Genomic DNA, 55,680 nt, shown 5'->3' with positions numbered 1-55,680 from the left:
GGGGCCACGGCCACCGCCGAGGCGACGGCGTGCCCGAGTCCTCCTGGTCGTCGGCCCCGGCGGCCGGTAGGCGAAGGCGGCGGCCAGGACGGCGCTGAAAGCGGCGGCAGCTGCGGTGGCGGCAGTGGCGCGTCTGCGCATGGTGTGGTTTCCCCACGCTCGATGAGCGGTGGTCACTTCACCCGCGTCACACAAGGGGGTATCCGGGGGGCTGCCGGCCAACCTTCCTGTAGGCGGGCTGAATTCGAGTCTTCTGCGGCTGCCCGTTCGCGTTGCCCTCGAGGAGTTCTCGCTCCTCCGGGCAGTCCATCCGATTGCGGGTCCGACGGCACGCGCTTAGCTTCAGGGAGTCGGATTTTTCCGATAAGGCCGATTGGTCATACTGTCGGCTTCCCCTCCCATTCGTGACAGCGAGAGGACCCTTCATGTCGTTGATGGCTGGCACTACTCAACCCCTCCAGCAGCAGTACGGCACGCAGTTCGGCGCTCAGCAGCCGGGCGGCCCGCAGCAGATCGCCCAGACGGTCCAGCAGACCATCCAGCAGGCGTGTCAGCAGACGGCCCAGCAGGTCGCGCAGCAGGTGCAGCAGACGTTCCAGCAGATCCAGCAGATCCAGCAGCAACTGCAGCAGCGGCCGGACCTCGCCCAGCAGGCCCACCCGTACCTGGCGCTCACGCTGCATCGCTCGCTGGCCGGGGCCGTGCGCCACGCCGTGGAGCAGTCCGTGCAGCAGGCGCTGCCGAACGCGATCGTGTCGCTGCTCCAGCAGAGCCAGCAGGGCATGCAGAGCCAGCAGGGCATGCCCGGCCAGCAGCAGTGGGGCGGCGGGTTCGGTCAGCCGTACTCGCAGCAGTACCAGCAGCCCGGCTTCGGCTTCGGCCAGATGGGTCAGCCGTTCGCTATGGGCTGACGCCTGGGCAGCGTGCGCGGTGCGCCCGGAGAGTCTCCGGGCGCACCGCGTCACCGTGGAAGCGATCAGGAGCACGAGTTACGACGGTTTACGACGTGGTGAAGGTGGACGTGATGGCAAAGGAAAGGCCCGGAAACAGCCGTGCGAACGGGTCCGGGGGCGGTGCGGGGGCCGGCGGAACGGGCCCGGAGGGCAAGGAGACGGAACCGGGTGGAAAGGCCGCACGGTCGCCGCTCCCGGTGCGACCGCGCCGGGAGCGGTACATGGTGACACCGCTGCCGGGGCAGCTGCTCCCGCCAGGAGTGCCCGAACTCGGCATCGACTCGGTGTGTGACCAACTGGAGCGGATGCCCGAGGTCAAGGTGGTCCGCAGGCTCCGGCCGTCGGAGAGGCTGCAATCGACCGGACTGCCCCCCTCCTGCCCGGAGATCGCGGTCGTCGAGGCACCCGAGTCCCAACTGCCCGCGATGCGTTCGCTGCACGTACACATCGAGCCGGATCTGCCGCTGTCCGCGGCAGGACCCGCCGGCGCGCCGACCGCGGGAATCCCGTTGCGCGATCCGGGACTGGTCACCTCACTGGAGCAACCGCTGGAGATCTCGCTGCGCGTCGGCGGCCCCGGGGGAGAGCCGCTGGCCGGCGCGGGCGTGTTCCTGATCGGCTCGTCATGGCCCGGCCAGGGCGTCACCGCGGCCGACGGTACGGTCACCGTCGCGCTGCCCACGGAGACCACGGAGACCATTCAGTCCCTGTACGTCAGGCCCGCGGGCGGTTACACCGATCTCTGGATCAACCGTCCGGACCTGTCGGCGACCGAGGAGAACCTGGTCACCCTCACGCCGCTGGCCAAGGTGTACCCGGGGCTGGAGGAGAGGCAGGCATACGGCTGGGGCCAGCAGGCCATGCGACTGGACCGGCTGCCTCCCACGTTCCGTGCCTTCGGGGTCAAGGTGGGGGTCATCGGCTCCGGTGTCGCCACCGAGCATCCCGATCTGAAGCAGCGGGTCAACTCCGGGATCGACCTCGTCCGCGGCACGGAGGAAGGCTGGGCCTACGACCCGGTGGGCACCGGCACCCACGCGGCGGGCGTCATCGCCGGCGCGGACACCGGCAAGGGGGTCATCGGCACCGCGGTCGACGCCGAGATCGAGGTCTGCCAGGTGCTGCCGGGCGGCTGCTTCAGCGACCTGATCGCCGCCCTGGACCACTGCATCGAGCACGAGGTCGACATCGCCCACATCGCTGTGGCGACGCCGTACCCGTCGGCGCTGGTCTCCCGCAAGCTGGCCGATGCGGGCGCGGCGGGGATCGCCTGCGTGGCCCCGGCGGGCGACTCGGGCGGACCGGTCTGCTTCCCCGGGTCGCTGCCCACCGTGTTCACCGTGGGTGCGCTCGGCGTCTTCGGGTCCTTCCCGCCGGACACCTCCCAGGCCACCCATGTGGGCCCCCAGCTCACGCCGGAAGGTCTGTTCGCGGCGCCGTTCAGCTGCTACGGCCCCGGAGTCGACGCGGCAGCCCCGGGGGTGGCCGTGCTGTCGTGCTCCGCGCAGGGCGGATATACAGCCCTCGACGGCACCGGCACGGCCTCGGCCCACGTCGTCGGTCTCGCCGCCCTCGTGCTCGCCCACCACGAGGACTTCCACGGCCAACTGCTGCCGCGCGGGCCCGGCCGGGTGCGGCACCTGTTCGAGATCATCGCCGCGAGCTGCCGTCCGCTGGCCGCCCCGGGCACCCTGGAGGCGGCCCGCGTCGGACGCGGCCTGCCCGACGCCCTCACCGCCCTCGGCCTGGCCCCCGGAGTGCAGCTCGCGCCGGCCCTGTCCCCCTACGTCCCGACCATGTCCGGGTGATGCGACACGCCGGCCTCGCGTACGGGGCTCCGTCCTCGGGTACCCGGAGCATCCGAAGCCCAGCGCGTCCCACGTTGGGAGGAAGCGGATGATTTCCGACTTGGTGTTGGTGCCCGCGAGTGGAGCCCCACTCGCCGGCGATCTGGTCGTTCCCGGCCCGGTGCGGTCGGTGGTGGTCATCGCCGAGGGCGGCAGCAGCGCCCGGGGCAGCTCACGCGACCGTGTGCTCGCCGACGCGTTCCACCGGGCGGGGATGGGCACGCTCCTCCTTGATCTCCTCACGGAGCTGGAGAAGCGCGCGGACGCCCGCTCGGCGCGGCACCGCTTCGACGTCCCCCTGCTGGCCCGGCGGCTGGTGGATGCCATCGACTGGCTGGAGGAGCAGGCGGAGACCGCCGGCGTCCCGGTGTGTCTGTTCGGTGCCGAAACCGCCGCGGCGGCGTCCCTGCTGGCCGCTGCCGAGCGGCCGCTGCGCGTGTCGGCCGTGGTCACCCGGGGCGGGCGTCCGGACCTGGCGTACGACGAACTGCAGCGCGTTCATGCCCCCGTGCTGTTCCTCGTGGGCGGCGAGGACGAGACGGATCTGGGGCTCAACCAGGAAACGGCCGGCAAGCTCGGCGGGCCGAGCGAGGTCCTCGCCGTGCGCGGCGCAACGCATCTGTTCCATGAGCCGGGGAGCCTTGAGGAGGTTGTCACCGCGGCCCGGGACTGGTTCGTCTCCCATCCGGGGAGCGGACGTCATTCAGCCTGACCCGGACAAGCCTGATCCGGACAAGAGGGCGGCACCTCCGCACAAGGTGCCGCCCTCCTTCGTGATCCGGAGCCGCCGCCCATCGGTCTTGAGGGTCGGGGACGGGCGGCGGCTCCGGGGTCTTCGTGGCCGTACGGCCTAGCGGTGGTCGCTGCCCTCCGACTGGGTCGCGGCCCGGCCGGCCTCAAGTCGCGCCACCGGGATCCGGAACGGCGAGCAGGAGACGTAGTCGAGGCCGACCTCGTGGAAGAAGTGCACCGACTCGGGGTCACCGCCGTGCTCGCCGCAGACGCCGAGCTTCAGGTCGGGGCGGGTCTCCCGGCCCGCCTTGGCCGCCGCCGCGACCAGGGAGCCGACGCCGTCCTTGTCGATCGTCTCGAAGGGCGACACTCCGAAGATGCCCTTCTCCAGGTACGCCGTGAAGAACGAAGCCTCCACGTCGTCCCGGCTGAAGCCCCACACCGTCTGAGTCAAATCATTGGTGCCGAAGGAGAAGAACTCCGCCGCCTCGGCGATCTGACCGGCGGTCAGCGCGGCGCGCGGCAGTTCGATCATCGTGCCGATCGACAGTTTCAGCTTCGCGCCGGTCCGCGCCTCGACCTCCGCGATGACCTGGTCGGCCTCCTCGCGGACGATCTCCAGCTCCTGGACCGTGCCGACGAGCGGGATCATGATCTCGGCGCGCGGGTCGCCCTTGGCGTTCTTGCGCTCGGCGGCCGCTTCCGCGATCGCGCGGACCTGCATCGTGAACAGACCCGGGATGACCAGGCCCAACCGCACACCCCTGAGCCCCAGCATCGGGTTCTGCTCGTGCAGGCGGTGTACCGCCTGGAGCAGGCGCAGTTCGTTCTCGTGCGGCTCCTGGCGGGACTCCGCCAGCGCCACGCGGACCGACAGCTCGGTGATGTCGGGCAGGAACTCGTGCAGCGGCGGGTCGAGGAGGCGGATCGTCACCGGCAGGCCGTCCATCGCCGAGAACAGCTCCACGAAGTCCTTCTTCTGGAGCGGCAGCAGCTCCGAGAGCGCGGCCTCGCGCTCGTCCTCGGTGTCGGCGAGGATCAGCTTCTCGACCATCTCGCGCCGCTCACCGAGGAACATGTGCTCGGTACGGCACAGGCCGATGCCCTGCGCGCCGAAGCGACGGGCGCGCAGCGCGTCCTCGGCGTTGTCCGCGTTGGCGCGGACGCGCAGCCGGCGCTTGCGGTCGGCGAAGGCCATGATGCGGTGGACCGCCTCGACCAGTTCGTCGGCGTCCTGCGCACCCGCGTGCATCCGGCCCTCGAAGTACTCCACGACGGGGGACGGGACCACCGGGACCTCGCCCAGGTAGACCTTGCCGGACGAACCGTCGATGGAGATGACGTCGCCTTCCTCGACCACGTGTCCGCCGGGGACGGTCATACGGCGGCGCTTGGTGTCGACCTCCAGCTCCTCCGCGCCGCACACACAGGTCTTGCCCATGCCGCGCGCGACCACGGCCGCGTGGGACGTCTTGCCGCCGCGGGAGGTGAGGATGCCCTCCGCCGCGATCATGCCGTCCAGGTCGTCGGGGTTCGTCTCGCGGCGGACCAGGATGACCTTCTCGCCCGAGCGCGACCACTTCACGGCGGTGTACGAGTCGAAGACCGCCTTGCCGACCGCCGCGCCCGGCGACGCCGCGATGCCCCGGCCGACCTGCTCGACCTTCGCCTCGTCGTCGAACTTCGGGAACATGAGCTGCGCGAGCTGGGCGCCGTTGACGCGCTGCAGCGCCTCCGCCTCGTCGATCAGGCCCTGGTCGACGAGCTGCGTGGCGATCCGGAAGGCCGCGCCCGCCGTGCGCTTGCCGACCCGGGTCTGGAGCATCCACAACTGACCGCGCTCGATGGTGAACTCGATGTCGCAGAGGTCCTTGTAGTGGTTCTCCAGGGTCTCCATGATCTGCATGAGCTGGTCGTACGACTTCTTGTCGATCGACTCCAGCTCCGCGAGCGGCACGGTGTTGCGGATGCCGGCGACCACGTCCTCGCCCTGGGCGTTCTGGAGGTAGTCGCCGTAGACGCCCTGGTGGCCCGAGGCCGGGTCACGGGTGAACGCCACACCGGTTCCCGAGTCCGGGCCCAGGTTGCCGAAGACCATCGAGCAGACGTTGACGGCCGTGCCGAGGTCGTGCGGGATGCGCTCCTGGCGGCGGTAGAGCTTGGCCCGGTCGCCGTTCCAGGAGTCGAAGACCGCCTTGATGGCGAGGTCCATCTGCTCGCGCGGGTCCTGCGGGAAGTCCCGGCCGGCCTCCTTCTTGACGATCTTCTTGAAGGCGGTGACCAGTTTCTTCAGGTCGGCGGCCTCCAGGTCGGTGTCGACCGTGACCTTCTTGGCCTCCTTGGCCTTGTCGAGGGCCTCCTCGAAGAGGTCGCCGTCGACGCCGAGGACGGTCTTGCCGAACATCTGGATGAGGCGGCGGTAGGAGTCCCAGGCGAACCGCTCGTCGCCGGCCTGGTCGGCGAGGCCCTTCACGGACTTGTCGGAGAGTCCGATGTTGAGGACCGTGTCCATCATGCCGGGCATGGAGAACTTGGCGCCGGAGCGGACCGAGACCAGGAGGGGGTTGTCGGGCTGGCCGAGCTTCTTGCCCATGCGGGACTCGAGGGCGTCGAGGTGCGCACTCACCTCGTCACGCAGTGCCGCGGGCTCCTCGCCGCTGTCGAGGTAGACCTTGCAGGCTTCCGTCGTGATCGTGAATCCCGGGGGAACAGGGAGCCCCAGGTTGGTCATCTCGGCGAGGTTGGCGCCCTTGCCACCCAGGAGGTCCTTGAGGTCCTTGTTTCCCTCGGTGAAGTCGTAAACGAACTTCGCTACATGGGGTTCTTTGTTTTCCGACACGGTCTCGACTCCCTCGAGGACGTGGTGGCTGCCCTGACGGCGAGGAACATACCCAGATCGAAGGCGCCTGGGTACGTCTACTCACGCGTCATGCGCCTGTAACCACCCGTCCGCCAGTGGATCGAAAGTCAAAGCTTGGCAAGCCGTGACGGACGGATGTTTTCACTTCTTGAACGCAAGCGCGCCCACAGGTGCGGATTTTCGCTCAGATGAGCAGCCATATCGCACGTCTGATTTCGATCGATGAACGATCAAGGGGTGGCACCCAGTGCCACCCCTTGGAGAAGTGCAGTCGCTCAAGATCCGCTCATCTGAGCGCAACCCTTATCAAGGGTGGCGAGAATCACGCTTCCACAGCCGCCCGGATTTCACCATGCGGACCGGCGAACCGACCCGCGACCTGACCGAAACACCCTGCTTACACGCCCAGCCCGAGCAGCCGCTCCTCCACCCGTTCGGGCGCGTAGAGATGCTCCACGACCAGCGCCCCGGCCCCGATCAGCCCGGCCCGCTCGCCCAGCCTCGAGGTCACCACGTCCAGATGAGCGGTGGAGCGCGGCAGCGCCCGCTGGTACAGCAGCTCCCGTACGCCGGTCAGGAACGGCGTCCCGGCCAGATCCCCGGCGATCATCAGCACCCCGGGGTTGAGCAGCGTCACCACGGTCGCCAGCACGTCCCCGACCTGCCGCCCGGCCTCGCGCGCCAGCGCGGCCGCCCCCGGATGCCCCGACGCCAGCAGGTCCCGCACATCCGATCCGGAGGCCGCCGGCACCCCCGCCTCGGCCAGCCGCCGGGCCACGGCACCGCCACTGGCGACGGCCGCCAGACAGCCGTACGAACCGCACCGGCACTGCGCGTCGGCGCCCACCCGGATGTGCCCGATGTCGCCCGCGCCGCCGTCGATCCCCCGGTACACCGAGCCGTCCACCACGACCCCGGCCCCGATCCCGGTCGACACCTTGACCAGTACGAAGGCCGAGCACCGCGGATATCCCGTGCGCTGTTCGCCGTACGCCATGAGGTTGGCGTCGTTGTCGACGAGGACCGGCACCGGCCCGGCCCCCGTCTGCTCGCCGAAGGTCCTGGCCAGCCGCCCTCTTATGTCGTAGCCGTCCCAGCCCGGCATGATCGGCGGCTGGACGACCCGGCCGGTCTCGCGGTCCACCGGCCCCGGCACCGCGAGCCCGATGCCGCACACCTCTCCGGCGGGCCGCCCGGCCTTCTCCAGCAGCTCGGCGAACCAGCGCGCCAGTTCGCCCAGCACGACCTCCGGCCCGTCCTCGACGACGAGCGTGCCGCTGTGCTCGGCGAGGATCTCGCCGGTCAGCGACAGTACGGCGGCACGTGCGTGCCGGGTCTCCAGGTCGGCGGCGAGGACGACGGCGTGGGTGTCGTCGAACTCCAGGGTGATGGCGGGGCGCCCGCCCAGCGGGGAGCCCACGGGTCCGCCGGCCCCCTCGCGCAGCCAGCCGGCGCGGAAGAGCCGGTCCAGGCGCTGGCCGACGGTGGCACGGGACAGCCCGGTCGCCTGCTGAAGTGCTCCGCGTGTGACGGCCCGTCCGCTCCGCACCAGTTCGAGGAGTTCCCCGGCGCTCGCCTGACCCCGTGCGCTCATGCACACCCCCTTGTGCTTCTCAAGCTTGCATTACATATTGGGTTTTGCGTGTTAACTAGACGTAACTCTATGGTGGCGCTGACCGAACCGGTCAGCCGGACGTCTTTCGGGGAGCCCCGAGTGGATCGCACTGCCCAACTCACCGCCCGACCCACGGACCGTGACATTGCATACGATCCACCCCCCACGGCGGACTCTCCGCACGTCAGAGCCGCCAAGGTGCTGGAGGCCAACTGGACCGGAGCGTCGACGGTCCCCTCCCGCGGCCTGTACCCGCACCAGTGGTCCTGGGACTCGGCGTTCATCGCGATCGGACTGCGGCACCTCTCGCCGTTACGGGCGCAGACCGAACTGGAGACGCTGCTGGACGCCCAGTGGGGTGACGGGCGGATCCCGCACATCGTCTTCAACCCCTCCGTGCCGCTCGACGCCTACTTCCCGAGCCCCGACTTCTGGCGCTCCTCGACCGCCGGGCGCGCCACCGGCGCCCCGCGCACCGTACAGACCTCCGGCATCGTGCAGCCACCGGTGCACGCGCTGGCCGCCTGGCTGGTGCACCGCGCCGACCCGGGCCTGTCCCGGGCGCGCGGCTTCCTCACCCGGATGTATCCCCGCCTGGCCGCCTGGCACCGCTATCTGCTGCACCGCCGCGACCTCGGCGGCGCCGGCCTCGCGTCCGTGGTGCACCCCTGGGAACAGGGCATGGACAACAGCCCCTGCTGGGACGCGCCGCTGAGCCGGGTCACGCCCGCCCCGTCCCGCTCCTTCCGCCGCGCCGACCTCGCCCACGGCGCCCCCGAGGACCGGCCGACGGATCTGGACTACGGCCGGTATGTACGCCTCGCGACGGACTACCGGGACGGCGGATACGCCGATGGAGCAGGCCGCTTCGCGGTCGAGGACCCGGCGTTCAACGCCCTGCTGATCGCCTCCGAGCACGCGCTGGCCAGGATCGCGACGGAGCTGGGCGCGACGGGCACGGCCCGGCACGCGCGCGCCGAACGCCTGACGACGGCGCTGATCGACCGGATGTGGGACCCGGCGAGGGAGATGTTCCTCTGCCACGACGTGCGGTCGGGCGAACTCGTCCCCGAGCGCAGCGTCGCGGGCCTGATCCCCCTCCTCCTGCCCACCCTCCCGCGCGACATCGCCACCGCCCTGGTCCGCACGGCACACGGCCCGCACTTCGGCCTCGGCGCCACGACCCGCCTCGTCCCGTCGTACGACCTTCTGGGCGAGGCCTTCGACCCGCACCGCTACTGGCGGGGCCCGGCCTGGTTCAACACCAACTGGCTGCTGGAGCGCGGCCTGCGCACCCACGGCGAACGGGACCGGGCCGACGCCCTGCGCGCGGCGATGCTCGACCTCGCCGCCGCCTCCGACTTCGCCGAGTACGTCGATCCGTACACCGGCGAGGCCTGCGGGGCCACCGGCTTCGGCTGGACGGCCGCGCTCACGCTCAATCTGCTGCACGACTTCGAGGAACCCAAGTACACCAAGGACCCCAAGGACACCAGGGGAGGGAACCGGGGATGACGGACCGTCACCATCTACTCGTGTACGGAGGGACGTTCGCCGCCGTGGGCGACGGCGGGGACATCAGCGGGGTACGGGCCGCCGGCTCCCCGGAAGGGATGTTCGTACGGGACGCCCGGCACCTGAGCCGCTGGCAGCTCACCGTGGACGGGGCGGTGCCCGAGACGCTGTCCCCCGTGGCCGAGGGCGACACGGCGCGCTGTGTGCTGGTCCCGCGCGGCGGGCGCGACGAGCCGCCGGCGTACACGCTCTTCCGTGAACAGGCCGTGGGAGACGGCTCGTTCATCGAATCACTCCGGATCACCAGCAACCGCCCGGTGCCGACGACGATCCGGCTCGCGCTCACCGCGGACGCCGACTTCACCGACCAGTTCGAGCTGCGCTCCGATCACCGTACCTACGCCAAGACCGGCGCCACCCGCTCCCGCCAAGTGCTGGAGCACGGCGTGGAGTTCGCCTACCAGCGGGGCGAATGGCGCTCGGTGACGACCGTGACGGCCGACCCCGCCCCCGACGCCGTGGAGGAGACCGGCACCGGCGCCCGGCGTCTGGTCTGGGCCCTCGACCTCGAACCGCACAGTACGGCGGAGCTGACCCTGCGGGTGATGGCCCGCCCGCACGGCGACAAACGAGCCCTGCGCGTCCCGCGTTCCCCCGCCGCCCTGTCCGCCCAACTCCTCTCTCGGGAGGGCGAGTTCGTGGAGGGCGTCGCCTTCCCGACGGGCTGGCCCGAGCTGGCCGCCGCCTGTGCCCGCGGCCTGGCCGACCTGGCCACCCTCGAGGTCCCGGCGAAGGGCCCCGACGGCGAGGAGCTGCGCGTCCCCGCGGCGGGCGCCCCCTGGTTCCTGACCCTGCTGGGCCGCGACGCCCTGCTCACCTCGCTGTTCGCCCTCCCCTACCGCCCCCGCCCGGCCGCGGCCACCCTCGCGGCGCTGGCCGCGACACAGGCCACGCGGACCGGCGTCGACGCGGTCAGTCAGCCCGGCAAGATCGTGCACGAGGTGCGGCACGGCGAGCTGGCGCACTTCGGCCAGGTGCCGTACGGCCGCTACTACGGCTCGGTGGACGCGACGCCGCTGTTCCTGATCCTCCTGGGCTCGTACGTGGAGCAGACCTCCGACACCACACTCGCCCGCCGCCTGGAGCCCCACGCCCGCGCGGCGATCGGCTGGATGCTGGACCACGGCGGCCTCACCACCCGCGGCTATCTGGTCTACCGCGCCGACCAGGGCGGCCTGGCCAACCAGAACTGGAAGGACTCCCCCGGCGCCATCTGCTCCTCCGACGGCACCCGCCCCGCCAGCCCGGTCATGGCGGCGGGCGCCCAGGGCTACGCGTACGACGCCCTGCGCCGCACGGCGTGGCTGGCGCGTACGGTGTGGCAGGACGCGACGTACGCCGCGCTCCTGGAGCAGGCGGCCGGCGACCTGCGGGACCGCTTCCAGCGGGACTTCTGGATGGCGGAGCACTCGTTCCCGGCGCTGGCGCTGGACGGCGAGGGCGAGCAGGTGGACGCGCTGGCCTCGGACGCCGGGCACCTGCTCTGGTCCGGGCTGCTGGACAAGGAGTACGGCGAGCAGGTGGGCCGCCGGCTGCTGGAACCGGACTTCTTCTCGGGCTGGGGCGTGCGCACGCTGGCCTCCGGCCAACCGGCGTATCACCCTCTCTCGTATCACCGCGGCTCGGTCTGGCCGCACGACAACGCGCTGATCACGCTGGGCCTGGCTCGCTACGGTCTGCACGACGAGGCCCGTACGGTGGCTCATGCGCTGGTCGACGCGGCGACGGCGACCGGGCACCGGTTGCCGGAGGTCCTGGCGGGCTACGGCCGCGACACCCACGCGGAGCCGGTGCCGTACCCCCATGCCTGCGTCCGCGAATCCCGCTCGGCGGCGACGCCGTTGGCGCTGCTGACGGCGGTTGGCGGAGCGTAGCCCTCCGTCCTCGGCTTCGCCTTCGGCCGAGTCGTTCCCACCCGCACCACCCGTGCGACTTTCGTCGTCGGGTGCGGGTGGCGCCCGTGGGGCGGTCTCGCCGTCGGCGGCCGCGGGCTGCCAGACCGTGCGGCATTCGTCGTCCGGTGCGGGTAGCCCCGTGGGGGCAGTCTCACCATCGACGGCCGCGGGCTCGTCGGCGGCGGGCTGCCAGACCGTGCGGCATCCGTCGTCCAGTGCGGGTAGCCCCGTGGGGGCAGTCTCACCATCGACGGCCGCGGGCTCGTCGGCGGCGGGCTGCCAGGCCGTGCGGCTTTCGCCGTCCGGTACGGGTGGCCCCCGCAGGGCAGTCCCACCGTCGGCGGCCGGCCTTCGGGGCCCAGCTCCATGGCAGTCGGCTGCCGGAGCCCACCGCCCCCCTGCCTGCCTGTTGGCCTGGTGTTTGCCGAGGGTTTGCTGAGCGGTGGGGGGTTGGGGCTGAACATCGGTCGAGGTGGGGCCGTAGGAGGAAATGGCGGGCCCTCAGCCTCCCCTGCGTGGCCCGCCACACCACTCCAACAGGGGCCTCGCACGGAAGGACCTTCGGGTGCCTGTCTTCACGCGCCAACGCCAACTCCCCGGCCCGAACGACGAGCCGGCACCCGCCGACGGCGAGGACGCCCCACAGGGGCCACCCGCACCCGACGACGAAAGTGAAACGGGTGGTGCGGGTGGGAACGACTCGGCCGAAGGCGAAGCCGAGGACAAGGACCAGGACCAGGATCAGGACCAGGCCGACAAGCCCACGCACTCACCCCGCCGCCCTTACCTCCGCTGGGCCCTCACCCTCCTCGCCGCCATCCTCATCCACGTCTGCCTGCAGATGCCGAACACCCTCGGCAACCTCAGGCTCCGCGAGTTCGTACGCCTCCCCGCCGAGGCCATCATCGGCGCCGCCGTCCTCCTGAGCCTCCCCCGCCGCCCCCGCGTCATCGCCGCGGCGACCACCGGCGCGGCCCTGGGCGCCCTCACCGTCCTCAACGTCCTGGACATCGGGTTCAACGAATTCCTGGGCCGGCACTTCAACATCGTCCTGGACTGGGAACTCCTCGACGACGCCCACTCGTACATCAAGGACTCCCTCGGCGGCACGACCACCGTCCTGCTCACCATCGGCGTCATCCTCCTCGCCGTACTCCTGACGACCCTCGTCGCCCTGGCCACCGTCCGCGTCGCGAACGTCCTGGCCCGCCACAAGGCGGACGCCTCCAGGGGCACCCTGATCGCGGGCACCGTCTGGATCACGTGCACCGCGTTCGGACTGCAGATGGCCGGGGTGCCGATCGCCTCGGATCACACCGCCGGCGTGGTCAAGGTCCACGCGGCCCGGACGAAGGACACCCTGCGCGACGAGGCGCAGTTCGCGAAGGACGCGAAGGCCGACACCTTCGGCGGCACACCGCCCGCCGAGCTGGTCCCCGACCTGCGCGGCAAGGACGTCATCTTCACCTTCATCGAGAGCTACGGCCGCAGCGCGCTCGAGGACCCGGAGATCGCGCCCGGCGTCACCGGCACCCTCGACACGAGCAACGCGGCCCTCGCGAAGGCCGGTTACCACGCCAGGAGCGGCTGGCTGACGTCGGCGACCTTCGGCGGCAGCAGTTGGCTCGGCCACTCCACGACCTTCTCCGGTCTGTGGATAGACAACCAGCAGCGCTACCGCACCGTCATGGCCAGCGACCACCTGAGCCTCACCAAGGTCTTCAAGAAGACCGGCGACTGGGACACGGTCGGTGTGATGCCGGGCGTGCAGAAGAGCTGGCCGGAGCAGGAGTACTACGGCCTCGACAAGGTCTACAACGCCTTCCAACTGGGCTACGAGGGACCGAAGTTCAGTTGGTCGACGATGCCCGACCAGTACGCCCTGGAGGCCTTCCAGCGCCAGGTCCACGGCAAGAAGCGCGACAAGCCGCTGATGTCGGAGATCATCCTGACCTCCAGCCACCAGCCCTGGGCGCCGCTCCCGGAGATGGTCGACTGGGACGAGCTGGGCGACGGCTCGGTCTTCAAGGACATCCAGAAGTCCGGCACGAAACCGGCGGACATCATCTCCGACTCCACCCGCTCCAAGCAGGAGTACGGCAAGTCGATCTCGTACTCCGTCACCAGCCTCACGCAGTGGCTGGAGCGCTACGGCACGGACGACACCGTCCTCGTCTTCCTGGGCGACCACCAGCCGATGGCCCGGGTCAGCGGCACCAAGGCCAGCCGGGACGTGCCGATCTCGATCGTCGCCAAGGACCCGAAGGTGCTGGACAAGATCGCCGACTGGAACTGGACGGACGGCCTCCAGCCCGCCTCCGAGGCCCCCGTGTGGAAGATGAGCTCCTTCCGGGACCGCTTCCTGACGGCCTACGGCTCGACCCCGCACCCCTCGAAGGACTGATCAGCCCCCGGACGTGTCCAGCTCCGCGTCCTCGCTCACGCCCGCGCAGTCGTACGGGTCCTTCAGCCAGCCGTCCGGCAGCACCACCCGGTTGTTGCCGGACGTACGGCCGCGGGGGCCGTCGGCGCCGTCGGCGGGCCACGGCTGGTCCAGGTCCAACTCATCCAGTCCGGAGCGCAGTTCGGCCAGCGAGGAGGTGATGGCGAGCCGCTTGCGCATCTGTGAACCGACCGCGAAGCCCTTCAGGTACCACGCCACGTGCTTGCGGAAGTCGATGACGCCCCGCGCCTCGTCGCCGATCCACTCCCCTAGCAGGGTCGCGTGCCGCACCATGACGTCGGCGACCTCGCGCAGGGCAGGCCGCGCGATGTCCTGGTCCCGCCCCTCGAAGGCCCCGACCAGATCCGCGAACAGCCACGGCCGCCCCAGGCACCCCCGCCCGACGACGACCCCGTCGCACCCGGTCTCCCGCACCATCCGCACGGCGTCCTCGGCCGACCAGATGTCGCCGTTGCCGAGCACGGGGATCTCCGGCACATGCTCCTTCAGCCGGGCGATGGCGTCCCAGTCGGCCGTACCGCCGTAGTGCTGGGCGGCCGTACGACCGTGCAGCGCGATGGCCGTGACGCCCTCCTCTACGGCGATCCGCCCGGCGTCGAGGTAAGTGATGTGATCGTCGTCGATGCCCTTGCGCATCTTCATCGTGACCGGCAGATCGCCCGCCCCGCTCACGGCCTCCCGCAGGATCGCCCGCAGCAGATTCCGCTTGTACGGCAGCGCGGAGCCCCCGCCCTTGCGGGTCACCTTGGGCACCGGGCACCCGAAGTTCAGGTCGATGTGATCGGCCAGGCCCTCCTCCGCGATCATGCGGACGGCCTTGCCGACGGTGGCCGGGTCGACGCCGTAGAGCTGGATCGAGCGCGGCTTCTCGGTCGCGTCGAAGTGGATGAGCTGCATCGTCTTCTCGTTGCGCTCGACCAGCGCCCGGGTCGTGATCATCTCGCTGACGAACAGCCCCTTGCCGCCGCTGGCTCCATCCTTTGATTCGCCTCCGGCGAAGGACCTGCACAGGGTGCGGAAGGGCGCGTTGGTGATCCCGGCCATCGGGGCCAGGACGACGGGCGGCTGGACGGTGTGCGGGCCGATCCGCAGGGACTCTGCGACGGGCGGGACGGTCGTGGGCATTCCCCCATTCTCACGTACCGAACAGGGTGCGGCGAAATTCATTAGTTAGGCGTACTATTCAAGGATGCCGGAGCTCAGCCCACGTCGCCGAGTGCTGGTCCTCGCGATCTGCTGTATGAGCCTGCTGATCGTGAGCCTCGACACCACGGCCCTCAACGTCTCCCTGCCCGCCATGCAGCGCGACCTCGGCGCCAGCACCTCGGGCCTGCAGTGGACGATCGACGCGTACACCCTCGTCCTGGCCTCCCTGCTGATGCTGGCCGGCTCCACCGCGGACCGGATCGGCCGCAAACGCGTCTTCATGACCGGCCTGGTCCTGTTCACCATCGGCTCGGCCCTGTGCTCCGCCGCACCGAGCCTCGAATCGCTGATCGTCTTCCGGATGGTGCAGGCGGTGGGCGGCTCGATGCTGAACCCGGTCGCGATGTCGATCATCACCAACACCTTCACGGAGCCGCGCGAGCGGGCGCGGGCGATAGGCGTCTGGGGCGGGGTCGTCGGCATCTCGATGGCCGCGGGGCCGTTGGTCGGGGGTCTGCTCGTGGACTCGGTGGGCTGGCGCGCGATCTTCTGGGTCAATCTGCCGGTGGGCCTGGCCGCCCTCCTGCTCACCCTCCGCTTCGTCCCCGAGTCCCGCGCGCCCAGGGCCCGCCGCCTCGACCCGGTCGGACAGCTCCTGGTGATCTCGCTGTTCGGCGCACTGACGTACGCGATCATCGAGGCGCCGAACGCCGGGTTCGCCTCGGTGCTGCCGTTCGCGGCGCTCGCGGTGGCGGCCCTGCTGGGCCTGCTCTGGTACGAGCCGCGCCGCGCCGAGCCCCTGATCGACCTGCGGTTCTTCCGGTCGGCGCCGTTCAGCGGGGCGACGGTGATCGCGGTCGGGGCGTTCGCGGGGCTGGGCGGGTTCCTGTTCCTGTCGACGCTGTATCTGCAGAACGTGCGCGGGCTGGACGCGCTGCACGCGGGCCTGTGGATGCTGCCGATGGCGGCGCCGACCCTGTTGTGCGCGCCGTTGTCCGGTCGGCTGGTCGGCAGCCGGGGGCCGCGGCTGTCGTTGCTGGTCGCGGGCACCGCGATGACGGCGAGCGCGGCGCTGTTCGCGCTCTTCGACGCCGAGACGTCGGACGTCACGCTGATCATCGGGTACGCGCTGTTCGGCGTGGGGTTCGGGTTCGTCAACGCGCCGATCACGAATACGGCGGTGTCCGGGATGCCGCGTGCGCAGGCCGGCGTTGCGGCCGCCGTCGCCTCTACCAGCCGTCAGTTGGGGCAGACGCTGGGGGTTGCGGTGGTCGGGGCGGTGTTGGCTGCCGGGGTGGGCTATTGGATCATCACCGGGTGTGGGCTGTTGGTGCTTGTTGCGGGGTTGGTGACGAGTGGGGGTTGGGCGCGGGGGACTGCTGAACGGGCGGCTGAGAGGCTGGAGTCGGCGGAGGTTCGCGATGCGTCTCGGGTTGTTGCGTAGTTCGGCGGCTGCCGGCCGGTGGGGGTTGATCGCGCAGTTCCCCGCGCCCCTTAGGGGGTTGCCCTCGCCAGCGATATCTCGTGCAGCCTCTTGAGGCGCTCTCCCGACTCCCCGTCCGCCGGCACATACGTCACCATCCTCGGCCCCACCTCCGGACTCAGCCACAGGTCCGTGTGGTCGACCACCAGTCGTCCCACGTACTGGTTGATGAACTCCTTGCGCTTGCTGCGGTGGGCCACCACCTCATGGCGGTCCCATGCCTCGCGGAACTCGGCGGACTCCGTGCGCAGGCGCTTGAGGAGCATCTTCCAGGCGGGTTCGGCGAGGTGGCCGGCCATCGCGGCGCGGAAGCGGGCGGCCATGAGGCGCTGGGTCTCGCCGAGGTGCACGATCGAGGACTGCCAGTCCTGGTGCGTGTAGGAGAGGATCATGCAGTTGCGGTCCTCGGGCGGCACCGTCTCCAGGTCGCACAGGAGCAGGCCGTAGGTGCGGTTGTAGGCGAGGATGTCGTACCGGCTGTTCTGCAGGCAGGCGGGGTACGGCTCCAGTTGTTCCAGTACGGCCCGCAGCGCCGGGGTCACCGACGAGCAGGTCGTCGCCGGGGTCGGGTCCACCGCGCCGGCCAGCTGGAAGAGGTGGGAGCGCTCGCTGGGGTCGAGCATCAGGGTGCGGGCGAGGGCGTCGAGGACCTGGACGGAGACCTGGATGTCGCGGGCCTGCTCGAGCCAGGTGTACCAGGTGACGCCGACCGCCGAGAGCTGGGCGACCTCCTCGCGGCGCAGGCCGGGTGTGCGGCGTCGGCGGCCGCGGGGCAGGCCGACCTGCTCGGGGGTGAGGTGCTCGCGGCGGTGGCGCAGGAAGGCGGCGAGTTCGTGGCGGCGGATCGCCGAGGCCGACGTGGAGCGGGGGGCCTGTGCCGCCGTGTCCTGGGCCATGGTCGTCATGCCTCCAGCCTGCCGCCGTGCTGATCCTGTTTCCAGGTGGTTCCGCTACCAGGATAAGGAGACTCTGGTACCACCCTCAGCCGGCCCGCAGGCTCGTGACCGTGACCGAAACCATCACTGCGCACAAGGTCCAGAGCGCCGCGGCACCGCCCTCGCTGGGCGGCCTCGGGCTCTTCACGGTGCTGCTCGCGGCGGCACTTCCCCTCATCGACTTCTTCATCGTCAACGTGGCCCTGCCCACCATCGGCCACGACCTCGCGGCGAGCGAGTCCGTGCTCGAACTGGTCGTCGCGGGCTACGGGCTGGCGTATGCCGTGCTGCTCGTCCTCGGCGGGCGGCTCGGGGACCTGTTCGGCCGGCGGCGGCTGTTCCTGGGCGGCATGGCGGCGTTCGGGCTGACCTCGCTGGCGTGCGGGCTCGCCCCCAGCGCGTGGACGCTCGTCTCGGCGCGGGTCGCGCAGGGCGCGGCGTCGGCGGCGATGCTGCCGCAGGTACTCGCGACCATTCAGGCGGCCACGACCGGTCAGCGGCGGGCGAAGGCCATGGGGCTGTACGGCGCCACGGCCGGCCTGTCGATGGTGGCCGGGCAGATCCTCGGCGGCGTCCTGGTCGCGGCCGACATCTGGGGCACCGGCTGGCGCTCGGTGTTCCTGGTGAACGTGCCCGTCGTCCTCGTCGGCCTCTTCCTGGCCGTCCGCGCCGTCCCCGAGACCCGCTCCCAGCACCCGGAACCGGTCGACGGCCCCGGCACGGTCCTGCTCGCCGCGGCCCTTCTGACGCTGCTGGCCCCGCTCACCGAGGGCCGGGCGGCGGGGTGGCCGCTGTGGACGTGGCTGTCGCTGGCGGCGTTCCCGTTCGTGGCGGCGGCGTTCTACGCGGTGGAGCGCAGGGCGGACCGCGCGGGCCGTACGCCGCTGGTGCCGCCGAGCCTGTTCGAGCTGGTGTCGCTGCGGCGGGGTCTGGTGATGATCGTGCCGTTCTCGATCGGCTTCAGCGGTTTCATGTTCGTGATCGCGGTGGCGTTGCAGCAGGGGGCGGGGCTCGGTCCGGTCGGGGCGGGGCTGGCGCTGGTGCCGATGGCGGTGGCGTTCTTCTCCGTCTCGCTGGCCGGTCCGCGGCTGGTGACCCGCTACGGCACCCGTGTCGTGACCGCCGGTGCCGCGGTCCAGGCGGTGGGCGTGGGTCTGATCGCGGTGACCGCCTGGCGCTCCTGGCCGGATCTCGGCCTGCTCGAACTGCTCCCCGGCGCGGCGGTCGCCGGCGCGGGCCAGGCCCTGCAACTCCCCGTCGTCTTCCGCATCGTGCTGTCCGAGGTGCCGCCGGCGAGGGCCGGGGTGGGCAGCGGGGTGATGATCACGACCCAGCAGTCGGCGCTGGCGCTGGGTGTGGCAACCCTGGGCACGCTGTTCCTCTCCCTGGTCCCGGGGGTGGGTATGCGGGACGCCCTGGTCACCACGCTGCTGGTCCAGTTGGCCGGTGTGGCGCTGACGGGGCTGCTCAGCCTGCGGCTGCCGCGGACCGTCGGCTGAGCGACTTGTGAGGGTGTGGCCACAGGTTGGTCAACTCGCCGGGCCGCATCCCCTGTTGATGTTGGTCTTGCTGCACACTCCTTGCTGCGCAAACGGATTCGATGTCCTCGGACGCTGGAGGCGTCATGCTGGAGATCAACACGAGCAAGGTGAGCCGCTGGGACCAGCACGGCCGGGAGCATGTCGTGCGGGTGCTGCGCAAGGGCGCGCAGCGCACGGTCAGATGCGACACGTGCGGCTGGCGCAAGGGCGCGCAGTTCCTGCCGTGGCTGAAGGCGCAGGAGCACCTGGCGGAGGCGCATCAGGCGACGGTGGATCCGACGGAGGGGGCGGAGGCGGGCAATCCGTAGTCGGCACCCGGGCAGGGGAGCCGAGGGTGACTAGGGCGCCCGCAACCCCCGTACCAGCAACTCCACCACGGCCTCGAACTCCCCCTCCACCCCGGGCTGTTCCCACTCCCGGGCGTAGCCGGGGTCATGGAAGCGGCCCGTGGCCTGGAAGAGGGCGCGGGCGGTGGTCGCCGGGTCCTCGGCGCGGAAGGTGCCGGCGTCGACGCCGGCCTGGACGATCCGGGTGAGCTGGCCGGTCAGGTCGGCGATGTGCTCGCCGACCGCGGTGCCGTTCTCGCCGGTCAGCACCGTGTACGTGGCGAACAGCTCGGGGTCGTCGCCCGCCTTGTGCCGCTTGGCCTCGAACAGGGCCGTGAGCCAGGCGCGCAGCCGGTCCTGCGGATCGCGGTCCTCGGCGGCGGCGATCCCGGAGAGGGCCGCGGAGGTGCGGTCCAGCCACCTCTTCGTCACCGCCTCCCGCAGCGCCGCCTTCGTCCGGAAGTGCCGGTAGACGCTGCCATGGCTGACGCCGAGCGCGCGGGCCACGTCGACCACGGTGGCCTTGGCCGGTCCGTGCCGGCGCAGCACCTCCTCGGTGACTTCGAGGATGCGCTCGGCGGTCAGGGTCTCGGGGGTCGGTGCCATGGGTCAGACCGTACCCGGCGGCTCGGCCGCTACTTGCTGCCGAGGTGGGACATCTGTGCGGCCGGGTAGCGGTCGCCCGCCGCCGCGTCCGCCGGTACCGCCTCCTCGATCGCCGCGAGGTCGGCCGCGTCCAGCGTGACGTCGAGCGCGCCCAGCGACTCGGTGAGCCGCTCGCGGGTGCGGGCGCCGACGAGCGGCACGATGTCCTCGCCCCGGGAGAGCACCCAGGCGATGGCGATCTGGGCGACGGAGACGCCCTTCTGCTCGGCGATCTTCCGCAGCGCCTCGACGAGGTCCAGGTTGTGCCGGAGGTTCTCGCCCTGGAAGCGCGGTGAAATCGCCCGGAAGTCGTTCGCGGCGAGCTGCCGGTCACGGGTGAAGTGGCCGGAGATCAGGCCGCGGGAGAGCACGCCGTAGGCGGTGATGGAGATGCCCAGCTCACGGGTGGTCGGCAGGACCGACTCCTCGATGCCGCGGGAGATCAGTGAGTACTCGAACTGCAGGTCGGCGATGGGGGCGGTGGCGGCGGCCCGGCGGATGGTCTCGGCGCCGACCTCGCTGAGGCCGACATGGCGGACGTACCCCTTCTCGATCAGTTCCGCGACCGCGCCGACCGTCTCCTCGATCGGTACGGCGGGGTCGAGCCGGGCGAGCCGGTAGACGTCGATGTGGTCGACGCCGAGGCGCTGGAGGGAGTAGGCGGCGAAGTTCTTCACGGCGGCCGGACGGCCGTCGCTTCCGGACCAGCCGCCGTCCGGATCCCGCAGCGCGCCGAACTTCACGCTGACCAGGGCGTTTTCACGCCGCTCGGCGGGCGCGGCGCGCAGGGCCTCGCCGATCAGCAGCTCGTTGTGGCCCATGCCGTAGAAGTCGCCGGTGTCGAGCAGGGTCACGCCCGCGTCGAGGGCGGCGTGGATGGTGGCGATCGACTCGGCCCGGTCCGCGTCGCCGTACAGCGCGGACATGCCCATGCAGCCGAGGCCGAGGGCGGAGACGTGGGGGCCGGTGGTTCCGAGGGGGCGGGTTCGCATCGTCATGCCTCCACCATGCCCTAACAGATGACAGATTTCAATATCTGTCATTCCATACTTGTCCGGGTTCGGTCTGCCCTAACCGACGCAGGGTGATCGCTCCACCTTGGTACCCGGACAGCGAGCCCATCGCCGCGGCGGTTTTTTCCCCGCACACAAGGAGCAGCCGGCCGACAAGTTTCCGGCGACGGCTGCGCGAGGTCGCCCCGGACCGAGAGACCGCCCAGCCCGCTCGTCACGTCCACCGGAGTCACTGCAGACCACCTTGGTGCGGCTGGTGTCCGAGGACGGCGCCGAGGGCTGGGGCGAGACCTGCCCCATCGGTCCCACCTACGCCGAAGCCCACGCCAAGGGCGCCCGCGCCGCACTGGCCGAGATGGCGCTGGGCCTGATCGGGGCCGACCTCTGGCCGCTGGCGCTGCACCGCCGGATGGAGACGGCCTGCTCAACGGGCACAACCACGCGAAGGCGGCCATCGACATCGCCGCACACGACCTGATCGGCAAACGGCTCGGTGTGCGCGTGGCCGAGCTTCTGGGCAGCGGCGCGGTCTCGCGCGTGCCCTCCTGCTACGCCCTGAGCGTGGCAGAGCCGGACGAGACCGCCCGGATCGCGAAGGAACGCATGGCCGAAGGCTGTCCGCGGATCCAGGTGAAGCTGGGCTGCCGGCCGGTGGAGGCCGGCATCGAGACGCTGCACAAGGTCTGGGAGGGCGTCCGCGGCTCGGGCATGCGACCGCGGCCGACGGCAACCGCGGCTGGACCACACGTGACCCCATCGAGGAACTGGCCCGCGTCCGCCCGCAGTTGCGGCACCCGGTCCACCTGGACGAGAACGGGGTGGACCTGAACACGGTCATCACCGCCGCGGGCACCGGCCTGGTGGACGGCTTCGGCATGAAGGTGACGCGGATCGGCGGGCTGCACCCCATGCGCGCCTTCCGCGCCTTTCCGCGACCTCTGCGCCGCGCGGCGGCTGCCGCACACCAGCGACGGCTCCTGGGGCGGAGATGTGATCGCCGCCGCCTGTGTGCATCTCGGCGCCACCATACGGCCGGAGTTGAACGAGGGCGTCTGGATCGCGGCGCCCCACATCGAGGGCCACTACGACCCGAAGGCCGGCGTCCGCGTCGAGGGCGGCCACATCTCTCTGCCCACCGGTTCCGGCCTGGGCGTGGCGCCGGACAGGGATCTCTTCGCGATCCCGTAGCCGCCTTCCGACCTCGGTACTGCCTATTGGTCTGCCTATCGGTGCCCGTCGGCGTACAGCGCGGCGAACAGCCCGTGGACGCGCGGGCCGTCCGGCAGTTGCCAGGCGCCGCCGACATGGCCGACGGCCCCCTCGGGGAGCAGCGCCGTGCCCTGCGGGGCGGGGCGCAGGACCCGGTGCAGTTCGAGGGTCGTGCCGTCCGGGGCGGTCAGGCGGGTGCCCTCGGCGTCCTCGGCGACGTGGGGCTTGGCCTGCCTCGCCGTGAATCCCGGGCCGGTGTAGGAGCGGGTGACCTCGCGGTCCTCGGTGTCGGTGACGCTCTGGGCCTGGGCCTGGGCGCGCCCTTCGATCAGGGCCCACAACTGGTCGGCCAGCACCGGGTCGTGGCAGCCGTCGTAGGCCCAGCGAGGGCCCAGCACCCCGTGCTCCATGGTCCCGACGAGGGCGTGCTCCGCGCCGTCGAGCGGGGCGCCGCGATAGGTGAGCGGGACGAAGTAGCTGACCGGCTCGGGTCCCGACACATCGGTGGTCACCATGAACTCGATCCCGACCTCGCCCTCCGGGTCGTCCAGCCGAAAGCCGCCGGACATGTCCAGACTCGGTGCACCGGCACCGGCGTACCAAGGGCGGGTGGGCAGCCACGAGGTGAGCAGTTCCAGCTTGGTCGGCTTGACAGTGGTGCGGTGAATGATGGCCATACCGAAGGCTCTCACGGGGACCCGGCGCCCTGGTACGCTTTTTCGATCATGACGATGACGTACTTCTTCCACCTGCGCTAGTCGCTCCGTCGGCACGACGCGGATCACCCGGCGCCGACGATGCGGGACGGTCTCCACCAGTTCGCCGTCCCGGGCTGCGACGTGGGAGAAGACTCATCATGCGCTCATCGCGCGTGTCCTTGGTGGCTCGGTGCGTCCGCGGGCTGGAGCCCGCACTCGGCACCGAGATTCTGCGGACGGGTTCCGCGACCATCGACCGGATCGGCCACCGCGAGGTGGCGTTCAGGACCGACGACCACACCCCCCTGCTACGGACCGCCGACGACATCTTCCTGTCGGCGATCCGCCGGCCCGACATCGGCCCGCACAAGACCGACCTGCCCGCCCTGGCCGAGATGGCGCGTGCGGTCGACCTCGAAGGCCTGGCGCGAGAACGCCGGGGTTTCGGCGACGGCATCGAGATCTCGGCGTCCTTCCTGGGACGCAGGACGTACAACCGGTACGACATCGAGGACACCGTCGGCCGGGTCCTGGCCGGGCGCACGGGGGTGCCGTACCACTCGCGCCGGCACGGCGAGCCGCCCCCGCCCGGCCACAGCGGCTGGCGGCTGACGCTGGACGGCACCCACGCCGCCCTGCTGCTGCGCCTGGGCCGCCGCCCGGCGCACCGGCGCGGCTACAAGCGCGCGACGATCCCGGGCACCCTGCACCCGCCGGTCGCCGCCGCCATGGCCCAGGCGGCCGAACTGCGGCCGGGACAGCGGGTGCTGGACCCCTGCTGCGGTGCGGGAACCCTGCTGATCGAGGCCCATCACACGGCGCCGGGCACCACACTGCTCGGCTTCGACCTCGACCCGGCCGCGCGCCGGGCGGCACGGCAGAACGCCGGCCCCCTGCCGGTCACCGTCCGCCGCGGCGACGCCGGCGCCCTCCCTCTCGACGACCACAGCATCGACCGCGTGCTGTGCAACCCGCCCTGGGGCGAACAGGTCGACGCGGGCGGGTGCCTCGCCGGGCACCCGCGGCGCTGGTGGCACGAACTCGCCCGGGTCCTCACCGCGGACGGCCGCGCGATCGTGCTGCTCCCGGAGGCTCGCGGCCTCGCCGACGCCCTGGCCGTCGGCCTGTCCCCCGTCCACGTACAGCAGTTGAGCCTGTCCGGCAGCCGCCCCCTCCTGATCCACCTGCAACGCCGCCGCCACCGCAAACGCCCTAGCGGGCGGTGACCGCCAGCTTCGCCCCGAGCGCCACGAACGACCCCGCGAAGGTCCGCCGCAGCCATGTCATCACCCGGGGCCGGGAGATGACGTGGCTGCGCACGGACGCCGCGAGCACTCCGTACGCCGCGAAGACCACGAACGTCACCGCCATGAACACCGCGCTGAGCGCCAGCATGCTCGGCAGCGCGTTCGCCTCGGCCGGGTCCACGAACTGCGGGAGAAAGGCGAGGAAGAACACCGTCAGCTTCGGATTGAGGATGTTGATCAGCACCCCGCGCATGATCACGCGCCCCGAGGAGAGCGGCGCGGCGTCCCGCTCGTCGACCGCGATGCCCTCCTTGTCCCTGAGCGTCGCCCACGCCATGTACAGCAGATAGGCGACACCGGCGTACTTCAGGATCTGAAAGGCGGTCGCACTCGCGTGCAGCAGCGCGGCGACACCGGTGATCGTGGCCACCATGTGCGGCACGATCCCGAGCGTGCACCCGAAGGCGGCCACGACGCTCGCGCGAGGGCCGCGGGAGAGTCCGGCGGCCAGGGTGTAGACGACGCCGGTGCCGGGGGTGGCGACGACGACAAGGGTGGTCAGCAGGAACGCGATGCTCATGCGGGCCAGCCTGGCGGCGTGGTGGCCCGCGTTACAGGGCCAATGGGATGCCTGTATCGAGGGCCACCACGCGAAACGCCGGACGGGCATATCAGCCCGTCCGGCGTTTGAGAATTTCGAGAATGAGACGTCAGCAGCCGATCAGACGCCCGGCCAAGTACCCCTCGATCTGGTCGAGAGACACCCGCTCCTGCTTCATCGTGTCCCGCTCCCGAACCGTCACCGCATTGTCGTCCAGCGTGTCGAAGTCGACCGTCACGCAGTACGGCGTACCGATCTCGTCCTGGCGCCGGTAACGGCGGCCGATCGCGCCCGCGTCGTCGAACTCGATGTTCCAGTTCTGGCGCAGCGTCTGCGCGAGGCCCTTGGCCTTGGGGGACAGCTCCGGGTTCCGGGACAGCGGCAGCACCGCGACCTTCACCGGCGCCAGGCGGTGGTCCAGGCGCAGCACCGTCCGCTTCTCCATCTTGCCCTTGGCGTTCGGCGCCTCGTCCTCGACGTAGGCGTCGAGCAGGAACGCCAGCATCGCCCGGCCGACACCGGCCGCCGGCTCGATGACGTACGGCGTCCAGCGCTCGCCGGCCTCCTGGTCGAAGTACGACAGGTCCTGACCCGACGCCTTGCCGTGCGCGCCCAGGTCGTAGTCCGTCCGGTTCGCGACGCCCTCCAGCTCACCCCACTCGTTGCCGCCGAACTGGAAGCGGTACTCGATGTCCGCCGTCCGCTTCGAGTAGTGGGAGAGCTTCTCCTTCGGGTGCTCGTACCAGCGCATGTTCTCCTCACGGAGACCAAGGCCCGTGTACCAGTTCCAGCGCTGCTCCATCCAGTACTCGTGCCACTTCTCGTCCTCGCCCGGCTTGACGAAGAACTCCATCTCCATCTGCTCGAACTCACGGGTGCGGAAGATGAAGTTGCCCGGCGTGATCTCGTTGCGGAACGACTTGCCCATCTGGGCGATGCCGAACGGCGGCTTGCGGCGCGAAGTGGTCTGCACCTGGGCGAAGTTGGTGAAGATGCCCTGGGCGGTCTCGGGGCGCAGGTACGCGATCGAGCCGGAGTCCTGCGTCGGGCCGAGGTGGGTGGAGAGGAGACCCGAGAACTGCTTGGGCTCGGTGAACTGGCCCTTGTTGCCGCAGTTCGGGCAGTTGATGTCCGCGAGACCGTTCTCCGGGAGGCGGCCCTTCTTGGCCTCGTACGCCTCCTCCAGGTGGTCCGCGCGGAACCGCTTGTGGCAGGAGGTGCACTCGGTGAGCGGGTCGGTGAAGGTGGCGACGTGGCCGGAGGCGACCCACACCTCGGGGGCCAGGATCACGGACGAGTCGATACCGACCACGTCCTCGCGCGACGTCACCATGTAGCGCCACCACTGGCGCTTCAGGTTCTCCTTGAGCTCGACACCCAGCGGCCCGTAGTCCCAGGCGGCCTTCTGGCCGCCGTAGATCTCACTGCAGGGGAATACGAAGCCACGGCGCTTGCTCAGGCTGACGATGGTGTCGATCTTGTCGGCGGCCACGGTGCTCTCTTCATTACGACGACGGGCGACGAAGCGAGGCGCTTCACAGCGGAATGCTTCAGAGTACCGGCGGGGGCTCCCCCTCAACCAAATCGGTAGCGCTCTGTGGACGGCCGCTCACGCTTGTTGACAATGGTTTCCAGTACGGCTGAAAATGACTGTCATGAACGTACGACGACAGCACATATCCGGGATCGCCCTCGCGGCCGCCGCCGCCCTCGGCGTCGGCTCCCTCTCCGCCTGCTCCTCCGACAGCGCCGCCGCGGGCAACACGGACAAGTTCGACGTCGTCGCGTCGTTCTACCCGATGGCCTTCCTCGCCGAGCAGATCGGCGGCGACCACGTGAAGGTCACCAGTCTGACCTCGCCCGGCCAGGAGCCGCACGACCTGGAGGTCAGCGCCAAGCAGCGGACGCAGATCGAGGAGTCCGACGCGGCGCTCTACCTCAAGAGTCTCCAGCCGTCCGTCGACGAGGCCATCGCGCAGTCGGGGCTGAAGACGAAGATCGACGCCGCCACGCTGACCGAGCTGGAGGACCACGGCGCCGTCGAGGACAGCCACGGCCACGAGGGCGAGGAGGGGCACTCCGAGGAGTCCGAGGACGCCGAGAAGGAAGAGCACGCCCGCGATCCCCACATCTGGCTGGACCCGGTGAAGTACGCCGAGGTCGCCAAGGGCGTCGGCGCGGCCTTCGAGAAGGCGGACCCCGACCACGCGGCCGACTACAAGAAGAACACCGACGCGCTGGTGAAGAAGCTCGACGACCTCGACACGCAGTTCGCGGACGGCCTGAAGAACACCAAGTCCAAGGTCTTCTTCACCAACCACGCCGCCTTCGGCTACCTCGCCGAGCGCTACGGCCTGACCATGGAGGCCATCGCCGGACTCGACCCGGAGAGCGAGCCCAGCCCCGCCCGGATCAAGGAGCTCCAGGAGGAGGCCAAGGCCGACGGCGTCACCACGGTCTTCTACGAGACACTGGTGTCCGACAAGACCGCCAAGACCCTGGCCGCCGACGCGGGCCTGAAGACGGACGTCCTCGACCCGGTCGAGGGCATCACCGACAAGTCCAAGGGCGACGACTACTTCTCGGTCATGGAGGCCAACCTCACCGCTTTGAGGACGGCGCTGGGAGCCAAGTGACCAACCAACGGAGGACGGCATGACCGAGCCCGTCATATCGCTGCGCGGCGTCCACGCCGAGCTGGGCTCGCGCCCCGTCCTGCGCGGCATCGACCTCACCGTGCACCGCGGTGAGGTCGTCGCGCTGCTCGGCGCCAACGGCTCGGGCAAGTCGACGGCCGTGCGCGGCGTCATCGGCCAGGTGCCGGTCAGCGCCGGCGAGATCGAACTGTTCGGCACCCCGCGGGCCCGGTTCCGCGACTGGGCGCGGGTGGGCTACGTCCCGCAGCGCACGACGGCCGCCGGCGGCGTGCCCGCCACGGTCGGCGAGGTCGTCTCCTCGGGCCGGCTGTCGCGCACCCGCTTCGGCGTCTTCCGCAAGGCCGACCGCGCGGCCGTACAGCGCGCCCTGGACCTCGTCGGCATGGCGGACCGGGTGAAGGACTCGGTCAACGCCCTGTCCGGCGGCCAGCACCAGCGCGTGCTGATCGCCCGCGCACTGGCCCCCGAGCCCGATCTGCTGATCATGGACGAGCCGATGGCGGGCGTCGACCTGGCCAGCCAGGAGGTGCTCGCGCGCACGCTCAGGGAGCAGGTCGAAAGCGGCACGACGGTCCTCCTCGTCCTGCACGAACTGGGCCCCCTGGAGCCCTTGATCGACCGGGCGGTCGTCCTGCGCGACGGCTGCGTGCTGCACGACGGCCCGCCGCCGAAGGCGGTCGGCCAGCACGCGCTGCCCGGCCACGACCACGTACACCCGCACGCGGTTCACGACGCCGAACCGATCCGGACGGGGCTGCTGAGCTGATGGACATCCTGAACTACGACTTCATGCAGCGCGCGCTGCTCGCCGCGGTGCTCGTCGGCATCACCGCCCCGGCCGTCGGCATCTACCTCGTCCAGCGCCGCCAGGCCCTGATGGGCGACGGAATCGGCCATGTCGCGATGACCGGCGTCGGCCTGGGCTTCATGCTGTCCTGGTCGCCGGTGTGGATGGCGACGCTGGTGTCGGTGCTCGGCGCGGTCGCCATGGAGTTGATCCGCTGGTACGGCAGGATGCGCGGCGACCTCGCCCTCGCGATGCTCTTCTACGGCGGTATGGCCGGCGGTGTGATGCTCATCAACCTCGCGCCGGGCGGCTCCAACGCGAACCTGACGTCGTACCTGTTCGGGTCGCTGTCGACGGTGTCGCCGCAGGACGTGACGGCGATCTGTCTGCTGGCCGCCTTCGTGATGCTGGTCACTGTCGGCCTGCGCCGCCAGATGTTCGCGGTGAGCCAGGACGAGGAGTTCGCGCGGGTCACGGGTCTTCCCGTCCGCGCCCTGAACCTGCTGACGGCGATCACGGCCGCGGTCACGGTGACGGTCGCGATGCGCGTGGTCGGACTGCTGCTGGTGAGCGCGCTGATGGTGGTGCCGGTGGCGGCGGCGCAGCAGATGACCCGCAGCTTCGCCGCGACGTTCGCGATCGCCGTCGCGATCGGCGTCACGGTGACGATCGGAGGCACCGTCACGTCGTACTACCAGGACGTCCCACCCGGCGCGACCATCGTGCTGCTGACCATCGGGACGTTCATCGCGCTGGCGGCGCTGGCCACCCCGCTGGCCCGGCGCAGGGCCCGCGCCCAGTCGGCGGCGCAGCCCTCCGGCGATCCGGCGGATTGCGCGATTCCGGCCAGCAGGGAGTCGGACGGGAAGGTGAGCGTCTGACCGCGCTCAGCCCGGGCTGGCACAATGGCCCGGCAAGGCGCAGACATGAGGAGGCAAACCGGTGACGACCGCTGGACCGCCCGTGAAGGGCCGCGCGACGCGGCAGCGGGCCGCTGTGGCGGCGGCCCTGGACGAGGTCGACGAGTTCCGCAGCGCGCAGGAGCTCCACGACATGCTCAAGCACAAGGGCGACTCGGTCGGCCTCACCACGGTCTACCGCACCCTGCAGAACCTCGCCGACGCCGGCGAGGTCGACGTCCTGCGCACCTCCGACGGCGAGTCGGTCTACCGCCGCTGCTCGACCGGCGAGCACCACCACCACCTCGTGTGCCGGGTCTGCGGCAAGGCGGTCGAGGTCGAGGGCCCGGCCGTGGAGAAGTGGGCGGACGCCATCGCCGCCGAGCACGGCTATGTGAACGTGGCGCACACGGTGGAGATCTTCGGTACGTGTGCGGAGTGCGCGGCGGCGACCTCCAACGACTAGCAGTATCCGGCCAGTTGGCGAGACTTGCCCCCCTTACCCGATCGCGATCATGCTCTTCCTATAATCACTACGGCTCCTGCGACCACAGGAGCCACAGTGAACACAGGGGAGACAACTTGAGACTGGGACGCATAGCTGGTGTGGCCGCCGCAAGCGCCGCACTCGTGCTGGCCGTCGCCAACTCGGCGGTGGCAGCCGACCACACCATGCACACGGGGGATGCTTGGGGGAACGTACCCGGCGTCGACTGGAGCGGCATCGGCTGGTTCAACGAGTACGGCGACGTCGTCACGATCAAGGACAATGACGCCGACGGCCGCGGTGTCACGATGAACGTGTACATCGGCAGCCCGAGCGGCAACCCGCGCTACTCGTTCACCGTCGGCGGCGAGGGCAACAAGAAGACCCGCAGGGCGAGCATGGGCGGCGTCTACAACCTGCCGGAGAACACGAAGATCGGCTTCAAGTTCTGCCGTGCGCCTGACGGCGAGTGCAAGGACTACACGTTCCTCAACGACCACTAGGTCGCCCGGAACCGCGAACGGCCCCGCTCCACTTCGGTGGGCGGGGCCGTCCCCGTGTGTCCGTTCGGCGGCTCAGCTCTCCTCGGAGCGCCCTTCCATCGCCAGCAGCTCCTCGTTCGGGATCGCGCCCCCGAACCGCCGGTCACGCGAGGCGAACTCCACACACGCCCGCCACAGGTCACGCCGGTCGAAGTCCGGCCACAGCACGTCCTGGAAGACCATCTCGGCGTAAGCGCTCTGCCAGAGCAGGTAGTTGGACGTCCGCTGCTCCCCGCTGGGCCGCAGGAACAGATCCACGTCCGGCATGTCCGGGTAGTACAGGTACTTCGCGAAGGTCTTCTCGGTCACCTTGGCCGGATCGAGCCGCCCGGCCTGCACATCCTCGGCGAGCGCCCGCGCGGCGTCCGCGACCTCGGCACGCCCGCCGTAGTTCATGCAGAAGTACAACGTCAACCGGTCATTCCCCTTGGTCTGCTCCTGAGCCACCTGCAGCTCCTTGGCGACCGACTTCCACAGCTTGGGCATCCGCCCGACCCACCGCACCCGGACCCCCAGCTCGTCGAGCTGGTCGCGGGTCTTGCGGATGAAGTCGCGGTTGAAGTTCATCAGGAAGCGCACTTCATCGGGCGACCGCTTCCAGTTCTCGGTGGAGAAGGCGTACAGCGAGATCGCCCCCACGCCCATCTCGATCGCACCTTGCAGCACATCCAGCACCCGCTCGGCCCCGACCTTGTGCCCCTCGGTGCGCGGCAGCCCGCGCTCCTTGGCCCAGCGGCCGTTCCCGTCCATGACGATCGCCACATGGCTCGGGACCAACTCACCGGGGAGCTTCGGCGCGCGGGCACCGGACGGGTGTGGCTCCGGCGCCCTGTACTCGCGGCGCCGACGCCCCAGGAACCCACTCACGGCCATGTGCTTCTCGTCTCCCTTACTTTTCCACGTACCGAAGCGAGCGCAGCCCGCGCTCCAGATGCCAGTGCAGATAGGCCGACACCAGCCCGTTGCCCTCCCGGACGTACCGCGGCTCGCAGGTGTCCGCCGTCTCCCAGTCTCCCGTCAGCAGCGCACCGAGCAGCTCCAGGGTCTGCGGCGACGGTACGACGCTACCGGGCACCCGGCAGTCGGCACAGACCGAGCCCCCGGAGGCGACCGAGAAGAAGCGGTTCGGTCCTGGCATGCCGCACTTCGCACAGTCGCTGAAGCTCGGGGCATACCCGTTGACGGCGAGCGACCGCAGCAGGAACGCGTCGAGAACGAGATGCGGCGCGTGCTCACCGCGGGCGAGCGTCCGCAGGGCCCCGACCAGCAGCAGATACTGCTGCACGGCCGGCTCGCCCTCGTGATCGGTGAACCGCTCGGCGGTCTCCAGCATGGCCGTCCCGGCGGTGTAACGGGCGTAGTCGCTGACGATCCCGCCGCCGTACGGAGCGATGGTCTCGCTCTGCGTACACAGCGGCAGCCCACGCCCCACCAGCTCGCTCCCCCGCGCGAAGAACTGCACGTCGACATGCGAGAACGGCTCGAGCCGAGCCCCGAACTTCGACTTGGTACGCCGCACTCCCCGAGCCACGGCCCGGACCCTGCCGTGCCCCCGGGTGAGCAGCGTGATGATCCGGTCCGCTTCCCCGAGCTTCTGGGTGCGCAGCACGATGCCGTCGTCGCGGAACAGACTCATGGGTTCATTGTCGCGTACGGGGGGAGTCAGCGGGGGCGGTCGGGGTCACGTATGGCGCCCCACGGGCTGGCTGTCAGCGTAGGCGTTCATCTGCTGGGAGTGGACCGCAAAGACGGTCCCGGCGCTATCGTGGGAGAGGCGACACGCTCTGTAATCAATGGAGGACCGTGGTGACCACCATGATCGAGCGCTCGATGGCCATAGACGGCCCTCCAGCGGAAGCATCGGATGCCTTCGAGGACATGCTCCGCATCGTCGAGGAACTGGACACGCCTGACGGCTACAAAGCCGAGCTCATCCGGGGGAAGATCGTCGTGTCACCATGGTCCAGGCTGCGCTACCTGCGTCCGATGCGGAGTCTGCGTGCGCAGGTGGAGGCACATGCCCCTGAAGGGCACGTCACGGAGACCTCCCCGTTTCTCTTTACGTTTCCTCAGTCGGAGCGCGGCTTCGGTCCCGATCTCTTTGTCGCTGACGAGGCCGCTTTCGACGCTGAAGGCCGGCATGCCGACGGCACCGCTCTGTCGCTCGTAGCCGAGCTGACATCGGACTCGACCAAGGACGCCGACTGGCTGGACAAGCTGGACACCTATGGGCGGGTCGTGCCGGTGTATCTCGTGCTCGACATGCAGCTCCAGGAGATCACCGGCTTCTGGGACCCGTCCTCAAGGGGCTACCGGTCCCGGCACTCCGTTCCCTTCGGAGACTCTCTGCGCGTACCCGCTCCCTTCGGCTTCGAGCTCGACACGTCGGGGTTCGTGGTTCGCTCGAAAGCCGATACCGCAGATGATGCGGGTGAGGAGAACGCGGACGCTCAGGGCGCGTAAGCCTTGGCTCGGTACGCGGCGTACCTCCTACTGAGGATCTCGCCCTTCTTCGAGGTTGGATCCAGCCCTTTCCCAGAACCCGGACATCTCCATTCCCGGGAACGGCGTACCGCAGGATCACGAGGCCGCTACGCCAGCTTGCCGCAGCAGCTCCCCGCGTTCAGTCAGTTCCGCGTTACGCCTCACAGCCCTCTTTTGGTTCATTGAGACAAAAACCCTCGCCGCAAAACTAGAGCGGCCGACGAAAGCCGCACATCAGCGGACACTTGGGAGGATGCCCTGCGACCCGGCGAATCATCGTCACTACAATCACCACGGCGCCGAAGCAGAGCGTCAACCGAACAGTGTCCAGCCTCTGACAACCGCCACGACTGCGCCGACCATCGCGATGCAGCACCACCGAGTTCCAGGTTTCGAGCGGATGCCACACGATTTTGGCACGCGCGCGGCGCCCGCTCACCATAGGTCAAGCCAGAGCCTGCTTCAGTACGATCCGAATCAGCTTCCGACACTCTGGCTTCCAGCTGGTGACGCCACCCCCCGGGCGCACGTCCCTCCTACCGGAAGATCCCCATCACGGAGGCCGCAAATTCCACGAGTACGACCACTCCGAGAATTGCACCCAAAACCCTCAGGAGTGTCGGACTGAAACCGGGTCCGGGGCTGAACGGGCCATGATTCATGGCGAATTGATGGATTCGATATGCGACGTCATGCACATTGAAAGCAATCCCGATACAGATCACGGCGAAAATTCCTGACCACGCCGCACCTAGGTAATCTCCCGCATCGCCGGAAGCGATAACGAATCCACCAGTCGACAACATTCAAATTTCCAATCGGCAACGCAACATAGGAATACTCTATCCCAGAATGTCACGAAATCGGCGATCTCTTCAAGGAAAGGTCTGCCTCCGGCCCGGACATATCTTCTCCCGTCCAGGTGAACGCCTAGTCGCCTCCGACCCGCATCAAACAGGCGGTTCTTCCCTTTCTGCCTCGGCCATAATGCTGCCGCTCCCCCAGATTCCGACGGTATTGCAAGCCTGGCGCCAGCAGCGTGGTCAAGGTGATGCTGCGGGTATCCGTGACCGAGACGGGATGGCAGCAGGCTTTGGTGTCTCTCTGGACATCGGCACCCGCAGCGGCACCATGTCCAAGACCAGCAATGGCTGGACCGGCTACCAGACCATCAGCTGAGACCACGCCCCCGCCTGGCCTCCCCCGCACCAGCGCTCCTGGGGGGAGGTCATGCGGATCTGGATCGGGCTCAGGCAACCGCGGGTCGGAGTCAGCGGCTGCGGTCAGGGTGGCTGATGGTGTCCCAGGGGGCCAGGTTCCACGGGCTGGAACGATTCTCCGGGTCCAGCAGCGCGCGCAGATGCGCGTCGGCGACCGCCTGCGCGGGCGGGAGCGACGAGTCCTCCGTCCCCCGCAGCCCCTCCCGCCACACCTGCCGCCCGAGCAGATAGTGATCGGCGTACTCCTGCCACGAGCCGTACGTCCGCGCCACCGCCGGCACGATGTTCTTCAGGGCGGTCCAGGCCTCGCCCTCGCCGATCAGCCCGCAGCCGAAGCCCCGGCGGGCGATGTCGACGTACAGCGCGGCGTCCCACGCGAGCGGCGAGACGCCCGTGAGCCGGTACGCCCGCGCCCGGTAACCACTGCGGGACAGCTCGTCGAGCCGGCCGACGAGCTGCTCACGCGAGGTGATCTCCCACTGGTCGGCCAGCCAGCGCCGGGCGCTGTCGTCGTCGATCCGCACGTACGGATACAGCGTCGTCCGCGAGGCACCTTTGTCCCGGCTCACCGGCGCGCTCAGCGACACCATCCACAGCTGGTGCGCGGTGAGCGGCACAGGGTGGCGGCGGACCGCCTTCGGGCCGCGTCTCCTCCATCTCCACAAAGCCATGCCGCCGCACCCTATGCGCCCGCCCTTACCTCAAGGAACCTCACCCCGGCTCCGTGCGTTCGCGTACGCCGTCGCCGCGCGCAGCCGCTCGGCGGGTGTGGCCGTGCGTACGGACGCCGGCTCCGCGTCCCACTCCTTGCCGCCGCCGTACGGCCTCAGCTGCACATACGGCCCCTCGTGCCCCATCACGACACCGATCCGACCCGAACGAGTGTCGACCACATAGGCGCCGACCGGTGGCTTCATCGCAACACCGCCGCGAGGCGCTGCGCGGCCTCGACGGAACAACGCCCCAATTCGACGAGCGGGCAAGGAGCCTCACGCGCAAGACTCGCCGGATCGATCCGGAGTGTCGGAAGCGTAATTCCTGCCTTCTCCAGTGCCGCCCGCAATTCCTTCACTGCTTCCTCCGCTTCTTCGACGCAGCGCGCCGAGTGTCGTGCCGTCACCTGACTCCCCTCGATTTTGGGTTTTACGCTTTCCATCTCCATGGTGACCTGCGATGTCTACACTCGGCAGGAGTCTGTGCTCTACAAGTGCGGGGCAGCGTAAGGGGGTTGGTCATGGCCAATGGTTCACGGATGGCGGCCTGGGAGTTCTTCGGAAGCGAGCTGAAGCGGCGCCGGGAGAACGCGGGGCTCACACAGGTGGAACTGGGGGCGCGGGTCTTCGTGTCCGGTGGGTATATCGGCCAGTTCGAACAGGCAATTCGAAAGCCGCAATTGGATGTCGCCCAGCGGATTGACGAGGTGCTGCAAACCGACGGTTTTTTCGAGCGGACGTGGCGGCAGCTCATCAACGACAAGCGGTACGCGGACTACTTCGCGGCGGTCGTGGAGCTGGAGCGGCTGGCGACGACGATCTGCGACTGGGAGCCTTCCGTCATCCCGGGGCTCCTCCAAACACCGGCATACACCAGGGCCCTCGTGGTGGTGACGCACCCGTTCGCGAGTGACGAGTTCATCGATGAGCGCGTCGCGGCGCGCGCCGAGCGGTGCGCGATCCTCAAGGGCGCTACAGGGCCGGAGTATTGGGCCATCGTGCACGAAACGGTGCTTCGCATGCCGGTGGGCGGACCGGAGGTCGCGGCTGAGGCACTGGAGCACATGGCAGCGCTGGCCCGCGGGCGCAAGGTGGTCTTGCAGGTGCTGCCGTTCTCGGCGGGGGCACCTGCGAACAACGGCTCGCTACGGCTCATGGAGTTCGATGACGCGCCCCCAACGGCCTATACAGAGACGTCGTTTTCGGGAAGCCTTCTGGACGACCCGGCAGTGGTGAAGCGCGCGAGCCAAGCTTACGATCTGCTCAGGGGCGCCGCGCTGTCGCCGGAGGCGTCCCTGGCCCTGATCGAGTCGGCGGCTGAGGACTTCAGACGATGGACAAGTACGACCTGAGCGGCGCGCGCTGGCGCAAGAGCAGCTACAGCAACGGCGACGGCGGCAACTGCCTCGAGGTCGCCGACGAAGTCCCCGGCCTCATCCCCGTCCGAGACTCCAAACTCGCCTCGGACAGCCCCGTACTCCTCATCCCCGCCCCGGCCTGGACGGCGTTCATCGGCGCCCTCGGGCAAGTGGACGCCGTTTCCTGACAACCTGTTCGGCTGTCGGCTCGTCTCACTCCCCGAACCGCATCACGCGGGACTGTGGAACTGACGGGAGACAGAAGACCCTTTGATGAGACCCCCCATCCGTCGCCGCGCCGGCGACCACCGTCGCGACCGCTCTGCCCGCCCGCTGGTGGAGTGTAGGTATTCGAGGGTTGCAGTAGTCGCCCGTGGGGTGAGCAGCCCCGTAGCCCGGCCCGGGGGTCGAGGAACATTGGAACCTGGCTCGGGCACCAGCCGCGAAAGTAGGTCGCGCAGTACCGCTGGGCCCGGCCGAAGGCCGCCGGGTGCGATCGGCGGCGGCCCTCGGCTCCACGTGCTGTCTTGGCCGAATGACGGCCGGTGGGTGCGGTCAGGCGTCGCTGGTGTCGGTCGGTGTCGCCTCGCCGAGCATGGCGAGGGTCAGCACGTTGCCGGCGATGCCCCAGCCGCCGTCGGCGACCTCTTCGACCAGAACCATGGTGTTGTTGCGGGCGCGCTCGCCGTAGATCTCGACGTACAGCTCTGTGGTGCGGGTGACGATCTCCTCCTTCTGCTTCGGGGTGAGGGTCTTCTCGGGGACCTTGAAGTTCGCGAAAGGCATGGCTGGTTGTTCCTTCTCTCAGTGGGGCGTTACAGGGAGCTGCCTGCGGTGGGCAGGCTGTCCGGTCCGATGCGGCGGAAGAAGTCGACGTGGACGCGGTCGGCGACCGCGGAGACGACTTCGCTGCCGTCTCGGCTGGGGTCTATGTGGATGCGCAGCGGTCGAGTGCCGTGCTCCATCGCGACCAGGCGCGCGACGGCTTCAGCGACCTCGGTCACGTCGGCGTCCGGCGGGATGAGCGCGGCCAGGCGCTTGCCCGGATCGTCCATCAGGGGTCGGTGACGCTGATCGTAGGCTTCGGCACAATCGCGGTCCGCGGGGGTGCCGGATGGCCAGGGCGTCCATCGCGGCTTTGGCGGCGAAGTACGGGGCCAGGAACGGGGGGCAGCCGCCGCGGGTGCTGGAGCTGCCGATCCACACCAGCAGTCCCGAGCCCTGCTCACGCAACTTCGGCAGGGCGGCGCGGTTGACGCGCTGGGTACCCAGGACGTTCACGTCGTACAGGTCCGCGGAGTCCTGGGAGGTGACGTCCAGCTCGACGGCCTGTACGTCGACCTGGTGGTCGGTGCCGTAGCGCATCAGGTCGGCCACCGCGGTCGACAGCGCCCCGATTCCGCTGGAGGCCCCGGTGACCAGGACGACCATCCCGGTGTCGTCGTTCCTCATGACAGGGTCTTTCGTTGATCGATGGGGTGACTGCGGGCGGTTCAGATGATTCCGCCGTTGGCGCGGACGACCTGTCCGTTGATCCAGTGGCCGGCCGGGGAGGCCAGGAACGCGACGACCTCGGCGATGTCGGCCGGGGTACCGAGTCGCTCCAGCGGGGGCTGGGCGGCCAGGCGGGCGATGGTCTCCTCGTCCTTGCCGTCCAGGAACAGGTCGGTGGCCGTGGGGCCGGGCGCGACGGCGTTGGCGGTGACGTCCCGGCCCCGCAACTCCCGGGCCAGGATCGGCGTCAGCGCCTCGACCGCGCCCTTGCTGGCGGAGTACGCGCCGTAGTTCGGGAAGGCCAGCCCCACCACGGACGTGGAGAACGTCACGATCGCACCGCCGGGGCGCACCCGACGGGCGGCTTGCTGGACGACGACGAAGGTGCCGCGAATGTTGGTGCGGTGCAGGTCGTCCAGGACGGCCAGGTCCAGCTCGGCGATCGGCGCCATGTGTGCCCGCCCGGCCGCGTGCACTACGACGTCGACACCGCCGAACTCCGCCTCGGCCGCGTCGAACAGCGCCGCGACGGCGTGTTCGTCGGCGACGTCGGCGCGGATCGCGATCGCCTGGACGCCGCCGGTGACGGCCTCCTTTACCGCGGCTTCAGCCTCGTCCTGGTTGCCGACGTAGCCGACCACGACGGCGTACCCGTCGGCGGCCAGCCGGCCGACGGTCCGGCGGCCGATGCCGCGCGAGCCGCCGGTGACGATCGCGACACGGGGTGAGGCGGAGGGCTGGGCCGGGGCAGCGAGCCCGTCGAGGGAAGTGGGGATAGGCATTACTGACTCCTGTGGTGAATGCGGGTCGGGCCACGGTCTCGCCGTCGCCCTGCTGCGTCCTTGACGATCGGCCGGTCCCCCGCCCCCAGCCAGGGCTGCGTTTACCCAGGGGATGCCGCCCCCTGGCTACGGCTCGGCGCGCGAGCGACCATGAAGGGGTGAACCTTCCAGAACTCGGCGCCTTCCTCAGGACACGCCGCGACCGCATCCGCCCCGCCGAGGTCGGTCTCCCCCAAGGCCCGCGCCGGCGCGTCCCCGGGCTGCGCCGCGAGGAAGTCGCCCAGCTGGCAGGGCTGTCAGCCGACTACTACACCGAGTTGGAACGCGGCAGCGCAAAGAACGGCGTGCAGCCCTCGGCCCAGACCCTGGCCGCCGTCGCCCGAGCCCTGCGCCTGAACGGCGACGAGCGCGACCACTTGTTCCACCTGGCCGAACGGCCGATACCCCCGTCGGCACACGGACCGTCGGCACATGTGCAGCCCGCGCTTCTCGGACTGTTGGACCGGCTGTCCAACACCCCCGCGCGCGTCATCACCGACCTGCACGAAACCCTGGTGGAGAACGACCTGGCTCGGAACCTGCTCGGCACGTCCCCGGCATACCGCGGCCCGACGGCGAGCTTCGTGTACCGCTGGTTCACCGACCCGCACGCGCGCGACAGGTACCCGCCCGAGGATCACCCGCACCACTCCCGGGTGTTCGTGGCCGACCTCCAGGCAGCGGCTGCCCGCCGCGGCCGGGACGCGGAGGTCACGAAGATGATCGCCGTGCTACGCCGCCGTAGCCGGGAGTTCGCAGCCCTCTGGGACACCCACGACGTCGCGGTGCGCCGCATGGACCACAAGAAGATCGTCCACCCCACGCTCGGCGTCATCGAACTCGACTGCTACAACCTGCTCAGCGAGGACGGACGCCAACGCCTGCTGTGGTTCACCGCGCCGCCCGGAAGCCGGGGAGCCGAGCAGCTGGAACTGCTGTCCGTCATAGGAACCCAGGACCTGAGCATCACCGAGGGCACGGCACCGGAGGGGTTGTCCGCGGCCGAATCCGGATCGCAGCGCTGATCCGCGCCGCAGAGGGAGGGATGTCTTCCCGGCAAGGCTTGCGGCCTCGTCCAGACGGCCGTCGGTCCGGGCCGCAACGAACGCCTCATTGATCGAACGAGGTGAAAGGCGCCCCACCCGCTCAGTCACCCACGGCGCCGGATGCCGGCCCGGTGAAAAGGCGGGCCGGATCTCCTCGCTCCACTCGCCCAGGACGTCGACCACCCAGTCCATCTCCGGCGCCAGCAGTACCGACCGGCGTTTGGGCGGAGCCCCCTTGGACGACTTGCCGTACCGGACCGTCATGCTTCCGAAGCGGTCGAACTCCGGCGCCGAGCGGATGCAGCACCGAGTTGCCCTCATGGAAGACCTCCTGAGGTGCCTCGCCGAACCGCTCCAGGCACAACTCCACCCAGCCGTACCGTGTACGAGCCGTGGAAAGCTGGATCGGCTTCGGCCCGCTCCGCAGATCAGCAATGAACGCCTCACCGTCCGCCGGCGTCCACTGCCACGGATACAGCCCCGTGAATTCGCCCATCCGCTCGACCAGTCACAGTCGCGATCCGATCGTGTCCTTCTGCAGGACCCGAGCCGCCTGCTGCCTCGCCCACCCCTCACGCATCGCCGAGAACAATCGATGTATCTGGTCTTCGCGAGCAGGCCCCCGCTTCGAGTGACCTCGCAATGCAATTCATCCTGTTTCAGGCCATCAACCGGGTGCACCCTCGCACGTACGGCGAGTTCCTCTCCTTCGAGACCGACGGTCCCGATTCCTGCTTCGCCAACGCCGGCACCATGAACGTCGCCATTTCCGGCGTGAGCTGGGTGAACACCGGCAACAACGGAGCCGGCCCGAGTCCCACAGCGGACAGGGTTCACAAGATCGAGCAGATCACCATTTACTGGGCCGGCGTGACCGTCGGGACCGGCTCCGGCTGCCGCCCCGACTCCGCCCACAGTTCGGTGAACTGGCTGACCCGGTCCTCGACATGCTCCGGCTCGGCCCGCAGCCAGGTCCCGTCGGGGTTGGCCTGGAGATCCGGCTTGGTCTCGTAGCACAGCTCGCCGTCGAAGATGATGAAGTCGTTCACCGTGGGGTTGGACTCCATCAGCGACCGGACCGCTATGCGCGCCTCGATACCGCGCCTGCGGTGGCTCTCGCACAGTGCCCTCAGCTCCGGAGTGACCTCCTGCGGATCCGCCACGACGAACAGGCGCCGGATCTCCACGCCCCGCCGCCTGATCGCCTTCTCCTGCGCGGCGAGGTACCGCTCGGCGGGTCCGCTGGTCCAGAACTCGCGGTCCACCGAGGTGCTGGTGGCGTCGAGGGTCATCTTGACGCAGTCGGTGATGTCGATCAGCCACTCGTGGTTCTCGCCGGGGCAGTCCGCGCTGCCGCTGCCGAGCCCTTCCATCGTCTTGGCGAGGCGGCCCAGCTCCTTCTCGGCGAAGGCCTGCACGATGTCGCCGCCCTTCTCACCCACCTTGGTGTAGCCGAGGACCAGCCGGGTCACCTCGTCGGAGCGCAGTACGGAACCGTCGACCTGGCTGAACAGCTCCGTCGCGGCGATGATCTCGGCGAAGCGCCGGTCGACCTTCTCGAAGCGCTCGCCGAAGTCCACCAGGTACTGCACGATCAGCACCGCGCAGCCGAGGACGATGGACATCGTCCACTCCCACAGGTTGTCGTCCTCCTGGTTCAGCAGACCGCTCAGGACGAAGGTCGCGGCGCCGGCCAGGCCCGCCACCGCCACTCTCAGCAGGACCTTCGGCCTGCGGGGGTGATGAGTCCGGGCCCCGGCTCCTCCGTTGTTGTTTCCCGCTCCTAATGACGCTCCGCTCATGTCTCATCCCCCGTCGGGTATCCGGTTCGTCCGGTTCGGGTGCCGCCCCTCAGCGCGCGTCGCTGAGCGCCTGCTGCGGCGTCGTCGCCACGGCCTGGAGGGCCAGTCGGTCTCTGATGCGCCGGCTCAGGTTCTCCCACTGCCGGGAGAAGCCGGGTTTGTCTTCCAGCACGTCCCACAGGTGCCCCAGCGCGGGGTCCACGTGCGCGCGTGGCATCCACAGGTGCAGCAGATGTACGACGACCGGGTGCAGCGCCTCGATGACGGAAGGCCCGTCCGCCGCGCCGAGCCTGCTGTTGTCCAGCATGTGCTGAACGGTCGTCAAAAGCCAGTCGTGCAGGGCGAGATCCTCGCAGAGGCCCGCCGCCGCTGCGGCCGGGATGTGCTCCGGCAGCCGTAGCTCCATGGTGCGCAGGCCGCCTTCGGCCAGCGTGAAGTTCACCAGCGCCGCCCGCTCGCCGTCAAAAGTGCGCCGCGCGACCCAACGCAGCCTGGTGGGGCTGGACTTGAAGGGCACCCGGCGATCCAGCAGCGCATGGCGGCGCAGCCCGGCCAGCAGGCCCTCGGCGATCATCCCCAGGTCCAGCTCACCACGCCGTGCCCCGCGCAGCACGCCTTCTGCCGTGGCCTGCTGGGGCAGCTTGCCGAAGGGCTCCACCAGGCCGGGGCGTACGAGGTACTGGCCCCAGGGGCGGCGCATGTCGGGTCCGGCGGCGGGGAGGCTGAAGTACGCCGTCGACTGCAGCAGCCGGCCCTCGGTCAGCGCCGCGCGCGCGGCCACCGTACCGACGGCCCTGACCTTGGAGCCGTTGGAGGCGGGCAGCCGGCAGTCCACTCCGGTCAGGATCTCGGGGGACAGGGCGTGCAGGGAGGGCCGTTCGGAGACCCGGACGGGTTCGTCGACGCGCAGTCTGAGCAGTTGGGCGGCGGCGCGGGCGTCCAGCGCCTGGAAGGACGGCAGCAGACAGGTGCGCACCTCGCCGCAGGCGAGGACCGAACGCGCCGGCTGTCCGTGGGCCGCCGTCATCTCAGGTCTCCTCGGCCTCGGAGGAGTCCGCGGGCTCCTCGTAGAAGACGTAGGTGGCGCGCTGTGCGACGGCCGCGGGCACCGGCATCCCCTCGCCCGCGGACCGCTCGGCGACCTGCTTGAGGGCGCCGGCGTCGACGTCTATCTGGTCGAGGATGAGGCGTACGGCGTCCTCGACGGCGATGAAGCGGTTCGGCACCAGGCTGCAGGTGCGGTACGCGCTGAAGGCGGCCTTGGTGTCGGTGAGCTTGATCAGCGGTGGCAGCCGGTCCCATTCGTGCGGGAAGTCCCCGCCGTCCCACTCCTTCGGCACCAGCACGGGCTCGCCGAGGTGCCGTAACAGGCCGAGCCTGGCCAGTTGCCATACGGCGGCCAGGAACGGGCAGGACCACAGGCGCCGTCCGTCCTTCTCGGACCACAGCTCCACGTCCATGAAGACGGAGTGGTTGCGGGCGGCCGTCTCCTGGGGCGGCTCCCAGCCCTTGACCTCGCCGAGGGCGCTGCGGGACGTCGAGGGGGTGCGCTGGCCGTTGGCGAGCCAGCCGGTCTGGCTGACGGGCGGGCGGGAGCCGTAGCTGCCCGGTGGCGGTGACTCGACCAGCCGGTGCATGACGGATTCCGCGAGTTCGACGCGGTCGGCGACCGCGCAGCCCGACTCGCGGGCCAGGTAGTCGATGACCAGGCCCGCCTTCTCCGCCTCCTTGAGGACCATCGGGATCAGCTCGGCGGGGGTGGAGAAGCGGGTGAAGTAGTCGTCGACGAGGAAGCAGGTGCTGATGCGGGGGCGCTTGCTGCGGCGGGCCGCCGAGGCGCTCGCGGCGTCCACCCAGGGCCGTACCTCCGCGAAGTGCTCGCCCAGCTTCTTGGGGCCCGCCTCGAAGTCCTCCATGTAGAGGTGGCCGAGTTCGAGCGAGAGATGGGCCAGCGGCACGGACTGGGTGCGCGGCTGAGCGGTGGTCTCCTGGAACACGGCTTCGCTCACGCCTGCTCCCAGTACTTGTCGTCGGTGAGCCGCGCGGCGAGCTGGCTCAGCGCCTGCCAGGTCTCCTGGTTGGCGATCTGGCTGTCCAGCACGTCCTCGTCGGTGATGAGCTGTTCCCGCCACTGCAGGACCGGTTCGAGCGGTACGGAGCCGAGGACCTGGCTGAAGCCGATGCCCTGGGTGGAGGCGAGCTGCTTGAGGTCGCCGTCGGTCTTGCGCATCCACGCCGACTGGGTGGGCGAGACCTGCGACCACAGCGGCGATTCGGGGTCGGGTACGGCGGCCCGTACGAAACGGATCGCGGCCCGCAGCTCCTCCGCGTCATGGCCGCGTTCGGCTCCGCCGGCGACGATGCCGCGCTTGCCGAAGACCAGGCTCGCGGCGGCGGCGACATGCTGGCGGGTCCAGCGGTGGAAGACCAGCCAGCGGGCCGTGACCTCGCGCATCTCGGGCCGTGCGGTGGCCTCCAGGACCATGTCGACGGCGTAGGAGCGGCCGGCGCTGAGGTCGACGACGACCAGGTCGAACTCGTAGTAGAGCGTCATCAGCAGGTCGACGCAGCGGCGCAGGTTGTCGCCGCTGATGGCGAACTCGCCGCCGCTGACGTCGCCGGGCATCAGCACCAGCCGGCCGCTGCCGGGCGGCGGGAAGCGCAGCACCTGGTGCTCGGTCTCGGACCAGACGTCGATCCGGGCCGGTTCGCTGACCTCGCCTATCAGATACGCGTGCAGTCCGCGGTCCTCGGTCTCCTGGCGGGCGTCGGCCACGTCGAAGACGGCCGCCGCGGTGGGTGAGCCGAAGTCGAAGTCCAGGTAGCAGACGTCGTCCCCGGCCATCGCCCGGTGGTAGGCGAGGTTGGCGCTCGTGACGGAGCGGCCGGTGCCCCCTTTGTCGGAGGCGGCGAAGATCAGCACGGTTCACACTCCCCGGTCCGCGGCTTCGCGGGCGCGGGCGAGCGAGTCGAGCTGTCCCAGCACGTCGAGCGTCAACGCGTAGGCCGTACCCGGCTGGTCGTCCACGAGGCTGCGGGCGCGGCGCAACTTGACCTCGATGTTTCTGAGCTGCATCCCGTGCCGGCCGTCGCCGGAGGGCGCGGGTTCCATCTGTTCGTTGCCCAGCAGGTGCGCGGACTCGCTGAGCAACGCCCGGGCCAGCTCGGTGAGTTCGAGGCTGCGGATCGGTGGCTGGCGGTACATGTCGTGGGCCTGGACCATCACCTCGGTGACCCGCTCGGTGATGCTCCACGACACCGGGACGCGCCGCTTGTGGATCTCCGCCTCGGGGTAGGCGGCGTGGACGTTGTCCCACAGTCCGACGCCCTCGCCGTCGCGGATGCGCCGGCGCCACATGTGGTCGAAGATGTCCTCGGCCAGTCTGAGCAGCCGGTCGTGCGAGGCGAGGTTGCGCGAGAGGGTGCACAGCTGGACGGTGCGCTTCAGCAGCTGCGCGGAGAAGTCGGTCATGGCCCAGGTCATGGGCGGGCCGAGCTGCTCGCTGCCCTGCAGCGGCAGGGCGACACCGACGTTGTGGAGCTGGTGCACCATCGGGTCGTCCTGAGTCATGCGGCTGGTGATACGGCCGCGCTCGGCGAGGCGCTCCATGATGCCGACGGTGCGGGTCAGGTCGTCGTCGGTGGCCCGGCGGCGCATCAGGTCGTGCACGAGGATGGCGGCGACGGAGAGGGAGAAGTACTCGGACTCCAGCCGCTGTCCCGTCGTACGCCAGGGGATGTCCTCCAGGGGCCAGCGGTCGTCGTCGAAGCGGGCGATGCGCGACCAGTACTGCTGGGTCAGCTCCCACCGCAGCCGCAGCGCCTCGGCGAGCCTTTGCTGTTCGGTGTTGAGCAGGCCGAGGGTGAGGGTGCGGTCGGAGAACAGGTCCTGGATACCGTCGAGGGCGACCACCGTGAAGTACAGATACGGCACGTCCTTGGCGATGCCGTCGGGCTGCGGCCCGATGGGTTCGCTGGTCTCGACCTCGGGGGAGCCCTGCACCGCGCTCCACGCCCAGCCGCACTCGAAGAGCTGGCTCTCGTCCTTGAGGCCTTCCTGGACGTCGATGCCGAGGAAGACGCTCTCGACCAGGGCCGCGCGCAGCGCGCGGAAGCGGTCCTGGAACTTGTTCAGGACCTGCCGCTGCGACATCCGTCCCTGGCCGAGGAGTTCGGTGAGGGTACGGCCCTGGGGGGCGTCGGTGTCGAAGACGTTGACGACGAAGGAGCGCAGCAGGCTCACCATGGCGGCGGTGAGCCGGTTGCTGGTGGCCTGGCGCAGTTCGGCGATGGTCTCCTGGACGTCGGAGCGCCGGGTCCGGGTCTCGTAGACCTTGAGGAAGCCGAGGGTGGCCAGGCACAGGGTGATCGACATGGAGAAGGAGTCGACCACGCCGACCTGGCGTTGTTCCTCGGTCAGCTCCTTGGTCTTGTCGGCCGAGCCGAAGTAGTAGCCCCCGGCGAAGGTGGGCCGCTTGTCGTCGCCGGTGTGCGTCCGCATGAACTCGGCCGCGACCTCGACGAGGTTGACCGGGAGGTCCAGCCGCCCGCCCGCCTTCTTCAGTGCCTGCTGGACGTCCTCCTGGGTGGTGTCGGGGTCGTCGAGCCGGAACGCGGGGATCTCGGTTGCCGGGTACAGCAGGCAGAGCAGCCGCTCGGCGTCGGCCACACTGCTCCTTCCGCCCCATTCGCCCCACTCCCACTCTCCCCCGTCGAAAGAGTGGCGGGCGACTCCCTGCCAGATGTCCAGCAGATGCTGGCGTGGCTTGATCTGCATCCCATGCCCCTCACACAGGCCGCACTGCCATCAGTCGAGGAATATCCCTCTTCTGTTGTGAAGATTCACTGTCTCATTGATTCACTGATTCAGTGATTCGGTGATTCACTGTGAAAACGCCGAAGTGCCGCGCCAGCCGTAGGCGACGATCATTCCGGAATATCCGTCGCGCACTTCGGCCTCGGATTCGAGTCGCTGCACCTTGAGGTCACCCACGAACACCTCAAGGCTCGCGCGGACCTCCGATTCTCCCACGTCACACGCCGGGAAGAAATGCTCACCCGCGTGATAACCCTTCGAATGTTCCATGAAGGCCGCGGCGAAGGGCGCCCCCGGGGCCAGGGCGCGCATGAAACGCTCGACGCCGAGCCGGAACTCCTGGTGGGACGTGGTCATCGACTCGGCGACGAAGAACATGGTCCCCATGGACCACCGCCCCTCGTACCGCGCGAGGTCGAAGAGGTCGCCCTGTTCGACGGAGACGACCTTGCCGAACCTCTCCCGCGGGTCCATGCCAAGGGAGTTGTAGGCGTCGTGCTCGCACAGGGCGTCCCAGAACTGGTCCCAGTTGCGGTCGTAGGAGTCGACCTGGCCCCTGAGGTAGTCGACGTTCGAGGGTGAGCGCTCGAAGAGGGTGATCTCCTCGCACCACGGCAGCATGGCGAGTGCGGGATAGAGATTGGCACCGGCGCCGACATCGATACCGGAAACGGGGCCGCCGCCCTGCTTCTGGAAATGATCGCCGAAATGATCCCGCACCATGTGCAGGATCTCCGCGTCCTCTGCCTGCAAGTCGCGGTAGTTGTTGTCAACGTAGGCGATCGGGTCGAACGCCGCCCAGCTCACCTCTGCGTTCTTCAACTGGACGCCCCCCGACGATCTCTGGGTCATTCTGTCACGGTACCAAAGAAGGAAGGCGCACTGGGAGCGCGTCGAGGCAAAAGCGACTCGCACTCTTGAACCGCCGGATCGCCCTGCTCAAGATGGGCCTCCATTCCATCACATAGGGGGCAGTTGATGGCTGTGCCGGAGGAACGTTTCCCCGTTCTGGGTGGCCGCTCCGACCAGGCGTTCTTCGCCGACAGCGGCGATCGCCCGCTGACGATGAGGGGCGTCACGGACGCGGACCTGCCCGAGCTGCTCCGCGTGGACAGGGAGGTCTTCCCGGACGACCCGTACCCGTACTTCGTGCTGCGCCAGCACCTCGACGTGCACGGCGACCGGGTCCTCGTCCTCGACGACGGCGAGTGCCTGCACGGCTATGTCCTCTTCGTGACCACCTCGGACGGCTATGTGTGCTGGGTGCTGAGCCTGGCCGTCAGCGCCGACCGGCGGGGGCGGGGGCTGGGCAAGCGGCTGATGCTGGAGGTGCTGCGGGAGCTGCGCAGGGAGCGGGTCCACGAGGTGCGGCTGACCGTCGAGCCGGAGAACGCCGCGGCGATCATGCTGTACCGGTCCCTGGGGTTCGCCGCCGAGGGAGGTGTGCGCCGGAACTACCTCGGCCCCGGGGAGGACCGGCTCATCATGGTGCTGGGGCTGACCTAGTGGTTCGTATGGGGGTAATCCCCAGGGGAGATACGGGAGTTGCCCGGATGTGACACAGCGTCACCATCCGTCAGGCTGCTTGCATGAATCAGATCACGAAGAGTGCCGCCCTGATCGCCGCCGCCTCCGGAGTCGTCTTCGGAGTCGTCACCCCGCTCACCGCGTCCGCCGCCGGCGCGCCCGCGCCGCTGAAGTGGACCAAGTGCGAGGGTGACGGGCTCGATCCGCGCCAGCAGTGCACGACCGTGTCCGTGCCGATGGACTACGCCGACCCCGGCGGTCCGAGGATCGACCTCGCCGTCTCCCGGATACTCAGCGAGAAGCCGTCGGCGCGGCGGGGGGCGTTGCTGATCATCGCCGGAGGCCCCGGCGGGGACAGTCTCGCCGAGCCCTCGGACAAGGGGCAGCGGCTGCCCAAGAAGGTGCGGGACGCCTATGACCTGATCGGGTTCGCGCCGCGCGGCAACGCGCCCTCCGCGCCGGTCAGTTGCGACGTCGAGCACCAGGACCTCTCCCGCACAGCACTGCGCCCCTGGCCGGCCCCGGACGGCTCCGTCACCGAGAACATGGCCACCGCCCGGCGCATCTCGGATGCCTGTGCGCGCAACGGCGGTGAGCTGATGAAACACATCAGCACCAAGAACAACGCCCGCGACATCGACAGCATCCGGGCAGCGCTCGGGGAGCGCAAGCTGTCCGCCTGGGGCGACTCGTACGGCACCTACGTCGGCAGCACGTTCGCCGAGCTGTTCCCGCACCGCACCGACCGGATCGTGCTGGACAGCAACGACAACCCCGACCCCGTGCGGGCGGAGCGCGCCTGGCTCGAGGCGTTCGAGGCGGGCGTTGAGGACAACTTCCCCGAGTTCGCCAAGTGGGCGTCCAGGTCCGGCAATCCGGACCGCGTCGCAGACACGCCGGCCGAGGTGCGCTCGGCGTTCCTGCGCCTCGCCGCCCGCCTGGACCGCGAGCCGCTCCCCTGGCCCGGAGCCAACCCGGCGGAGCTGAACGGCAACGTGCTGCGCCAGACGATGCTGGACAGCCTGTACGACCCCGAGGACTACCCGGTGCTCGCGAAGCTGATCCTCGCCGCCGAGAAGGGCACACTGCCGCCCGCGCCGCAGAGCCCGCCGGAGGCGGCGGTGCAGAACTACACCGCGGTCGGCGCCGCCACCATCTGCAACGACGCCGCCTGGCCCAGGTCTGCCGCGGTGTACGAGAAGGGCGTCGCCGAGAGCCGGGCCAAGTATCCGCTGACCGCCGGCATGCCGAGGAACGCGATGGTGTGCGCCGCGTGGCCGTGGCAGCCGAGCGAGGCGCCGCCCCGGGTGACCGACCGTGGGCCGTCCAACATCCTGATGGTGCAGAACGAGCGGGACGTGGCCACGCCACTGAGCGGCGCCCTGAAGATGCGCGAGGCCCTCGGCAGGCGTGCCGTCATGGTCACCGTGAACTCCACGGGGCATGGCGCCTATCTGGAGAACGGCAACGCGTGCGGGGATGCGGTGGTTTCCCGGTTCCTGGCGACCGGGAAGCGACCCGCCCGGGACCTCTACTGCGACTGACCGCACCTGCGGTACTGCCGGGCCAGCGCGTGGAACGCCTCCTTCGGCTCCCAGTGCCAGTCCGACGCCGGGTCGTCCGGGCGGTCCTTGATCGGCTTGGTGATGGCGTAGCTCGCCAGGTCCAGGTCGTAGCGGGGGCTGTCGGGGCGGTGCGGGGCGTCCGGGGTGACGAACTCGAAGGCCATCGCCGCGTAGAGGCCCATCGACTCGAAGACCCCCAGGAGATCGGTCAGGTAGGCGGCCTGGGTGCGCTCGCTGCGCACCGGGTCGCCCTTGATCTCGTTGGGCTCCTTCGTGTAGTCGACGATGTTCCAGCCCATGCCGGCCGTCGCGGGGGCGCCGACGTAGGCGCAGGTGCCGAACTCGGTGATGGCCAGGGGCTTGCCCCAGCGCTGGTAGCGGCGCAGGTCGCGGACGTAGTCGCGGTGATGGCGGGAGTAGGAGTAGTAGTCGATGCCGATGACGTCGAAGAGGGTCCAGTCGACCGGTTCGAACTCCTCGTCCTGGGCGGCGGCGTAGCTCAGCTTGCCGTGGAAGACGTCGCGGCCGACCGCCGCCGCCTTCGCGGTGAAGCGGGCCAGGCGGCGCTGCATCCTCGCCATGTCGACCGTGCCCATCAGGAGGTTCTCGACGCGTTCCAGCACCGTCTCGCCCGGGACGATCCCCGGCACGAACAGCCAGAACTCGCAGCCCACGCTGAAGTCGACGCTCGCGCCCTGCCGGCGCAGCCGCTCCGCGAACCGGCCGCACTCGGCGATCGAGTCCAGGATCTCCCGCTCCGGCACGTCTCCGAGGGTCGGCTGGAGCCAGACGTGCAGCCCGCGTTCGGCGGCCTCGGCGGCGGTGGCGGTGAGGCGGTCGACGCCGTCGCCGGTGACGTCGACTGTGTCGGCGTGCAGCTCGTCGCGGATGACGCGGATGTCCCGGCGCATCCGGGCGGCGCTCCACGCGGTGCCGGGCGTCTCGCCCGCGCCGACGGTGTAGACGACGCCCCGGTGCCGCAGCCCTCGCCCTGTCCCGGTCGCCCCTGCCTGCCCCGCGGGCAGCACCGCCCCCGCCAGTCCGACGGCCGCCGCCCCCGCGAGAAATCGTGCCCGGCTGATCCCCTTGGTGTTCTCCATACGGCCACTGTGGCGAGGGCGTGCGCACCGCGCTGTCGGCCGATGGTCTACGGCGCTGCAACCAAGGAATGACGTACGGCGTCGATCACTGCAGAGATCGTCACCACCCGTCAGACGAAATCCACCAGACGAAATCCGAGCGAAGGAGTCCGAGATCTTAGGCCGACGCACCCTGCTCACCGCAGGCACCGCCACCGCCGCCGCGCTTCTCACCGGCGCCCCCGCCCACGCCACCACCGACCGCCTCCGTGAACTGGAGCGGCAGCACGGCGCACGTCTGGGCGTGTTCGCGTACAACGTCCGGACGAAGAAGACCGTCACCCACCGTGCCGACGAGCGCTTCCCGATCTGCTCGCTGTTCAAGCCCCTGGCCGCCGCGGCCGTCCTGCGCGACCTGGACCGGAACGGCGAGGTGCTCGCCAAGCGGATCCACTACACGGCGGACGACCTGGTGGCCTACTCCCCGAAGACCGAGAAGAATCTGGCGACCGGCATGACCGTCGGCGAACTCGCCGACGCGGCCATCCGGTTCAGCGACAACACGGCGGGCAACCTCCTGCTGCGCGAACTCGGCGGCCCCACCGCCATCACCCGCTTCGCCCGCTCGATCGGCGACCCGGTGACCCGCCTCGACCGCTGGGAGACCGAGCTGAACTCGGCGGAGCCGTGGCGCGTCACGGACACCACCAGCCCGCGCGCGATCGGCCGCAGCTACGCCCGCCTGGTCCTCGGCAACACCCTGAACCGCCCCGACCGCGAGCTGCTGACCCACTGGCTGCTCAACAACACCACCAGCGTCAACCGCTTCCGCGCGGCGCTGCCCCCGACCTGGGCGATCGCCGACAAGACCGGCGGCGGCTCCTACGGCGCCAACAACGACGTGGGCATCGCCTGGACCGAGGACGGCACCCCGCTCGTCCTGGCGGTCCAGACGACACGGCCCGAGCAGGACGCCGAGTACGACCACGCCCTGATCGTGAAGGCCACCGAGTTCCTGGCTCAGACGCTCACCTGAAGCGCCGCACGTACCCGCGCTGCCACGGTGTCTCCACGGCGTGCCGGTCGTAGTTCCGCCGTACGAAGTCCACGGCGTCCTCGGCCGGCACGCCGTCCAGCACCGCCAGACACGCCAGCGCGGTTCCCGTACGCCCCCGGCCGCCGCCGCACGCGATCTCCACGCGTTCGGCGGCGGCCCGCTGCCATGCCTCGGCGAGGGCGGCGCGGGCGGCCTCGCGGTCGGCCGGGAGGCGGAAGTCGGGCCAGCGGATCCAGTGGGAGGCCCAGGGGACCTCCGGGGGCGGCTTGCCCAGGAGGTAGACGCCGTACGACGGGGTCCGCGCCCCCGGTTCGAGGGGGCGGCGCAGGCCGCGGCCCCGGATCAGGCGCCCGGAGGGGAGTCTGAGGATCCCCGCATCGCTCTCGTTCCACTGCTCGTCGCTGTCCACGGCCCCATTCGAAACGAGTCGGGCGGGCCGGGCAACCGTTTCCGCGGTTTCCCCGGCATCGGCGGTCTGGAGGGCGAGGGAGGGTGCTTGATGCAGGCCGAACACGAGGCCCAGTTCCAAGGGTTCGTCAGAGCGCGGTGGTCCCGTCTGGTGCGGACCGCGCATCTCCTCACCGGCGACTCCAACACGCCCGGCGACGGCATGTACGTCTCGCCACGCGTCAGACGCCGGAGCGGATCCGTCACGGTCTCCTACGGCGACTACCGGCGGACCCTGCCGTAGCCCGGCCCATGGGTCGTGCCTACCGCTGTGGCTCGGTGGCCGGCACCGCTCCGTTGACCGCGGCCGCCAGGCTGAACGGCGCCGGGCGGTTCCTGAGCGGTCTGGTCACCTGTTTCGCCACACACGACGGCATCCCTTCCGTCGTGTCCGCCTCCTGGCGCCGGTAGGCACTCGGCGACATGCCGACCAGCTCCGTGAACCGGGTGCTGAAGGTGCCCAGCGAGGAACAGCCCACCGTGAAGCACACCTCGGTGACGCTGAGGTCGCCCCGGCGCAGCAGCGCCATCGCGCGCTCGATGCGCCGTGTCATGAGGTAGCCGTACGGCGACTCGCCGTAGGCGGCCCGGAACTCGCGGCTGAGGTGCCCGGCCGACATGTGCACGCCCCGGGCGAGCGCCTCGACGTCCAGCGGCTGCGCGTACTCCCGGTCCATCCGGTCACGGACCCGGCGCAGCGCGACGAGCGTGCGCAGGCGCTGTTCCTCGGGCGTCGACTGGCTGGACCGGCTGGACGGCACACCCGCATCTTCCCCAAGCCCCTCCCACCTCGTCCACTCCCGCGTCTGGCGGGAGCGGGACGAGAGCAGGGCCATCACCGGTGCGGAGGCGAGACACATCGCCGTCAGCCGCCGACGTAGGCCGCGAGGTGCTCACCGGTGAGGGTGGAGCGCTCGGCGACGAGGTCGGCGGGGGTGCCCTCGAACACGATCCGGCCGCCGTCGTGACCGGCGCCGGGCCCGAGGTCGATGATCCAGTCGGCGTGCGCCATGACGGCCTGGTGGTGCTCGATGACGATGACCGACTTGCCGGAGTCGACCAGCCGGTCCAGCAGGCCGAGAAGCTGCTCGACGTCGGCGAGGTGGAGGCCGGTGGTCGGCTCGTCGAGGACGTAGACGCCGCCCTTGCCGGCCATGTGCACGGCCAGTTTCAGCCGCTGGCGCTCACCGCCGGACAGCGTGGTCAGCGGCTGGCCGAGGGTGAGGTAGCCGAGTCCGACGTCCGCCATCCGCTCGATGATCTTGTGCGCGGCCGGGATGCGCGCCTCGCCCGCGCGGAAGAACTCCTCCGCCTCGGCCACCGACATCGCCAGCACCTCGCTGATGTCCCGTCCGCCGAGGTGGTACTCGAGGACCGACGCGTCGAACCGCTTGCCCTCGCAGTCCTCGCAGGTGGTGGCGACGCTCTGCATGATCGCCAGATCGGTGTAGATGACCCCGGCGCCGTTGCAGGTGGGGCAGGCGCCCTCGGAGTTGGGGCTGAACAGGGCCGGCTTGACGCCGTTGGCCTTGGCGAACGCCTTGCGGATCGGCTCGAGCAGTCCGGTGTACGTCGCCGGGTTGCTGCGCCGCGAGCCGCGGATCGGGGTCTGGTCGACCGAGATGACGCCTTCCGGCGCCGGGATGGAGCCGTGGATGAGCGAGCTCTTGCCGGAGCCGGCGACGCCGGTGACGACGCAGAGCACGCCGAGCGGGATGTCGACGTCGACGCTCTGGAGGTTGTTGGCGGTGGCGCCGCGGATCTCCAATTGCCCGGTCGCCTTGCGGACGGTGTCCTTGAGCGCGGCCCGGTCGTCGAGGTGGCGTCCGGTGACGGTGTCGCTCGCCCGCAGCCCGTCGAGGCTGCCCTCGAAGCAGACGGTGCCGCCCGCGGTGCCCGCGCCGGGGCCGAGGTCCACCACATGGTCGGCGATGGCGATCGTCTCCGGCTTGTGCTCCACCACGAGCACGGTGTTGCCCTTGTCGCGCAGCCGCAGCAGCAGGTTGTTCATGCGCTGGATGTCGTGCGGGTGCAGACCGATGGTGGGCTCGTCGAAGACGTACGTCACATCCGTGAGCGAGGAACCGAGGTGGCGGATCATCTTGGTGCGCTGCGCCTCACCGCCGGAGAGCGTGCCGGAGGCCCGGTCGAGGGAGAGATAGCCGAGTCCGATCTCCACGAACGAGTCGAGGGAGTGCTGGAGCTTGGCGAGCAGCGGCGCGACCGACGGCTCGTCGAGCGCGCGGACCCATTCGGCCAGGTCGCGGATCTCCATCTCGCAGGCGTCGGCGATGTTGATCTTGCCGATCTTCGAGGAGCGGGCCAGCTCGCTGAGCCGGGTGCCGTCGCAGTCGGGACATTCGGCGAAGGTGACCGCGCGGTCCACGAAGGCCCGGATGTGCGGCTGCATCGACTCGCGGTCCTTGGAAAGGAAGGTCTTCTGCAGCTTGGGGATCAGTCCCTCGTAGGTGAGGTTGACCCCGTTGATCTTCACCTTGGTGGGCTCGCGATAGAGGAAGTCGTGCCGCTCCTTCTTGCTGTACTCCCGGATCGGCTTGTCCTTGTCGAAGAACCCGGACTCGGCGATGACCCGCACGACCCACCCGTCCCCCGTGTAGGTGGGGATGGTGAACGGATCCTCGGACAGCGACTTCGAGTCGTCGAAGAGCTGGGCCAGGTCGATGTCGGAGACCCGCCCCCGCCCCTCGCAGTGCGTGCACATGCCACCGGTGCGGCTGAAGGTGACCTTCTCGGTCTTGGTCTTGTCGGCACCGCGGTCCACGGTCAGGCCGCCGCTCGCGGAGACCGAGGCGACGTTGAAGGAGTACGCGGCGGGCGGGCCGATGTGCGGCTCGCCGAGCCGGCTGAAGAGGATGCGCAGCATCGCGTTGGCGTCGGTTGCGGTGCCGACGGTGGAGCGCGGGTCGGAGCCCATGCGCTGCTGGTCGACGGTGATCGCGGTGGTCAGGCCGTCCAGTACGTCGACCTCGGGCCGCGCGAGATTGGGCATGAAGCCCTGCAGGAACGCGCTGTAGGTCTCGTTGATCAGCCGCTGCGACTCGGCGGCGATGGTGTCGAAGACGAGCGAGCTCTTGCCGGAACCCGATACACCGGTGAACACGGTCAGCCGGCGTTTCGGGATCTCTATGCTGACGTCCTTGAGGTTGTTCTCCCGGGCGCCGTGCACACGGATCAGGTCGTGGCTGTCGGCGATGTGCGACTCGGTCATCGTCAGCCCCGCTCCTGGATCCGGACCATGTTGCCCGCGGGGTCGCGGAAGGCGCAGTCGCGGATGCCGTACGGCTGGTCGGTGGGCTCCTGGACCACCTCTGCGCCGCTGGCCTGCACCTTCTCGAAGGTGTCGTCGACATTGCCGGTGGCCAGCAGGATCCAGCCGTAGGTGCCCTTGGCCATCATCTCGGCGATGACGCGACGCTCGTCGTCGGTGATGCCGGGGTCGGCGGCGGGCGGCGCGAGCAGGATGGACGTGCCCGGCTGGCCGACGGGGCCGACCGTGATCCAGCGCATCTTGCCCTGCCCGACGTCGGTACGGACCTCGAAGCCGAGGGCGTCGCGGTAGAAGGCCAGGCAGGCGTCCGGGTCGTCGTGCGGAAGAAAACTGGCGTGAATGCTGATGTCCATGCCCGTCACGCTAGCCGCGGCCGCCCTGCGGCGCTTCTCGATTCCTGACCCGACCTCCATGCCTTATTCCGTCCCGCCGCCCTCTGGACTCCCGCTCCTCAAACGCCGGAGGGACTGACTCACCAACCCGTCCGGCGTTTGACGACAAGGCCCCTTAAGCTCCGAAGCGGGGGGCTGGGGACGGCAGCCTTCGTACACGTACTTCCTGCGCCAGGCCGGTTCACCGAACCCTGAGGTGAACCGGGCGTTCTTGGCCCCCACCCCGAGCAGGCCGAGCCAGGCGCTGAGGAGGACGGCCCGCGTCATGCCGGCTCCCCGCAGCCGGCGCCATTCGTTCTCCCGCCGGGCCTCGGTGAGCCGGCGGCACTGCTCGACGGCGACTCCGGTGACATCGATGTCGTCCTCAGACGGTCCCTCGACGGCGGCTGTACCTGGGGGCCGGTGACGGTGGT

The 55,680-nt window shown here is 69.9% G+C and carries 54 protein-coding genes and 2 pseudogenes; 27 read left to right on the top strand and 29 right to left on the bottom strand.

The window, feature by feature from the left end:
- Positions 1-425: 425 nt before the first annotated feature.
- The 3 genes from ACP4J3_RS16455 to ACP4J3_RS16445 all read left to right on the top strand — a co-directional run bounded on the left by ACP4J3_RS16455 (position 426) and on the right by ACP4J3_RS16445 (position 3,512).
- Entirely contained in the window at positions 426-911 is a 486-nt protein-coding gene (locus ACP4J3_RS16455; RefSeq protein WP_426534912.1) for a hypothetical protein, read from the top strand.
- 263 nt (positions 912-1,174) lie between these two features.
- The gene (locus ACP4J3_RS16450) at positions 1,175-2,761 is read left to right on the top strand and encodes a S8 family serine peptidase (protein WP_426534910.1); all 1,587 of its coding nucleotides are present in this window, start codon (positions 1,175-1,177) and stop codon (positions 2,759-2,761) included.
- An 88-nt stretch (positions 2,762-2,849) separates the two neighbouring features.
- Positions 2,850-3,512 (top strand): dienelactone hydrolase family protein, encoded by a 663-nt coding sequence (locus ACP4J3_RS16445; protein WP_426534908.1) that lies wholly within the window; start codon positions 2,850-2,852, stop codon positions 3,510-3,512.
- 138 nt (positions 3,513-3,650) lie between these two features.
- Here the strand turns inward: ACP4J3_RS16445 and ppdK are convergent, their stop codons facing one another.
- On the bottom strand, positions 3,651-6,371 hold the full coding sequence (gene ppdK / locus ACP4J3_RS16440; protein WP_426534906.1) for a pyruvate, phosphate dikinase: 2,721 nt from the start codon (positions 6,369-6,371) through the stop codon (positions 3,651-3,653).
- 418 nt (positions 6,372-6,789) lie between these two features.
- Complete coding sequence (locus ACP4J3_RS16435) at positions 6,790-7,986, bottom strand: ROK family protein (protein WP_426534904.1); 1,197 nt, start codon at positions 7,984-7,986, stop codon at positions 6,790-6,792.
- A 120-nt stretch (positions 7,987-8,106) separates the two neighbouring features.
- Between ACP4J3_RS16435 and ACP4J3_RS16430 the strand changes: the two genes are divergently transcribed.
- The 3 genes from ACP4J3_RS16430 to ACP4J3_RS16420 all read left to right on the top strand — a co-directional run bounded on the left by ACP4J3_RS16430 (position 8,107) and on the right by ACP4J3_RS16420 (position 13,881).
- Positions 8,107-9,522 (top strand): MGH1-like glycoside hydrolase domain-containing protein, encoded by a 1,416-nt coding sequence (locus tag ACP4J3_RS16430; RefSeq protein ID WP_426534902.1) that lies wholly within the window; start codon positions 8,107-8,109, stop codon positions 9,520-9,522.
- Positions 9,519-11,456: a glycogen debranching N-terminal domain-containing protein gene (locus tag ACP4J3_RS16425; RefSeq protein ID WP_426534900.1), complete on the top strand. Its 1,938-nt coding sequence runs from the start codon at positions 9,519-9,521 to the stop codon at positions 11,454-11,456. The genes ACP4J3_RS16430 and ACP4J3_RS16425 overlap by 4 nt, the downstream gene beginning before the upstream one ends.
- Positions 11,457-12,042: 586 nt before the next feature.
- Positions 12,043-13,881, top strand: coding sequence for a CDP-alcohol phosphatidyltransferase (locus ACP4J3_RS16420; RefSeq protein ID WP_426534898.1), 1,839 nt, complete (start codon positions 12,043-12,045; stop codon positions 13,879-13,881).
- Here ACP4J3_RS16420 and dusB read toward each other — a convergent pair whose 3' ends face one another.
- Entirely contained in the window at positions 13,882-15,066 is a 1,185-nt protein-coding gene (gene dusB / locus ACP4J3_RS16415; protein ID WP_426534896.1) for a tRNA dihydrouridine synthase DusB, read from the bottom strand.
- Between the two features lie 64 nt (positions 15,067-15,130).
- Here dusB and ACP4J3_RS16410 point away from each other — a divergent pair, with 64 nt between their 5' ends.
- Positions 15,131-16,531, top strand: coding sequence for an MFS transporter (locus ACP4J3_RS16410; protein WP_426534894.1), 1,401 nt, complete (start codon positions 15,131-15,133; stop codon positions 16,529-16,531).
- Positions 16,532-16,581: 50 nt separating this feature from the next.
- Here ACP4J3_RS16410 and ACP4J3_RS16405 read toward each other — a convergent pair whose 3' ends face one another.
- Entirely contained in the window at positions 16,582-17,475 is an 894-nt protein-coding gene (locus tag ACP4J3_RS16405) for a helix-turn-helix transcriptional regulator (protein WP_426534892.1), read from the bottom strand.
- A gap of 101 nt (positions 17,476-17,576) precedes the next feature.
- On the opposite strand from ACP4J3_RS16405, the gene ACP4J3_RS16400 reads away from it, so the two are divergent.
- A complete protein-coding gene (locus ACP4J3_RS16400) occupies positions 17,577-19,004 on the top strand; it encodes an MFS transporter (RefSeq protein WP_426534890.1) in 1,428 nt (475 codons plus the stop codon).
- A gap of 125 nt (positions 19,005-19,129) precedes the next feature.
- Complete coding sequence (locus tag ACP4J3_RS16395) at positions 19,130-19,354, top strand: hypothetical protein (protein ID WP_426534888.1); 225 nt, start codon at positions 19,130-19,132, stop codon at positions 19,352-19,354.
- A gap of 30 nt (positions 19,355-19,384) precedes the next feature.
- Here ACP4J3_RS16395 and ACP4J3_RS16390 read toward each other — a convergent pair whose 3' ends face one another.
- Positions 19,385-19,978 (bottom strand): TetR family transcriptional regulator, encoded by a 594-nt coding sequence (locus ACP4J3_RS16390; protein WP_426534886.1) that lies wholly within the window; start codon positions 19,976-19,978, stop codon positions 19,385-19,387.
- A 29-nt stretch (positions 19,979-20,007) separates the two neighbouring features.
- Positions 20,008-21,015, bottom strand: coding sequence for an aldo/keto reductase (locus tag ACP4J3_RS16385; RefSeq protein ID WP_426534884.1), 1,008 nt, complete (start codon positions 21,013-21,015; stop codon positions 20,008-20,010).
- Positions 21,016-21,286: 271 nt separating this feature from the next.
- On the opposite strand from ACP4J3_RS16385, the gene ACP4J3_RS16380 reads away from it, so the two are divergent.
- The 3 genes and pseudogenes from ACP4J3_RS16380 to ACP4J3_RS16370 all read left to right on the top strand — a co-directional run.
- A complete protein-coding gene (locus ACP4J3_RS16380; RefSeq protein ID WP_426534882.1) occupies positions 21,287-21,508 on the top strand; it encodes a hypothetical protein in 222 nt (73 codons plus the stop codon).
- Positions 21,415-21,858: a hypothetical protein gene (locus tag ACP4J3_RS16375; protein WP_426535209.1), complete on the top strand. Its 444-nt coding sequence runs from the start codon at positions 21,415-21,417 to the stop codon at positions 21,856-21,858. Before ACP4J3_RS16380 ends, ACP4J3_RS16375 begins: the two co-directional genes overlap by 94 nt.
- A 114-nt stretch (positions 21,859-21,972) precedes the next feature.
- Positions 21,973-22,218 (top strand): annotated as a pseudogene (locus ACP4J3_RS16370) (enolase C-terminal domain-like protein); the annotation flags it as partial.
- Positions 22,219-22,253: 35 nt separating this feature from the next.
- Here ACP4J3_RS16370 and ACP4J3_RS16365 read toward each other — a convergent pair.
- Entirely contained in the window at positions 22,254-22,916 is a 663-nt protein-coding gene (locus tag ACP4J3_RS16365; RefSeq protein WP_426534880.1) for a maltokinase N-terminal cap-like domain-containing protein, read from the bottom strand.
- 179 nt (positions 22,917-23,095) lie between these two features.
- Here ACP4J3_RS16365 and ACP4J3_RS16360 point away from each other — a divergent pair, with 179 nt between their 5' ends.
- A complete protein-coding gene (locus ACP4J3_RS16360; protein ID WP_426534878.1) occupies positions 23,096-24,163 on the top strand; it encodes a TRM11 family SAM-dependent methyltransferase in 1,068 nt (355 codons plus the stop codon).
- Here the strand turns inward: ACP4J3_RS16360 and ACP4J3_RS16355 are convergent.
- Both ACP4J3_RS16355 and ACP4J3_RS16350 read right to left on the bottom strand, forming a co-directional pair.
- On the bottom strand, positions 24,150-24,764 hold the full coding sequence (locus ACP4J3_RS16355; protein ID WP_426534876.1) for a LysE family translocator: 615 nt from the start codon (positions 24,762-24,764) through the stop codon (positions 24,150-24,152). The genes ACP4J3_RS16360 and ACP4J3_RS16355 overlap by 14 nt on opposite strands.
- Positions 24,765-24,894: 130 nt before the next feature.
- A complete protein-coding gene (locus ACP4J3_RS16350; protein WP_426534874.1) occupies positions 24,895-26,277 on the bottom strand; it encodes a glycine--tRNA ligase in 1,383 nt (460 codons plus the stop codon).
- Between the two features lie 163 nt (positions 26,278-26,440).
- Here ACP4J3_RS16350 and ACP4J3_RS16345 point away from each other — a divergent pair, with 163 nt between their 5' ends.
- The 5 genes from ACP4J3_RS16345 (at position 26,441) to ACP4J3_RS16325 (ending at position 30,118) form a co-directional block, all read left to right on the top strand.
- A complete protein-coding gene (locus tag ACP4J3_RS16345) occupies positions 26,441-27,421 on the top strand; it encodes a metal ABC transporter substrate-binding protein (protein ID WP_426534872.1) in 981 nt (326 codons plus the stop codon).
- 19 nt (positions 27,422-27,440) lie between these two features.
- Entirely contained in the window at positions 27,441-28,208 is a 768-nt protein-coding gene (locus tag ACP4J3_RS16340) for a metal ABC transporter ATP-binding protein (protein ID WP_426534870.1), read from the top strand.
- The gene (locus tag ACP4J3_RS16335; protein ID WP_426534868.1) at positions 28,208-29,110 is read left to right on the top strand and encodes a metal ABC transporter permease; all 903 of its coding nucleotides are present in this window, start codon (positions 28,208-28,210) and stop codon (positions 29,108-29,110) included. Before ACP4J3_RS16340 ends, ACP4J3_RS16335 begins: the two co-directional genes overlap by 1 nt.
- Positions 29,111-29,171: 61 nt before the next feature.
- Positions 29,172-29,594 carry a Fur family transcriptional regulator gene (locus ACP4J3_RS16330; RefSeq protein WP_426534866.1) on the top strand — a complete coding sequence of 141 codons (423 nt, stop codon included), beginning with the start codon at positions 29,172-29,174 and terminating at the stop codon, positions 29,592-29,594.
- A 116-nt stretch (positions 29,595-29,710) separates the two neighbouring features.
- Positions 29,711-30,118, top strand: a complete 408-nt coding sequence (locus tag ACP4J3_RS16325) for a hypothetical protein (protein WP_426534864.1) — start codon at positions 29,711-29,713, stop codon at positions 30,116-30,118.
- A 72-nt stretch (positions 30,119-30,190) separates the two neighbouring features.
- Here ACP4J3_RS16325 and ACP4J3_RS16320 read toward each other — a convergent pair whose 3' ends face one another.
- Both ACP4J3_RS16320 and recO read right to left on the bottom strand, forming a co-directional pair.
- Positions 30,191-31,030 carry an isoprenyl transferase gene (locus ACP4J3_RS16320; RefSeq protein ID WP_426534862.1) on the bottom strand — a complete coding sequence of 280 codons (840 nt, stop codon included), beginning with the start codon at positions 31,028-31,030 and terminating at the stop codon, positions 30,191-30,193.
- A gap of 16 nt (positions 31,031-31,046) precedes the next feature.
- Complete coding sequence (recO, locus tag ACP4J3_RS16315; protein WP_426534860.1) at positions 31,047-31,793, bottom strand: DNA repair protein RecO; 747 nt, start codon at positions 31,791-31,793, stop codon at positions 31,047-31,049.
- A 179-nt stretch (positions 31,794-31,972) separates the two neighbouring features.
- Between recO and ACP4J3_RS16310 the strand changes: the two genes are divergently transcribed.
- Positions 31,973-32,620: a Uma2 family endonuclease gene (locus tag ACP4J3_RS16310; RefSeq protein WP_426535207.1), complete on the top strand. Its 648-nt coding sequence runs from the start codon at positions 31,973-31,975 to the stop codon at positions 32,618-32,620.
- Positions 32,621-33,911: 1,291 nt separating this feature from the next.
- Here ACP4J3_RS16310 and ACP4J3_RS16305 read toward each other — a convergent pair.
- The 3 genes from ACP4J3_RS16305 to ACP4J3_RS16295 are packed head-to-tail and all read right to left on the bottom strand — an operon-like array spanning position 33,912 to position 35,023.
- Entirely contained in the window at positions 33,912-34,532 is a 621-nt protein-coding gene (locus tag ACP4J3_RS16305) for a DUF1266 domain-containing protein (RefSeq protein ID WP_426534858.1), read from the bottom strand.
- A gap of 30 nt (positions 34,533-34,562) precedes the next feature.
- Entirely contained in the window at positions 34,563-34,778 is a 216-nt protein-coding gene (locus tag ACP4J3_RS16300) for a hypothetical protein (protein ID WP_426534856.1), read from the bottom strand.
- Positions 34,775-35,023, bottom strand: a complete 249-nt coding sequence (locus tag ACP4J3_RS16295; RefSeq protein WP_426534854.1) for a hypothetical protein — start codon at positions 35,021-35,023, stop codon at positions 34,775-34,777. The genes ACP4J3_RS16300 and ACP4J3_RS16295 overlap by 4 nt, the downstream gene beginning before the upstream one ends.
- A gap of 72 nt (positions 35,024-35,095) precedes the next feature.
- On the opposite strand from ACP4J3_RS16295, the gene ACP4J3_RS16290 reads away from it, so the two are divergent.
- The gene (locus ACP4J3_RS16290; RefSeq protein ID WP_426534852.1) at positions 35,096-35,926 is read left to right on the top strand and encodes a helix-turn-helix domain-containing protein; all 831 of its coding nucleotides are present in this window, start codon (positions 35,096-35,098) and stop codon (positions 35,924-35,926) included.
- Positions 35,908-36,120 (top strand): DUF397 domain-containing protein, encoded by a 213-nt coding sequence (locus tag ACP4J3_RS16285; protein WP_426534850.1) that lies wholly within the window; start codon positions 35,908-35,910, stop codon positions 36,118-36,120. The genes ACP4J3_RS16290 and ACP4J3_RS16285 overlap by 19 nt, the downstream gene beginning before the upstream one ends.
- Before the next feature lie 367 nt (positions 36,121-36,487).
- On the opposite strand, the gene ACP4J3_RS16280 is transcribed toward ACP4J3_RS16285, so the two are convergent.
- Genes ACP4J3_RS16280 through ACP4J3_RS16265 form a run of 4 tightly spaced genes read right to left on the bottom strand, consistent with a single transcriptional unit; the run spans position 36,488 to position 38,208 of the window.
- Positions 36,488-36,718, bottom strand: a complete 231-nt coding sequence (locus ACP4J3_RS16280) for a 4-oxalocrotonate tautomerase family protein (protein ID WP_361803207.1) — start codon at positions 36,716-36,718, stop codon at positions 36,488-36,490.
- Positions 36,719-36,747: 29 nt separating this feature from the next.
- Positions 36,748-36,936 carry a short-chain dehydrogenase/reductase gene (locus ACP4J3_RS16275; RefSeq protein WP_426534848.1) on the bottom strand — a complete coding sequence of 63 codons (189 nt, stop codon included), beginning with the start codon at positions 36,934-36,936 and terminating at the stop codon, positions 36,748-36,750.
- Entirely contained in the window at positions 36,920-37,384 is a 465-nt protein-coding gene (locus ACP4J3_RS16270; protein ID WP_426534846.1) for an SDR family NAD(P)-dependent oxidoreductase, read from the bottom strand. Before ACP4J3_RS16270 ends, ACP4J3_RS16275 begins: the two co-directional genes overlap by 17 nt.
- Positions 37,385-37,425: 41 nt before the next feature.
- Positions 37,426-38,208: an SDR family oxidoreductase gene (locus ACP4J3_RS16265; RefSeq protein ID WP_426534844.1), complete on the bottom strand. Its 783-nt coding sequence runs from the start codon at positions 38,206-38,208 to the stop codon at positions 37,426-37,428.
- 158 nt (positions 38,209-38,366) lie between these two features.
- On the opposite strand from ACP4J3_RS16265, the gene ACP4J3_RS16260 reads away from it, so the two are divergent.
- Positions 38,367-39,272, top strand: coding sequence for a helix-turn-helix transcriptional regulator (locus ACP4J3_RS16260; RefSeq protein WP_426534842.1), 906 nt, complete (start codon positions 38,367-38,369; stop codon positions 39,270-39,272).
- Between the two features lie 663 nt (positions 39,273-39,935).
- A pseudogene (locus ACP4J3_RS16255) lies at positions 39,936-40,082 on the top strand (beta/gamma crystallin domain-containing protein); the annotation flags it as partial.
- 68 nt (positions 40,083-40,150) lie between these two features.
- On the opposite strand, the gene ACP4J3_RS16250 reads toward ACP4J3_RS16255, so the two are convergent.
- The 6 genes from ACP4J3_RS16250 to ACP4J3_RS16225 form a co-directional block, all read right to left on the bottom strand.
- A complete protein-coding gene (locus tag ACP4J3_RS16250) occupies positions 40,151-41,005 on the bottom strand; it encodes a DUF6879 family protein (RefSeq protein ID WP_426534840.1) in 855 nt (284 codons plus the stop codon).
- Between the two features lie 139 nt (positions 41,006-41,144).
- Positions 41,145-42,122 (bottom strand): SCO2521 family protein, encoded by a 978-nt coding sequence (locus ACP4J3_RS16245; RefSeq protein ID WP_426534838.1) that lies wholly within the window; start codon positions 42,120-42,122, stop codon positions 41,145-41,147.
- Position 42,123: 1 nt separating this feature from the next.
- Entirely contained in the window at positions 42,124-43,104 is a 981-nt protein-coding gene (locus tag ACP4J3_RS16240) for an SCO2522 family protein (protein ID WP_426534836.1), read from the bottom strand.
- Positions 43,101-44,018, bottom strand: coding sequence for an SCO2523 family variant P-loop protein (locus ACP4J3_RS16235; protein ID WP_426534834.1), 918 nt, complete (start codon positions 44,016-44,018; stop codon positions 43,101-43,103). The genes ACP4J3_RS16240 and ACP4J3_RS16235 overlap by 4 nt, the downstream gene beginning before the upstream one ends.
- 3 nt (positions 44,019-44,021) lie before the next feature.
- Positions 44,022-45,872, bottom strand: a complete 1,851-nt coding sequence (locus tag ACP4J3_RS16230; protein ID WP_426534832.1) for an SCO2524 family protein — start codon at positions 45,870-45,872, stop codon at positions 44,022-44,024.
- A gap of 105 nt (positions 45,873-45,977) precedes the next feature.
- Positions 45,978-46,763 carry an SCO2525 family SAM-dependent methyltransferase gene (locus ACP4J3_RS16225; RefSeq protein WP_426534830.1) on the bottom strand — a complete coding sequence of 262 codons (786 nt, stop codon included), beginning with the start codon at positions 46,761-46,763 and terminating at the stop codon, positions 45,978-45,980.
- 126 nt (positions 46,764-46,889) lie between these two features.
- Here ACP4J3_RS16225 and ACP4J3_RS16220 point away from each other — a divergent pair, with 126 nt between their 5' ends.
- Entirely contained in the window at positions 46,890-47,417 is a 528-nt protein-coding gene (locus ACP4J3_RS16220) for a GNAT family N-acetyltransferase (RefSeq protein WP_426534828.1), read from the top strand.
- A gap of 83 nt (positions 47,418-47,500) precedes the next feature.
- Entirely contained in the window at positions 47,501-48,982 is a 1,482-nt protein-coding gene (locus tag ACP4J3_RS16215) for an alpha/beta hydrolase (protein WP_426534826.1), read from the top strand.
- Here ACP4J3_RS16215 and ACP4J3_RS16210 read toward each other — a convergent pair.
- Positions 48,970-50,103 carry an abortive phage infection protein gene (locus ACP4J3_RS16210; protein WP_426534824.1) on the bottom strand — a complete coding sequence of 378 codons (1,134 nt, stop codon included), beginning with the start codon at positions 50,101-50,103 and terminating at the stop codon, positions 48,970-48,972. The two genes, ACP4J3_RS16215 and ACP4J3_RS16210, sit on opposite strands and share 13 nt — an antisense overlap.
- A 133-nt stretch (positions 50,104-50,236) precedes the next feature.
- On the opposite strand from ACP4J3_RS16210, the gene bla reads away from it, so the two are divergent.
- Positions 50,237-51,118, top strand: a complete 882-nt coding sequence (gene bla, locus ACP4J3_RS16205; protein ID WP_426535205.1) for a class A beta-lactamase — start codon at positions 50,237-50,239, stop codon at positions 51,116-51,118.
- Here the strand turns inward: bla and ACP4J3_RS16200 are convergent.
- The gene (locus tag ACP4J3_RS16200) at positions 51,111-51,548 is read right to left on the bottom strand and encodes a protein-tyrosine phosphatase family protein (RefSeq protein WP_426534822.1); all 438 of its coding nucleotides are present in this window, start codon (positions 51,546-51,548) and stop codon (positions 51,111-51,113) included. The two genes, bla and ACP4J3_RS16200, sit on opposite strands and share 8 nt — an antisense overlap.
- A 90-nt stretch (positions 51,549-51,638) precedes the next feature.
- On the opposite strand from ACP4J3_RS16200, the gene ACP4J3_RS16195 reads away from it, so the two are divergent.
- The gene (locus tag ACP4J3_RS16195) at positions 51,639-51,830 is read left to right on the top strand and encodes a hypothetical protein (RefSeq protein WP_426534820.1); all 192 of its coding nucleotides are present in this window, start codon (positions 51,639-51,641) and stop codon (positions 51,828-51,830) included.
- A 19-nt stretch (positions 51,831-51,849) separates the two neighbouring features.
- Here the strand turns inward: ACP4J3_RS16195 and ACP4J3_RS16190 are convergent, their stop codons facing one another.
- From ACP4J3_RS16190 to ACP4J3_RS16180, 3 genes are all read right to left on the bottom strand, one after another.
- Positions 51,850-52,263, bottom strand: coding sequence for a helix-turn-helix transcriptional regulator (locus ACP4J3_RS16190; RefSeq protein ID WP_426535203.1), 414 nt, complete (start codon positions 52,261-52,263; stop codon positions 51,850-51,852).
- 188 nt (positions 52,264-52,451) lie between these two features.
- Positions 52,452-54,815, bottom strand: coding sequence for an ATP-binding cassette domain-containing protein (locus ACP4J3_RS16185; RefSeq protein WP_426534818.1), 2,364 nt, complete (start codon positions 54,813-54,815; stop codon positions 52,452-52,454).
- Between the two features lie 2 nt (positions 54,816-54,817).
- Entirely contained in the window at positions 54,818-55,228 is a 411-nt protein-coding gene (locus ACP4J3_RS16180) for a VOC family protein (protein ID WP_426534816.1), read from the bottom strand.
- Between the last annotated feature and the right edge of the window lie 452 nt (positions 55,229-55,680).

This window comes from Streptomyces sp. UG1 (assembly GCF_049974585.1).
Lineage (GTDB): Bacteria > Actinomycetota > Actinomycetes > Streptomycetales > Streptomycetaceae > Streptomyces.
This window is presented reverse-complemented; position numbering and strand designations above follow the sequence as displayed.

Excerpts from the sequence above, each read along its gene's own strand:
- ACP4J3_RS16225 (WP_426534830.1), bottom strand. The coding sequence starts at position 46,763 with ATGACCCAGAGATCGTCGGGGGGCGTCCAGTTGAAGAACGCAGAGGTG.
- ACP4J3_RS16310 (WP_426535207.1), top strand. The coding sequence starts at position 31,973 with ATGATCGAGCGCTCGATGGCCATAGACGGCCCTCCAGCGGAAGCATCG.
- ACP4J3_RS16280 (WP_361803207.1), bottom strand. The coding sequence starts at position 36,718 with ATGCCTTTCGCGAACTTCAAGGTCCCCGAGAAGACCCTCACCCCGAAG.
- ACP4J3_RS16185 (WP_426534818.1), bottom strand. The coding sequence starts at position 54,815 with ATGACCGAGTCGCACATCGCCGACAGCCACGACCTGATCCGTGTGCAC.
- ACP4J3_RS16245 (WP_426534838.1), bottom strand. The coding sequence starts at position 42,122 with ATGACGGCGGCCCACGGACAGCCGGCGCGTTCGGTCCTCGCCTGCGGC.
- ACP4J3_RS16340 (WP_426534870.1), top strand. The coding sequence starts at position 27,441 with ATGACCGAGCCCGTCATATCGCTGCGCGGCGTCCACGCCGAGCTGGGC.
- ACP4J3_RS16285 (WP_426534850.1), top strand. The coding sequence starts at position 35,908 with ATGGACAAGTACGACCTGAGCGGCGCGCGCTGGCGCAAGAGCAGCTAC.
- ACP4J3_RS16355 (WP_426534876.1), bottom strand. The coding sequence starts at position 24,764 with ATGAGCATCGCGTTCCTGCTGACCACCCTTGTCGTCGTCGCCACCCCC.
- ACP4J3_RS16410 (WP_426534894.1), top strand. The coding sequence starts at position 15,131 with ATGCCGGAGCTCAGCCCACGTCGCCGAGTGCTGGTCCTCGCGATCTGC.
- ACP4J3_RS16215 (WP_426534826.1), top strand. The coding sequence starts at position 47,501 with ATGAATCAGATCACGAAGAGTGCCGCCCTGATCGCCGCCGCCTCCGGA.
- ACP4J3_RS16435 (WP_426534904.1), bottom strand. The coding sequence starts at position 7,986 with ATGAGCGCACGGGGTCAGGCGAGCGCCGGGGAACTCCTCGAACTGGTG.
- ACP4J3_RS16190 (WP_426535203.1), bottom strand. The coding sequence starts at position 52,263 with ATGGACCGGGAGTACGCGCAGCCGCTGGACGTCGAGGCGCTCGCCCGG.
- ACP4J3_RS16295 (WP_426534854.1), bottom strand. The coding sequence starts at position 35,023 with ATGGAGATGGAAAGCGTAAAACCCAAAATCGAGGGGAGTCAGGTGACG.
- ACP4J3_RS16385 (WP_426534884.1), bottom strand. The coding sequence starts at position 21,015 with ATGACGATGCGAACCCGCCCCCTCGGAACCACCGGCCCCCACGTCTCC.
- recO (WP_426534860.1), bottom strand. The coding sequence starts at position 31,793 with ATGAGTCTGTTCCGCGACGACGGCATCGTGCTGCGCACCCAGAAGCTC.
- ACP4J3_RS16405 (WP_426534892.1), bottom strand. The coding sequence starts at position 17,475 with ATGACGACCATGGCCCAGGACACGGCGGCACAGGCCCCCCGCTCCACG.
- ACP4J3_RS16345 (WP_426534872.1), top strand. The coding sequence starts at position 26,441 with ATGAACGTACGACGACAGCACATATCCGGGATCGCCCTCGCGGCCGCC.
- ACP4J3_RS16265 (WP_426534844.1), bottom strand. The coding sequence starts at position 38,208 with ATGCCTATCCCCACTTCCCTCGACGGGCTCGCTGCCCCGGCCCAGCCC.
- ACP4J3_RS16180 (WP_426534816.1), bottom strand. The coding sequence starts at position 55,228 with ATGGACATCAGCATTCACGCCAGTTTTCTTCCGCACGACGACCCGGAC.
- ACP4J3_RS16455 (WP_426534912.1), top strand. The coding sequence starts at position 426 with ATGTCGTTGATGGCTGGCACTACTCAACCCCTCCAGCAGCAGTACGGC.
- ACP4J3_RS16395 (WP_426534888.1), top strand. The coding sequence starts at position 19,130 with ATGCTGGAGATCAACACGAGCAAGGTGAGCCGCTGGGACCAGCACGGC.
- ACP4J3_RS16450 (WP_426534910.1), top strand. The coding sequence starts at position 1,175 with ATGGTGACACCGCTGCCGGGGCAGCTGCTCCCGCCAGGAGTGCCCGAA.
- ACP4J3_RS16210 (WP_426534824.1), bottom strand. The coding sequence starts at position 50,103 with ATGGAGAACACCAAGGGGATCAGCCGGGCACGATTTCTCGCGGGGGCG.
- ACP4J3_RS16230 (WP_426534832.1), bottom strand. The coding sequence starts at position 45,872 with ATGCAGATCAAGCCACGCCAGCATCTGCTGGACATCTGGCAGGGAGTC.
- ACP4J3_RS16220 (WP_426534828.1), top strand. The coding sequence starts at position 46,890 with ATGGCTGTGCCGGAGGAACGTTTCCCCGTTCTGGGTGGCCGCTCCGAC.
- ACP4J3_RS16305 (WP_426534858.1), bottom strand. The coding sequence starts at position 34,532 with ATGGCTTTGTGGAGATGGAGGAGACGCGGCCCGAAGGCGGTCCGCCGC.
- ACP4J3_RS16365 (WP_426534880.1), bottom strand. The coding sequence starts at position 22,916 with ATGGCCATCATTCACCGCACCACTGTCAAGCCGACCAAGCTGGAACTG.
- ACP4J3_RS16390 (WP_426534886.1), bottom strand. The coding sequence starts at position 19,978 with ATGGCACCGACCCCCGAGACCCTGACCGCCGAGCGCATCCTCGAAGTC.
- ACP4J3_RS16290 (WP_426534852.1), top strand. The coding sequence starts at position 35,096 with ATGGCCAATGGTTCACGGATGGCGGCCTGGGAGTTCTTCGGAAGCGAG.
- ACP4J3_RS16270 (WP_426534846.1), bottom strand. The coding sequence starts at position 37,384 with ATGAGGAACGACGACACCGGGATGGTCGTCCTGGTCACCGGGGCCTCC.
- ACP4J3_RS16360 (WP_426534878.1), top strand. The coding sequence starts at position 23,096 with ATGCGCTCATCGCGCGTGTCCTTGGTGGCTCGGTGCGTCCGCGGGCTG.
- ACP4J3_RS16300 (WP_426534856.1), bottom strand. The coding sequence starts at position 34,778 with ATGAAGCCACCGGTCGGCGCCTATGTGGTCGACACTCGTTCGGGTCGG.
- ACP4J3_RS16320 (WP_426534862.1), bottom strand. The coding sequence starts at position 31,030 with ATGGCCGTGAGTGGGTTCCTGGGGCGTCGGCGCCGCGAGTACAGGGCG.
- ACP4J3_RS16335 (WP_426534868.1), top strand. The coding sequence starts at position 28,208 with ATGGACATCCTGAACTACGACTTCATGCAGCGCGCGCTGCTCGCCGCG.
- ACP4J3_RS16195 (WP_426534820.1), top strand. The coding sequence starts at position 51,639 with ATGCAGGCCGAACACGAGGCCCAGTTCCAAGGGTTCGTCAGAGCGCGG.
- ACP4J3_RS16445 (WP_426534908.1), top strand. The coding sequence starts at position 2,850 with ATGATTTCCGACTTGGTGTTGGTGCCCGCGAGTGGAGCCCCACTCGCC.
- ACP4J3_RS16425 (WP_426534900.1), top strand. The coding sequence starts at position 9,519 with ATGACGGACCGTCACCATCTACTCGTGTACGGAGGGACGTTCGCCGCC.
- dusB (WP_426534896.1), bottom strand. The coding sequence starts at position 15,066 with ATGCCCACGACCGTCCCGCCCGTCGCAGAGTCCCTGCGGATCGGCCCG.